The sequence below is a fragment of the Rhizobium sp. CIAT894 genome (genome assembly GCF_000172795.2).
GTDB lineage: Bacteria > Pseudomonadota > Alphaproteobacteria > Rhizobiales > Rhizobiaceae > Rhizobium.
On sequence record NZ_CP020947.1, the window covers coordinates 1 to 56,497 of the forward strand.

55 protein-coding genes (1 of these 55 cut by a window edge) are annotated in these 56,497 nt (G+C 61.5%); 29 read left to right on the forward strand and 26 right to left on the reverse strand.

Annotation, left to right across the window (positions count from 1 at the left end):
- The first annotated feature begins 401 nt into the window (after nt 1-401).
- The 5 genes from RHEC894_RS00010 to dnaQ are packed head-to-tail and all read left to right on the forward strand — an operon-like array spanning nt 402 to nt 4,033.
- Nucleotides 402-1,223, forward strand: a complete 822-nt coding sequence (locus RHEC894_RS00010) for a pyruvate, water dikinase regulatory protein (RefSeq protein WP_085735352.1) — start codon at nt 402-404, stop codon at nt 1,221-1,223.
- Nucleotides 1,224-1,254: 31 nt separating this feature from the next.
- Entirely contained in the window at nt 1,255-1,854 is a 600-nt protein-coding gene (locus tag RHEC894_RS00015; RefSeq protein WP_085735354.1) for a Maf-like protein, read from the forward strand.
- The gene (locus RHEC894_RS00020; RefSeq protein ID WP_085735356.1) at nt 1,847-2,704 is read left to right on the forward strand and encodes a shikimate dehydrogenase; all 858 of its coding nucleotides are present in this window, start codon (nt 1,847-1,849) and stop codon (nt 2,702-2,704) included. Before RHEC894_RS00015 ends, RHEC894_RS00020 begins: the two co-directional genes overlap by 8 nt.
- Nucleotides 2,704-3,315 (forward strand): dephospho-CoA kinase, encoded by a 612-nt coding sequence (gene coaE / locus RHEC894_RS00025; RefSeq protein WP_085735357.1) that lies wholly within the window; start codon nt 2,704-2,706, stop codon nt 3,313-3,315. Before RHEC894_RS00020 ends, coaE begins: the two co-directional genes overlap by 1 nt.
- Nucleotides 3,308-4,033, forward strand: a complete 726-nt coding sequence (dnaQ, locus tag RHEC894_RS00030; RefSeq protein WP_085735359.1) for a DNA polymerase III subunit epsilon — start codon at nt 3,308-3,310, stop codon at nt 4,031-4,033. The genes coaE and dnaQ overlap by 8 nt, the downstream gene beginning before the upstream one ends.
- Nucleotides 4,034-4,087: 54 nt before the next feature.
- Here the strand turns inward: dnaQ and secB are convergent, their stop codons facing one another.
- Together secB and RHEC894_RS00040 are read right to left on the reverse strand one after the other, a co-directional pair.
- Complete coding sequence (gene secB, locus RHEC894_RS00035; protein ID WP_085735361.1) at nt 4,088-4,570, reverse strand: protein-export chaperone SecB; 483 nt, start codon at nt 4,568-4,570, stop codon at nt 4,088-4,090.
- A 101-nt stretch (nt 4,571-4,671) separates the two neighbouring features.
- On the reverse strand, nt 4,672-5,178 hold the full coding sequence (locus tag RHEC894_RS00040) for an FxsA family protein (protein ID WP_085738799.1): 507 nt from the start codon (nt 5,176-5,178) through the stop codon (nt 4,672-4,674).
- A 132-nt stretch (nt 5,179-5,310) separates the two neighbouring features.
- Here RHEC894_RS00040 and RHEC894_RS00045 point away from each other — a divergent pair, with 132 nt between their 5' ends.
- The 5 genes from RHEC894_RS00045 (at nt 5,311) to gyrB (ending at nt 10,655) form a co-directional block, all read left to right on the forward strand.
- Nucleotides 5,311-6,015, forward strand: coding sequence for a Tim44/TimA family putative adaptor protein (locus RHEC894_RS00045; RefSeq protein ID WP_085735363.1), 705 nt, complete (start codon nt 5,311-5,313; stop codon nt 6,013-6,015).
- Nucleotides 6,008-7,147 carry a murein transglycosylase A gene (locus RHEC894_RS00050; RefSeq protein ID WP_085735365.1) on the forward strand — a complete coding sequence of 380 codons (1,140 nt, stop codon included), beginning with the start codon at nt 6,008-6,010 and terminating at the stop codon, nt 7,145-7,147. Before RHEC894_RS00045 ends, RHEC894_RS00050 begins: the two co-directional genes overlap by 8 nt.
- Nucleotides 7,147-7,710, forward strand: coding sequence for a Smr/MutS family protein (locus RHEC894_RS00055; RefSeq protein ID WP_085735368.1), 564 nt, complete (start codon nt 7,147-7,149; stop codon nt 7,708-7,710). Before RHEC894_RS00050 ends, RHEC894_RS00055 begins: the two co-directional genes overlap by 1 nt.
- Entirely contained in the window at nt 7,707-8,084 is a 378-nt protein-coding gene (locus RHEC894_RS00060; protein ID WP_085735370.1) for a helix-turn-helix transcriptional regulator, read from the forward strand. Before RHEC894_RS00055 ends, RHEC894_RS00060 begins: the two co-directional genes overlap by 4 nt.
- 135 nt (nt 8,085-8,219) lie before the next feature.
- Complete coding sequence (gyrB, locus tag RHEC894_RS00065) at nt 8,220-10,655, forward strand: DNA topoisomerase (ATP-hydrolyzing) subunit B (RefSeq protein ID WP_085738800.1); 2,436 nt, start codon at nt 8,220-8,222, stop codon at nt 10,653-10,655.
- 80 nt (nt 10,656-10,735) lie between these two features.
- On the opposite strand, the gene RHEC894_RS00070 is transcribed toward gyrB, so the two are convergent.
- Both RHEC894_RS00070 and RHEC894_RS00075 read right to left on the reverse strand, forming a co-directional pair.
- Nucleotides 10,736-11,335 (reverse strand): nitroreductase family protein, encoded by a 600-nt coding sequence (locus RHEC894_RS00070; RefSeq protein WP_085735371.1) that lies wholly within the window; start codon nt 11,333-11,335, stop codon nt 10,736-10,738.
- A gap of 46 nt (nt 11,336-11,381) precedes the next feature.
- Nucleotides 11,382-11,666, reverse strand: a complete 285-nt coding sequence (locus RHEC894_RS00075; protein WP_085735373.1) for a DUF2218 domain-containing protein — start codon at nt 11,664-11,666, stop codon at nt 11,382-11,384.
- A gap of 192 nt (nt 11,667-11,858) precedes the next feature.
- Here RHEC894_RS00075 and RHEC894_RS00080 point away from each other — a divergent pair, with 192 nt between their 5' ends.
- The 10 genes from RHEC894_RS00080 (at nt 11,859) to RHEC894_RS00125 (ending at nt 21,936) form a co-directional block, all read left to right on the forward strand.
- Nucleotides 11,859-12,812: a glutathione S-transferase family protein gene (locus RHEC894_RS00080; protein ID WP_085735375.1), complete on the forward strand. Its 954-nt coding sequence runs from the start codon at nt 11,859-11,861 to the stop codon at nt 12,810-12,812.
- Between the two features lie 148 nt (nt 12,813-12,960).
- The gene (locus RHEC894_RS00085; protein WP_085735377.1) at nt 12,961-13,803 is read left to right on the forward strand and encodes a fumarylacetoacetate hydrolase family protein; all 843 of its coding nucleotides are present in this window, start codon (nt 12,961-12,963) and stop codon (nt 13,801-13,803) included.
- Between the two features lie 202 nt (nt 13,804-14,005).
- Nucleotides 14,006-15,283: a polyhydroxyalkanoate depolymerase gene (gene phaZ, locus RHEC894_RS00090; protein WP_085735378.1), complete on the forward strand. Its 1,278-nt coding sequence runs from the start codon at nt 14,006-14,008 to the stop codon at nt 15,281-15,283.
- Between the two features lie 144 nt (nt 15,284-15,427).
- Entirely contained in the window at nt 15,428-15,862 is a 435-nt protein-coding gene (locus tag RHEC894_RS00095) for a DUF2852 domain-containing protein (protein WP_085738801.1), read from the forward strand.
- Between the two features lie 82 nt (nt 15,863-15,944).
- Nucleotides 15,945-16,703, forward strand: coding sequence for a SprT family zinc-dependent metalloprotease (locus tag RHEC894_RS00100; protein WP_085735380.1), 759 nt, complete (start codon nt 15,945-15,947; stop codon nt 16,701-16,703).
- A 75-nt stretch (nt 16,704-16,778) separates the two neighbouring features.
- The gene (locus RHEC894_RS00105) at nt 16,779-17,447 is read left to right on the forward strand and encodes a phosphoribosylanthranilate isomerase (RefSeq protein WP_071085801.1); all 669 of its coding nucleotides are present in this window, start codon (nt 16,779-16,781) and stop codon (nt 17,445-17,447) included.
- Between the two features lie 2 nt (nt 17,448-17,449).
- Nucleotides 17,450-18,670 (forward strand): tryptophan synthase subunit beta, encoded by a 1,221-nt coding sequence (gene trpB / locus RHEC894_RS00110; protein ID WP_085735381.1) that lies wholly within the window; start codon nt 17,450-17,452, stop codon nt 18,668-18,670.
- Nucleotides 18,671-18,673: 3 nt separating this feature from the next.
- A complete protein-coding gene (trpA, locus tag RHEC894_RS00115) occupies nt 18,674-19,513 on the forward strand; it encodes a tryptophan synthase subunit alpha (protein WP_085735383.1) in 840 nt (279 codons plus the stop codon).
- 141 nt (nt 19,514-19,654) lie between these two features.
- Entirely contained in the window at nt 19,655-20,560 is a 906-nt protein-coding gene (accD, locus tag RHEC894_RS00120; RefSeq protein WP_085735385.1) for an acetyl-CoA carboxylase, carboxyltransferase subunit beta, read from the forward strand.
- A gap of 23 nt (nt 20,561-20,583) precedes the next feature.
- A complete protein-coding gene (locus tag RHEC894_RS00125; RefSeq protein ID WP_085735386.1) occupies nt 20,584-21,936 on the forward strand; it encodes a folylpolyglutamate synthase/dihydrofolate synthase family protein in 1,353 nt (450 codons plus the stop codon).
- Nucleotides 21,937-22,010: 74 nt separating this feature from the next.
- Here RHEC894_RS00125 and trxA read toward each other — a convergent pair whose 3' ends face one another.
- The 12 genes from trxA to RHEC894_RS00185 form a co-directional block, all read right to left on the reverse strand.
- Complete coding sequence (gene trxA, locus RHEC894_RS00130; RefSeq protein ID WP_004672616.1) at nt 22,011-22,331, reverse strand: thioredoxin; 321 nt, start codon at nt 22,329-22,331, stop codon at nt 22,011-22,013.
- A gap of 71 nt (nt 22,332-22,402) precedes the next feature.
- Nucleotides 22,403-25,954: a double-strand break repair helicase AddA gene (gene addA / locus RHEC894_RS00135; RefSeq protein WP_085735388.1), complete on the reverse strand. Its 3,552-nt coding sequence runs from the start codon at nt 25,952-25,954 to the stop codon at nt 22,403-22,405.
- Nucleotides 25,947-29,141 carry a double-strand break repair protein AddB gene (gene addB / locus RHEC894_RS00140; protein WP_085735389.1) on the reverse strand — a complete coding sequence of 1,065 codons (3,195 nt, stop codon included), beginning with the start codon at nt 29,139-29,141 and terminating at the stop codon, nt 25,947-25,949. Before addB ends, addA begins: the two co-directional genes overlap by 8 nt.
- A 3-nt stretch (nt 29,142-29,144) precedes the next feature.
- Entirely contained in the window at nt 29,145-29,876 is a 732-nt protein-coding gene (locus tag RHEC894_RS00145) for a nucleotidyltransferase family protein (protein ID WP_085735391.1), read from the reverse strand.
- A gap of 13 nt (nt 29,877-29,889) precedes the next feature.
- Nucleotides 29,890-31,401, reverse strand: a complete 1,512-nt coding sequence (tsaE, locus tag RHEC894_RS00150) for a tRNA (adenosine(37)-N6)-threonylcarbamoyltransferase complex ATPase subunit type 1 TsaE (RefSeq protein WP_085735392.1) — start codon at nt 31,399-31,401, stop codon at nt 29,890-29,892.
- Complete coding sequence (locus RHEC894_RS00155) at nt 31,398-33,983, reverse strand: PAS domain-containing sensor histidine kinase (RefSeq protein WP_085735393.1); 2,586 nt, start codon at nt 33,981-33,983, stop codon at nt 31,398-31,400. The genes tsaE and RHEC894_RS00155 overlap by 4 nt, the downstream gene beginning before the upstream one ends.
- Before the next feature lie 202 nt (nt 33,984-34,185).
- Nucleotides 34,186-35,586 carry an adenosylhomocysteinase gene (gene ahcY, locus RHEC894_RS00160; protein WP_085735395.1) on the reverse strand — a complete coding sequence of 467 codons (1,401 nt, stop codon included), beginning with the start codon at nt 35,584-35,586 and terminating at the stop codon, nt 34,186-34,188.
- A gap of 144 nt (nt 35,587-35,730) precedes the next feature.
- Nucleotides 35,731-36,006 (reverse strand): HPr family phosphocarrier protein, encoded by a 276-nt coding sequence (locus RHEC894_RS00165; protein ID WP_003544133.1) that lies wholly within the window; start codon nt 36,004-36,006, stop codon nt 35,731-35,733.
- A gap of 9 nt (nt 36,007-36,015) precedes the next feature.
- Complete coding sequence (locus RHEC894_RS00170; RefSeq protein WP_003544139.1) at nt 36,016-36,417, reverse strand: PTS sugar transporter subunit IIA; 402 nt, start codon at nt 36,415-36,417, stop codon at nt 36,016-36,018.
- Nucleotides 36,418-36,567: 150 nt separating this feature from the next.
- Nucleotides 36,568-37,017, reverse strand: a complete 450-nt coding sequence (locus RHEC894_RS00175; RefSeq protein WP_085735397.1) for a serine/threonine protein kinase — start codon at nt 37,015-37,017, stop codon at nt 36,568-36,570.
- The gene (locus RHEC894_RS00180) at nt 37,014-38,801 is read right to left on the reverse strand and encodes a sensor histidine kinase (protein ID WP_085735398.1); all 1,788 of its coding nucleotides are present in this window, start codon (nt 38,799-38,801) and stop codon (nt 37,014-37,016) included. The genes RHEC894_RS00175 and RHEC894_RS00180 overlap by 4 nt, the downstream gene beginning before the upstream one ends.
- Nucleotides 38,802-38,876: 75 nt before the next feature.
- Nucleotides 38,877-39,614: a response regulator transcription factor gene (locus RHEC894_RS00185; protein ID WP_206427909.1), complete on the reverse strand. Its 738-nt coding sequence runs from the start codon at nt 39,612-39,614 to the stop codon at nt 38,877-38,879.
- A gap of 338 nt (nt 39,615-39,952) precedes the next feature.
- Between RHEC894_RS00185 and RHEC894_RS00190 the strand changes: the two genes are divergently transcribed.
- The 3 genes from RHEC894_RS00190 to RHEC894_RS00200 all read left to right on the forward strand — a co-directional run bounded on the left by RHEC894_RS00190 (nt 39,953) and on the right by RHEC894_RS00200 (nt 42,838).
- Nucleotides 39,953-41,563: a phosphoenolpyruvate carboxykinase gene (locus tag RHEC894_RS00190; protein WP_085735402.1), complete on the forward strand. Its 1,611-nt coding sequence runs from the start codon at nt 39,953-39,955 to the stop codon at nt 41,561-41,563.
- Nucleotides 41,564-41,748: 185 nt separating this feature from the next.
- Nucleotides 41,749-42,192, forward strand: coding sequence for an alternative ribosome rescue aminoacyl-tRNA hydrolase ArfB (gene arfB, locus RHEC894_RS00195; protein WP_085735403.1), 444 nt, complete (start codon nt 41,749-41,751; stop codon nt 42,190-42,192).
- 1 nt (nt 42,193) lies between these two features.
- On the forward strand, nt 42,194-42,838 hold the full coding sequence (locus RHEC894_RS00200; protein WP_085735405.1) for an alpha-ketoglutarate-dependent dioxygenase AlkB: 645 nt from the start codon (nt 42,194-42,196) through the stop codon (nt 42,836-42,838).
- Here the strand turns inward: RHEC894_RS00200 and coaA are convergent.
- The 9 genes from coaA to hisB are packed head-to-tail and all read right to left on the reverse strand — an operon-like array spanning nt 42,833 to nt 48,265.
- Nucleotides 42,833-43,828, reverse strand: coding sequence for a type I pantothenate kinase (coaA, locus tag RHEC894_RS00205; RefSeq protein WP_085735406.1), 996 nt, complete (start codon nt 43,826-43,828; stop codon nt 42,833-42,835). The two genes, RHEC894_RS00200 and coaA, sit on opposite strands and share 6 nt — an antisense overlap.
- Nucleotides 43,825-44,148, reverse strand: a complete 324-nt coding sequence (locus RHEC894_RS00210; protein ID WP_085735408.1) for a phosphoribosyl-ATP diphosphatase — start codon at nt 44,146-44,148, stop codon at nt 43,825-43,827. Before RHEC894_RS00210 ends, coaA begins: the two co-directional genes overlap by 4 nt.
- 17 nt (nt 44,149-44,165) lie before the next feature.
- Nucleotides 44,166-44,954: an imidazole glycerol phosphate synthase subunit HisF gene (gene hisF / locus RHEC894_RS00215; RefSeq protein ID WP_085735409.1), complete on the reverse strand. Its 789-nt coding sequence runs from the start codon at nt 44,952-44,954 to the stop codon at nt 44,166-44,168.
- On the reverse strand, nt 44,955-45,701 hold the full coding sequence (gene hisA / locus RHEC894_RS00220; protein ID WP_085735412.1) for a 1-(5-phosphoribosyl)-5-[(5-phosphoribosylamino)methylideneamino]imidazole-4-carboxamide isomerase: 747 nt from the start codon (nt 45,699-45,701) through the stop codon (nt 44,955-44,957). It abuts the gene before it with no gap.
- A gap of 5 nt (nt 45,702-45,706) precedes the next feature.
- Complete coding sequence (locus tag RHEC894_RS00225; RefSeq protein ID WP_010067220.1) at nt 45,707-46,264, reverse strand: hypothetical protein; 558 nt, start codon at nt 46,262-46,264, stop codon at nt 45,707-45,709.
- Nucleotides 46,261-46,443: a hypothetical protein gene (locus RHEC894_RS00230; RefSeq protein ID WP_010067219.1), complete on the reverse strand. Its 183-nt coding sequence runs from the start codon at nt 46,441-46,443 to the stop codon at nt 46,261-46,263. The genes RHEC894_RS00225 and RHEC894_RS00230 overlap by 4 nt, the downstream gene beginning before the upstream one ends.
- A 52-nt stretch (nt 46,444-46,495) precedes the next feature.
- Complete coding sequence (gene hisH / locus RHEC894_RS00235) at nt 46,496-47,146, reverse strand: imidazole glycerol phosphate synthase subunit HisH (RefSeq protein WP_085735413.1); 651 nt, start codon at nt 47,144-47,146, stop codon at nt 46,496-46,498.
- 2 nt (nt 47,147-47,148) lie between these two features.
- On the reverse strand, nt 47,149-47,634 hold the full coding sequence (locus tag RHEC894_RS00240; RefSeq protein WP_085735415.1) for a DUF2628 domain-containing protein: 486 nt from the start codon (nt 47,632-47,634) through the stop codon (nt 47,149-47,151).
- Between the two features lie 22 nt (nt 47,635-47,656).
- Entirely contained in the window at nt 47,657-48,265 is a 609-nt protein-coding gene (gene hisB, locus RHEC894_RS00245) for an imidazoleglycerol-phosphate dehydratase HisB (RefSeq protein ID WP_010033258.1), read from the reverse strand.
- A 176-nt stretch (nt 48,266-48,441) separates the two neighbouring features.
- Between hisB and hslV the strand changes: the two genes are divergently transcribed.
- From hslV to RHEC894_RS00270, 5 genes are all read left to right on the forward strand, one after another.
- Nucleotides 48,442-48,969, forward strand: a complete 528-nt coding sequence (hslV, locus tag RHEC894_RS00250) for an ATP-dependent protease subunit HslV (protein WP_085735416.1) — start codon at nt 48,442-48,444, stop codon at nt 48,967-48,969.
- Nucleotides 48,970-49,072: 103 nt separating this feature from the next.
- Entirely contained in the window at nt 49,073-50,380 is a 1,308-nt protein-coding gene (hslU, locus tag RHEC894_RS00255) for an ATP-dependent protease ATPase subunit HslU (RefSeq protein WP_085735418.1), read from the forward strand.
- 186 nt (nt 50,381-50,566) lie between these two features.
- Complete coding sequence (locus RHEC894_RS00260) at nt 50,567-51,514, forward strand: DUF1402 family protein (RefSeq protein WP_085735420.1); 948 nt, start codon at nt 50,567-50,569, stop codon at nt 51,512-51,514.
- Between the two features lie 48 nt (nt 51,515-51,562).
- Nucleotides 51,563-52,975 (forward strand): cytochrome P450, encoded by a 1,413-nt coding sequence (locus RHEC894_RS00265; RefSeq protein ID WP_085735422.1) that lies wholly within the window; start codon nt 51,563-51,565, stop codon nt 52,973-52,975.
- 85 nt (nt 52,976-53,060) lie between these two features.
- Entirely contained in the window at nt 53,061-55,229 is a 2,169-nt protein-coding gene (locus RHEC894_RS00270) for a malate synthase G (RefSeq protein WP_085735423.1), read from the forward strand.
- Between the two features lie 63 nt (nt 55,230-55,292).
- Here RHEC894_RS00270 and RHEC894_RS00275 read toward each other — a convergent pair whose 3' ends face one another.
- Nucleotides 55,293-55,976, reverse strand: coding sequence for a L,D-transpeptidase (locus RHEC894_RS00275; protein ID WP_085735425.1), 684 nt, complete (start codon nt 55,974-55,976; stop codon nt 55,293-55,295).
- A gap of 180 nt (nt 55,977-56,156) precedes the next feature.
- Between RHEC894_RS00275 and RHEC894_RS00280 the strand changes: the two genes are divergently transcribed.
- Nucleotides 56,157-56,497 carry the 5' portion of an MmcB family DNA repair protein gene (locus tag RHEC894_RS00280; RefSeq protein WP_085735426.1) on the forward strand. The gene runs 154 nt beyond the window's last position, so the window shows 341 of its 495 coding nt (coding positions 1-341); it begins with the start codon at nt 56,157-56,159; its stop codon lies off the right edge, out of view.

A 56,497-nucleotide genomic window follows, 5' to 3' on the forward strand; every position in this document is an offset into this window, starting at 1 on the left:
GCGCTTCTTCCCTATAAAAAATCAAAGATATTTTAAAAGGTTTCTATTTCTTAGAGTCGGTGTCTATCAAGGATTAAAATCCATCCACCGCCGATGCCATTTGTCGCGTGCCGGCAAAAAACATTGGGGTGAATTTCTCCGCCCTGTCGAAAATCCGGGGAGAAGCCGAATCTGAAAATGATTCCAAATCCTTCCGGGAAACTGATTTTATGCGTGGCTGTGGATAAGCTGTGGACCTGCATCTGCCAACGCAACTTGGTCCTCGTCATCCACAGGGCCCGATGAAACCGATCTGCAGAATTCGAATTGTGGATAAGGCGGCATGTTTTCCCTTGCCCGAGACCGCCTCGCCGCCGTAGCTCTGTTTCATCCAGTCTTTTCAACAGGCAGCGGAAAATAACGTGGAGAACAGAACGAACTTCTTTCATCTGCATCTGATTTCTGACTCAACGGGAGAGACTCTGATCTCGGCCGGTCGAGCCGCATCGGCCCAGTTCAGATCCGCTCAGCCGATCGAACATGTCTATCCGCTGATCCGCAACCGCAAACAGCTGCTGCCGGTTCTGCAGGCGATCGACGATGCACCGGGCATCGTGCTCTATACGATCGTCGATCGGGAGCTCGCGAGCCTGATCGACGAACGCTGCATCGAAATGGGCGTGGCCTCGGTGAATGTGTTGGAGCCGGTCATGAATGCCTTCCAGATCTATCTCGGCGCCCCGTCGCGCCGTCGGGTCGGCGCCCAGCATGTGATGAATGCCGGCTACTTCGCGCGTATCGAAGCGCTGAATTTTACTATGGATCACGACGACGGTCAGATGCCGGACGATTACAACGATGCCGATGTCGTCATCATCGGCATCAGCCGCACGTCGAAAACACCGACCAGCATCTACCTCGCCAACCGCGGCATCAAGACGGCAAACATTCCGATCGTCTATGGCGTGCCGTTGCCGGAGAGCCTGTTCATTGCGAGCAAACCGCTGATCGTCTGCCTGATCGCCACCACCGACCGCATTTCCCAGGTGCGGGAAAACCGGGTGCTCGGGGCGACGCAGGGTTTTGATCGCGAACATTATACCGACCGCGCCGCGATCTCCGAGGAGCTGAAATATGCCCGCTCGCTCTGCGCCCGCCACAACTGGCCGCTGATCGACGTTACTCGCCGCTCAATCGAGGAAACAGCCGCGGCAATCGTTGCCCTGCGCCCGAAGCTGCGCTAAGCGCTGGCGGAAGCCGGCATCCGAGGAACTCATGATACCCAAAATCATCCTTGCATCATCGAGCCCCTTTCGGCGGATGCTGATGGAAAATGCCGGTCTGTCCTTCGAGGCGCATGCCGCCAATATCGATGAAAGAGCGGTCGAAGCCCCGTTGGAAAAAGCCGGGGCAACGCCGGATGCCGTCGCTCTCGTCCTGGCCAAGGCCAAGGCCGAGGAGGTCAGCGGCCGCTTTCCGGACAGTCTGGTGATCGGTTCGGATCAGACGATGTCGCTTGGCGACCGCGTCTTCCACAAGCCGAAGGACATGGCCGAGGCGGCGAGCCACCTTCACGCCCTTTCGGGAACAACCCACCGCTTGAACAGCGCCGTCGCGATCGTCAGCGATGGCGTGGTTCTGTGGCAGCATCTCGCCCATGCCGAGCTGACGATGCGGCCGCTGGCGGCGGACTTCATTGCCAGGCACCTGGCGCGCGTCGGGGACAGGGCGCTTTCCAGCGTCGGCGCCTATCAGTTGGAGGGGGAAGGCATTCAGCTCTTCGAGAGAATCGAGGGTGATTATTTCACCATTCTCGGCTTGCCGATGCTGCCGCTCTTAAAAAAATTACGAGACCTCGGAGCAATCGATGGGTGATTCACGTGAAACATTCGAGCCGCAAGCGTTTGTCACGGGCTTTCCGATCAAGCACTCGCGCTCGCCGTTGATCCATGGCTATTGGCTGAAGACGCTCGGCCTGCCAGGCAGCTACCGCGCCCACGAAGTGCCGCCCGAGGCCTTTGCCGATTTCATCGCTTCGCTGAAGGATGGCAGTTCGGGCTTCGTCGGCGGCAATGTCACCATTCCCCACAAGGAACTGGCCTTCAAGCTCGCCGACAGGCCCGACACGTTGTCGCGTGAACTCGGCGCCTCGAACACGCTCTGGCTCGAGAATGGCGTCCTGCATGCGACGAATACCGACGGTCGCGGTTTCACCGCCAATCTCGACGAACGCCATCCGGGCTGGGACCGGCATGACACGGCAGTCGTCTTTGGTGCCGGCGGCGCCAGCCGGGCGATCATCCAGGCGGTCCGCGATCGCGGCTTCAAGGAGATCCACGTCGTCAACCGCACCGTCGAAAGGGCGCGTGAACTGGCCGATCGCTTTGGCCCGAGAGTCCAGGCCCATCCGGCAGGCGCGCTTGCCGAAGTCATGAAAGGCGCCGGTCTGTTCATCAATACCACCTCGCTCGGCATGGACGGCGAGGCCGCACCGCCGCTCGATTTCACGCCGCTCGCAGCCGGCGCCCTCGTCACCGACATCGTCTACGTACCCTTGAAAACGCCGATCCTGGCACAGGCAGAAGAGCAGGGATTTCCGATCGTCGATGGTCTCGGCATGCTGCTGCACCAGGCCGTGCCCGGATTCGAGAAATGGTTCGGCCAGCGTCCGGTCGTCGACGCGGCACTGCGTGGCCTGATCATTGCGGATATGGAAACGCATTGATGCTGACGATCGGCCTCACCGGCTCTATCGCCATGGGAAAATCGACGGCGTCGAAACTCTTCGCCGAGGCCGGAATTCCGTTGAACGATTCTGATGCCGTGGTCCACGATCTCTACACGGGCGAGGCCGCACCGCTGGTGGATACCGCCTTTCCCGGCACGATGAAGGATGGAGCGGTCGACCGGCATGAACTCGGCCGCCAGCTCGCTCTTGATCCAGACGGCTTCAAACGCCTGGAAGCGATCGTCCATCCGCTGGTACGCCAACGCGAGGCGGAATTTCTGGCGCGACAGCGCGCCGCCGGCGCCGAGATGGTATTGCTCGATATTCCCTTGCTCTTCGAGACCGGGGCTGAAGAAAGAGTGGATGTCATCGTCGTCGTCAGCGCCGATCCACAGATTCAGCGTCAGAGGGTGCTTGCGCGGCCAGGCATGACCGAGGAAAAATTCGATATGATTCTCTCCCGTCAGACGCCGGACGCCGAAAAGCGCCGCCGGGCCGATTATCTGATCGACACCAGCCAGAAGATCGCGGTCACGAAAGAACGGGTGCTTGCTATCGTCGCCGACCTGAAAATGCGGATTGCCAAGGGAGATTTCCGGAATGCGTGAGATCATCTTCGATACGGAAACCACCGGCCTCGACAACCGCGCCGACCGTATTATCGAAATCGGCGGCATCGAGCTGTTCAACCATTTCCCCACAGGCAACGTGATCCATATCTTCATCAACCCCGGAGATCAGAAGGTTCATCCCGATGCGCTCGCGGTGCACGGCATCACCGACGAGTTCCTGAAGGACAAGAAGCCTTTCGCCGAGGTTGCCGAAGAAATCCTTGCTTTCTTCGGCGATGCGAAGTGGATCGCCCACAACGCCACCTTCGATATGGGCTTCATCAACGCCGAATTGGCGCGCATCGGTCTGCCGCCGATCCTGCCGGAAAGGGTGGTCGATACCCTGTCGATGGCGCGGCGCAAACATCCGATGGGGCCGAATTCGCTCGACGCGCTCTGCCGGCGTTATGGCATCGACAATTCGCACCGCACCAAACACGGCGCGCTGCTCGACTCTGAACTGCTTGCCGAAGTCTATATCGAGATGATCGGCGGCAGGCAGGCAGCCTTCGGCCTGAGCACCGCAACGTCAGGCCAGAACGGTCGCGGCGATATGGCGGAGGAAGACGATGTGGTAATCGCATCAGTGCTCGAGCGGCCCCGGCCGCTTGCCCCGCGCCTCAGCCAGTCGGAGGCGCAGGCGCATGAAGCGCTCGTCGCCAAGCTCGGAGAAAAAGGCATCTGGGCCAAATACGGCGGCCCCGCCGCACAATAGGAAATGCCCGGGACCAGCCCGGGCATCCGTATCTCGAAACCGAAAAAAATCGGATCAGTTCGGAACGGCCTCGACCTTGGCGCGGGCCTGTTCTTCGGCAACGCGCTGGGCGAACATCTGCGTGAAGTCGATCGGATCAATCATCAGCGGCGGGAAACCGCCGTTGCGAGTGACGTCGGCGATGATCTGACGGGCGAAGGGGAAGAGCATGCGCGGGCACTCGATGAAGAGAACCGGCAGCATGTGTTCCTGTGGGAAGCCGGCAACGCGGAAGACACCGCCATAGACGAGCTCGGTATGGAAGACCGTTTTGTCGCCATCCTTGGCTTCTGCATTCAGCGACAGCACGACATCGAAATCCGTATCCGAAAGCGGGTTGGCGTTGACATTCACATTGATGTTGATTGTCGGCGCCTTGTCGCGGGCCTGCAGCGAGCGGGGCGCACCCGGATTTTCGAAGGAGAGGTCCTTGGTATATTGCGCAAGGATCGAAAGGGTGGGGCTGGTCGCACCGTTGCTGTTGTTTTCGTCTGCCATTGGCTTTTCCTCGAGGGGCATGGGAATGGTGCCGCCATCTAACATTTCAGGGAGGGGCTTACAACCCTGGGCGCTTGGCGCGGTTGATCGGTCGAAGCGCCTCAATCGCCGAGATGTTTGCCGGACCACGGCGAGTTGCGATCCGGCTCCCTATGATAGTCCTCATCGTCGAGATCGACCACCTTCGAGTTTGGCTTGCGGTCACGGAAATCGGATTGCGGGCCGGTAGAAAAGCCGCCCTTGGCATTGACGACGACGAAGCGTTTGGCGATCGCCTGCCAGACGAGATCGCGCACCGGCGGAATGAGAATGAGGATTGCTATGATATCGGTGAGGAAGCCGGGAATGATCAGGAGCAGCGAGGCGATGACGTTCATCGCCGGCCGCAACAGGTCGCGGCCCGGCATCACCCCGTTTCGTCCTTCGCTCGACATGCGGCGCAAAATACCGATGCCCTGCCGGCGCAGCAGAACCACGCCCAGAACGAAGCCCAGCATGACGAGCGCCAGCGTCAGCCACAATCCGATAGCCCGGCCGACGACGACGAAACCGGCAATTTCGGCAAGTGGCAACAGCAGAATGAAAGCCGGCAGGATCGAAAAACGCATGGTCGTCATGTCCCGGGCTTGCCGGTCTCCTCTTGGACGCCGGCGAAGATGCCAGCCATCATTTGAATCATCTGTATAGGCAGACTATATGGGAGTACAAATCAGAGATGTTAACGGCGGCTGCGATACGATATGAGTTCGAACGACTTCATCACTTTATTCTTCCTGGTGGCGGCTGTGCTGATTTTCTTTCAGCTGCGCTCCGTGCTCGGGCGCCGCACAGGAAATGAGAAGCCGCCGCGCGATCTCTATACGCCGCGGGATGCGGCTCCGGCCGAAGCCGCCGATGCCGGCAAGGTTGTGACGCTGCCGCGACGCGACGCGACGACGGAGGATGAGGATCGTTTCGCCGCCATCGATGCCGTCGCCGCTCCAGGAACGCCGCTCAACGAATCGCTGCGCGCGCTGAACAAGGCTGATCCCGCCTTCAGCCCGAAGGAGTTTCTGAACGGCGCCCGCATGGCTTACGAGATGATCGTCATGGCCTATGCCGATGGCGACCGGAAAACGCTGAAGAACCTTCTGTCCCGCGAAGTCTATGACGGCTTCGATGCGGCGATCGGCGAGCGCGAAAGCCGGGGTGATAAGGTGAAATCCACCTTTGTCGGTATCGACAAGGCCGAAATCACCCATGCCGAGACGAAGGGCAGCGAAGCGCAGATCACCGTTCGCATCATCAGCCAGCTGATATCGGCCACCTACGACAAAGCGGATGTGCTGATCGAAGGCGACGCGGAAAACGTCGCCGAGGTCAACGACCTCTGGACCTTTGCCCGCGACACCCGCTCGCGCGATCCGAACTGGAAACTCGTGGCGACCGAATCGGAACATGAGTGACCACGCATCGGGCTTCGTCCTGCAGGCCATAAGCTTCGACGATCTGGAAGGCTGGAAGGATGATGATCCCTCCGGCCTTTTTGAAGTTATGCGAGGCTGCCGGCGGCAGATCACCGATGTCAAACCCTACCGCACCGGATCGCTTGGTCTGAGCGCGGACGATCTGCTTCCGCTTCTGCTGGCCGCCGAAGATTTCACGCCGTCATCTCCGGCATCGGCGCGCGCCTTTTTCGAGACGCACTGTCGGCCTTTCCTGATTCGCCGCAAGGACGGCAATTCCGGCTTCGTCACCGCTTTCTACGAACCGGAGATCGAGGTGTCGGCGCAGCCGGACGAAACCTTCCGTTTCCCCTTCTACCGTCGCCCGGACGATCTGATCGATCTCGATGACGCCAATCGTCCCGCCGAGCTCGACCGGTCCTACGCTTTCGGCCGTCTGCATGAGGGGCGCGTCAGTGCTTATCCGGATCGCCGCGCCATCGATCGGGGTTTCCTCGAAGGCCGCGGTCTCGAAATTGCCTGGGCGAAATCGAAGGTCGATGTCTTCTTCGTGCATGTGCAGGGTGCGGCCCGCCTGCGTTACAACGATGGCCGTATCGGCCGCATCACCTATGCGGCAAAGGCCGGCCATGCCTTCTCGGCGGTGGGCAAGCTGCTGATCGACCGGGGCGAGATCGATCGTGCCGACATCTCGATGCAGACGATCCGTGCCTGGCTGGCGCGCAATCCAGAGCGGGTGGACGAGGTGCTGTGGCATAACCGCTCTTATATTTTCTTCCGGGAAACGCCCTCGCAGGCTACCGGCCTGCGAACCGCCGATCTTCAGGCCGGTCCGATCGCGGCTGCCAAGGTGCCGCTTCTCGCTGGCCGTTCCCTTGCGGTCGACCGGATGATCCATACCTTCGGCTTTCCCTTTTTCATCCGCGCCGAAAGCCTCACCCATCTCGATCATGGACGGCCCTTCCGCCGGCTGATGCTGGCGCTCGATACCGGCTCGGCCATCGTCGGGCCGGCGCGCGGCGATATCTTCACCGGCTCGGGGGATGTGGCCGGAGAAAGCGCCGGCACCGTCCGCAACGATGCCGATTTCGCCATTCTCATTCCCAGGGCCGTTGCCGGAAGATTCGACTGATGGCCAGGGATCGCAAACTCAGTGCGGATGAGAGGATACTCTGGGGCAAGGTTGCCCGCAGCACGCGGCCGATGCCCGGCAAGGCGGGTGAGCTGAGCGAACTCGACGCTTTTCTCGCCGAAGCGGCGGCCGAGCAGGAGAAAGCCGAAAGGCTGGCACCGCCATCACCAGTGCCACTGCCGCCGGCAGCACCCGCGATGGCAAAACCATCCGCCGGGGTGCATCATCCGCTGGAAAAACCGGTCAAGCGTAAGATCGCCAAGGGCCGGCTGGCGCTCGAAGCGCGGATCGACCTGCACGGGCTGGTGCAGAGCGAGGCTCATGCCATCCTTCTCGATTTCCTGATCCGCGCCCACGAACGCGGCCTGCGCCATGTCTTGGTCATAACGGGCAAGGGCAGCTCGATGGGCAGCGACGGCGCGCTGAAGCGGGCCGTGCCCCTCTGGTTCTCGAAGCCGGAATTCCGCTACCTGATCTCGTCTTATGAATCGGCCGCCCAGCATCACGGCGGCGAGGGCGCTCTCTACATCCGCCTGTCGCGGCGGCCAGGGGACAGACCATGACTCCCTTCGGAGAGGCGGTTCGCAGGCTGAGAGCGCGCAAAGGTGTGTCGCAGAAGGAGATGGCGGAAGCGCTGAACGTCTCTCCCGCCTATCTCTCGGCGCTCGAACATGGCAAGCGCGGCCTGCCGACATTCGATCTGCTGCAGCGCATCGCCGGCTATTTCAACATCATCTGGGACGAGGCCGAGGAACTGTTCCTGCTCGCCCGTTCTTCCGACCCGCGCGTGGTCATCGATACGTCAGGCCTGCCGCCGGAATATACCGAATTTGCCAATCGGCTGGCGCGGCAGATCCGCAACCTTGACAGCGCCGAGATCGGCCGGTTATCCGCTCTTCTCGAAAATGACGGCAAAGGCGACGGAAAAGCGTCATAATCCCCTGTTTTATGCCTTGTTCAGGGGACTTGCCATTGGGAACCGGGTTCAAAAAACCTATATACGAGAGTGAAGAAAGCCGGTGATTCGCAAGGCGCGCCGCAGCTTTACGGCAACAGGGAAAATCTCGACAGAATGAGCGATACATCCGCGACGGAAAACGGCGTAAGCACCGAATATGGCGCAGATTCCATCAAGGTTCTGAAGGGCCTCGATGCCGTGCGCAAGCGTCCCGGCATGTATATCGGCGATACCGACGACGGCTCCGGCCTTCATCACATGGTTTATGAAGTCGTCGACAACGCGATCGACGAAGCGCTTGCCGGCCATGCCGACATCGTCACCGTCACGCTCAATCCGGATGGCTCGGTGACGGTCACCGATAACGGCCGCGGCATTCCGACCGACATCCATAGCGGCGAAGGCGTCTCGGCGGCCGAAGTCATCATGACGCAGCTGCATGCCGGCGGTAAGTTCGACCAGAATTCCTACAAGGTTTCCGGCGGTCTGCACGGCGTCGGCGTTTCCGTCGTCAACGCGCTGTCCGTCTGGCTGAAGCTGAAGATCCGCCGCCAGGGCAAGATCCACGAAATGAGCTTCACCCACGGCGTGGCCGATGCGCCGCTGAAGGTCACCGGCGACGCGCCCGATGAGACCGGCACGGAAGTAAGCTTCATGCCGAGCAGCGAAACCTTCACCATGACGGAGTTCGACTACGGCACGCTGGAGCATCGCCTGCGCGAACTGGCCTTCCTGAACTCCGGCGTCCGCATCCTGCTGACCGACAAGCGCCATTCCGATATCAAGCAGGAAGAACTGCGGTATGACGGCGGCCTCGAGGCTTTCGTCGCCTATCTCGACCGTGCCAAGAAGTCCCTGGTCGACAAGCCGGTCGCCATCCGCGGCGAAAAGGACGGCATCACCGTCGAAGTGGCGATGTGGTGGAACGACAGCTATCATGAGAACGTGCTTTGCTTCACCAACAACATTCCCCAGCGCGACGGCGGCACCCATATGGCCGGCTTCCGCGCGGCCTTGACGCGCCAGGTGGTTTCTTACGCTGACAATTCCGGCATCACCAAAAAGGAAAAGGTGACGTTGCAGGGCGAAGATTGCCGCGAAGGCCTGACGGCGGTGCTGTCGGTCAAGGTGCCCGATCCGAAATTCTCCTCGCAGACCAAGGATAAGCTGGTTTCCTCGGAAGTCCGCCCTGTGGTTGAAAGCCTCGTCAACGAGGCGCTCAGCACCTGGTTCGAAGAACATCCGAGCGAAGCCAAGATTCTCGTCGGCAAGGTCGTCGAGGCAGCGGCCGCCCGCGAAGCCGCCCGCAAGGCCCGTGAATTGACACGCCGCAAGGGCGCGCTCGATATCGCCTCGCTGCCGGGCAAGCTTGCCGACTGCTCCGAACGCGATCCGGCGAAATCCGAAGTCTTCCTTGTCGAGGGCGATTCCGCCGGCGGCTCGGCCAAACAGGGCCGCTCGCGCGAAAACCAGGCGATCCTGCCGCTGCGCGGCAAGATCCTGAACGTCGAACGCGCCCGTTTCGACAAGATGCTGTCGAGCCAGGAAATCGGCACGCTGATCACCGCGCTCGGCACCGGCATCGGCAAGGACGAATTCAATGCCGAAAAGCTGCGCTACCACAAGATCATCATCATGACGGATGCCGACGTCGACGGCGCTCACATCCGCACTCTGCTGCTCACCTTCTTCTTCCGGCAGATGCCGGAACTGATCGAGCGCGGTCACCTCTACATCGCGCAGCCGCCGCTCTATAAGGTCTCGCGCGGCAAGTCGGTGCAGTATCTGAAGGACGAAAAGGCGCTCGAGGAATATCTGATCAGCCAGGGTCTTGAGGATGCCGCGCTGAAGCTCGGCAGCGGCGAGGTTCGCACCGGCCAGGATCTGCGTGAGGTCATTCTGGATGCGTTGCGCATGCGCGCTTTGCTCGACAATCTTCATTCGCGTTACAACCGCGCCGTGGTCGAACAGGCGGCGATCGCCGGTGCCCTCAATGCCGATTTCGTCAGCGATCCGGCAAGAGCGCGGGCAGTGGCGAGCGAGGTCGCAAGCCGTCTCGACATTATCGCCGAGGAAACCGAACGCGGCTGGCAGGGCGATCTGACCAGCGATGGCGGCCTGCGCTTCGAACGCATGGTCCGCGGCGTCAGGGAAATCGTCGTGCTCGACATGGCGCTGATCGGCTCGTCGGATGCCCGTCACATCGACCAGCTGACCGCGCGCCTCAAGGAAATCTATCAGACGCCGCCGTCGCTGCATCGCCGCGAAGGTGACGTCGAGATCTCAGGCCCGCGTGCCTTGCTCGACGCAATCTTCGCAACTGGCCGCAAGGGCCTGACCATGCAGCGATATAAAGGCCTCGGCGAGATGAATGCCGAGCAGCTCTGGGAAACGACGCTCGATCCGAATGTGCGCTCGCTGCTGCAGGTCAAGGTCAACGACGCCACCGATGCCGACGGCCTCTTTGCCCGGTTGATGGGTGACGAAGTCGAACCGCGGCGCGAATTCATCCAGGACAACGCGCTCAGCGTCGCAAACCTCGATATCTGATTGATGTTTCGAAACGAAAGCCCCGCCATCCACGGATGGCGGGGCTTTCGTTTGCGCGATCGGCCTTATTTCGGCTTCGCTCAGTCGGCAATAAAATGGCCGTTGAAGGCGACCTCGGAGAGCGGTTTGCGCTGGCTGGGGAATTCGCGTGCCTGATTGCGTTCGGAAAGGACGCTCTTGTCGGCGATCCGGCCGACGGCGACACCGGCTTCGACCCGATAACCCTCGGGAATGGCGAAAGTCTGCCGGATCTCGTCATGCTTGATGCCGCCCATGCCATGGGCGTAAAAACCGGAGAGACGCGCCTGGAGCGCCAGGTATCCCCAGGCCGTGCCGGCATCGAAGGAATGGGTGTAGCTCGGCTTTGTCTCTGCTGAGCCGGCGGTCCCGGTGAAGGCGCGCGAGACGACGAAAATCAGCGCCGATGCGTTCGCCGCCCATTCCTGGTTGGCATCGACGAGCAATCCGACGAATGTCTGCCACTGCTCCGACCCTTTCAGGGCATAGATGAAGCGCCAGGGCTGTTGATTGGACGAGGACGGCGCCCAATGGGCGGCGTCGAGCAGGCTGAGCAGCTGTGCTTCCTCGATGATTTCGCCGGTGAAGGCGCGGGGTGACCAACGGTCGAGAAACATCGGATCGATCGGATATTGGGATTCGCGGTTATTGCTCTTCGTCATGCTTATTCCCGGGGGTTGGAGGCAGAAATTCGGATCGGAGTTCGGTTCAGTCTGTCCAGACGATGTCGAGGTCCTCGCGAAAGGCAAAACGTTTCAGATGATCGTCGATGACACCCTGCATTCTGGCCTGCTGCGCGGCATCGGCGACGGAAAGCGCCATGGTCGGCGTCGTATCGTCGGCGGTAAACGTCACTTCGGTCGTCTCGCTGAACGGCACCCGGCCCTTCTGCGGGTCGAAATAGACGCTGAATTTATGGCTCCAGTGTTTGCAGAGCTGCTGCAGATAGCGGCTTGCATGTTCGGTGCGCACGACGGCTTTGGAAAGGTGCATGTCAAACTCCATTTCATCTTGGATTGGAGCCCTCATCTTGGACTAATCCAAGTCTTATTTCCTGCTTCGCAGCCTTGGCAAGCGCAGCGTCGTCGCAATCGGGGTGTACAGACTGTCTTCATAAAAGCGGCCTCACGCGGGCGTCAAAGCAGGATAATAAAACGCTTCAGTCAATCGATCGGAGAGTTGCGCATGCTGGTGAATGGAAAATGGACGGAGGACTGGCAGCCCGTTCAGGCAAAGGATGAAAAGGGCGGCTTCATCAGGCAGACTTCGAGTTTCCGCAACTGGGTCACCCCGGATGGCGCCGCCGGGCCGACGGGTGAAGCCGGCTTCGAAGCCGGCCCCGGCCGGTATCACCTCTATGTCGCCTATATCTGCCCCTGGGCCTCACGTACTTTGATCGGCCGCAAGCTCAAGGGGCTCGACGACGTCCTTTCCGTCTCCGTCGTCGAACCGCTGCTCAGCAGACAGGGTTGGCGCTTCGGCGATTATCCCGGCGCCACCGAGGATCACGTCAACGGCACGACGTATCTGCATGAAATCTATACGCGCGCGTCCGCCGATTTCACCGGCCGGGCCACCGTGCCGGTTCTCTGGGACAAGCAGAGAAAGACCATCGTCAACAATGAATCCGCCGATATCCTGCGCATGCTGAACAGCGGCTTCGGCGACCTGGCAAAAAATCCGATCGATCTTTACCCGGCGGAAAGACGCAGCGAGATCGATGCTTTCAACGACCGCATCTATCCCGCGCTCAACAATGGCGTCTACCGCGCCGGTTTTGCCACCACCCAGCTTGCCTACGAAGAAGCCTTCGCCGATGTCTTTGCCTGCCTTGATTGGATCGAGCCGCAGTTTGCCGATCGGTCCTTTCTTTTCGCCGATCATCCGACGGAAAGCGATATCCGGCTCTTCGTCACCCTCGTGCGCTTCGACGTCGCCTATTACGGCATTTTCAAATGCAATCTGCACCGGCTTTCCGACTATGCCAATCTGCGCGCCTTTTGCCGCCGCATGCTGGATTGGCCGGGTATCGCGGAAACGGTCAATCTCGATCACATCAAGCGCGGCTACTACTCGATCGAAAGCCTCAACCCGACAAAGATCGTCCCCGTCGGGCCTGATCTTGCGGAAATTTTTTAAAGCGTGATGCCGCAATTCATGCGGTTTGAGCCGAAATCCATTCGAATCCAGGAAAAGTCGTACCGCTTGGCGGCAAAGCCGTAATGACACCGGTGAATAATTCGTTCATAGGTGGCTGCAAATCCGTTTTCGATGAGGAGGAAATTCCATGAAGCTGATGCGTGTTGGCGAAGCAGGCAATGAAAAACCCGCGCTTCTCGATGCCGATGGCAAGATCCGCGATCTCTCCGGTCACGTCGCCGATATCGGCGGTGAGGCGATCTCGCCGGCGGGCCTTGCAAAGATCGCGGCAATCGATCCGAAGAGCCTTCCGGAGCTTGCCCCCGGCCGTATCGGTGCCTGCGTTGCCGGCACCGGCAAATTCATCTGCATCGGCCTCAATTTCTCCGACCATGCCGCCGAAACCGGCGCCACGGTGCCGCCCGAGCCGGTGATCTTCATGAAGGCGACCTCGGCCATCGTTGGTCCGAACGACAGCGTCCGGATCCCGCGCGGTTCGGAAAAGACCGATTGGGAGGTCGAACTCGGCGTCGTCATCGGCAAGACCGCGAAATATGTCAGCGAAGCCGACGCGCTCGATTACGTCGCCGGCTATTGCGTGTCGCATGATGTTTCCGAGCGCGCCTTCCAGACGGAACGCGCCGGTCAGTGGACCAAGGGCAAATCCTGCGACACCTTCGGACCGATCGGTCCCTGGCTGGTCACCAAGGACGAGATCGCCGATCCGCAAAACCTCGGCATGTGGCTGAAGGTCAACGGCCAGACGATGCAGAATGGCTCGTCCAAGACCATGGTCTATGGTGTCGCCCACATCGTTGCCTATCTCAGCCAGTTCATGTCGCTGCATCCGGGCGACGTCATCTCCACCGGAACGCCTCCGGGCGTCGGCATGGGCATGAAACCGCCACATTATCTCAAGGCCGGCGACGTGGTCGAACTCGGCATCGAGGGTCTCGGCACGCAGAAGCAGACCTTCGTAGCGGATCATTAACGACGCTTTCTGCTGAGAGACTTAAGTTTTCCAGTCGATACTGATGCCGGAGAGTCACTTCTCCGGCATTTCTTGTGCGGGTCTGGTTCGTCCATGTTGCTGTGCAACAAAAAACTGTTAGTCTGAGTAACGTGCCCGCGTAACGGAAAGATTCGATGCCTTTCAATCGGCGCCATCTTTTCGATAGAGAAAGGTGGCGCCTTTGTTTTATCAGCTTTATGAATTGAACCATGCTGCCATGGCGCCGTTTCGCGCTGCGGCCGACATCATGCGATTTGCCTATGCCAACCCGCTGAACCCGTTTTCCCATACGCCGCTCGGCCGGACGATGGCCGCAAGTCTCGAAATGTTCGAACGCACGACGCGCCGCTACGGCAAGCCGGAATTCGGGCTGAAGCAGACGACGATCGGCGATCAGACGGTTTTTGTTCGTGAAGAGGTCGTCTGGTCGCGGCCCTTCTGCAATCTCCTGCATTTCGCCCGCAACGCCCCGGCCGCCCGGGGCAACGATCCCCGTATCCTGATCGTCGCGCCGATGTCCGGCCACTATGCGACGCTGCTGCGCGGCACGGTGGAGGCGCTGCTGCCGAGCGCCGATGTCTACATCACCGACTGGATCGACGCCCGCATGGTGCCGATGACGGAAGGCACGTTCGATTTCGACGACTACGTCGACTATGTCATCGAGATGCTGCATTTCCTCGGGCAGGACACGCATGTCATTGCCGTCTGTCAGCCTTCCGTTCCGGTGCTGGCGGCCGCCGCGGTGATGGAGGAAGCCAATGATCCGCTGTCTCCGTCGTCGATGACGCTGATGGGCGGCCCGATCGACACGCGCATCAACCCGACGGCGGTCAACAAGCTCGCCCAGGAGCGGTCGCTGCAATGGTTCTCCGACAATGTCATCATGAACGTGCCCTGGCCGCAGCCGGGCTTCATGCGCCCGGTCTATCCGGGATTCCTGCAGCTTTCGGGATTCATGTCGATGAATCTCGACCGCCATCTCGTCGCCCACAAGGAATTCTTCATGCATCTCGTGAAGAACGACGGCGAGCCGGAAAAACACCGCGATTTCTACGACGAATATCTCGCCGTCATGGATCTGACCGCCGAATTCTATCTGCAGACGGTCGAGCAGGTTTTCATGAAGCATTCCCTGCCGAAGGGCGAACTGATGCATCGCGGCAAACGCGTCGATCCGGCAGCGATTCGCAAAGTGGCGCTGCTGACCGTCGAGGGCGAGAACGACGACATCTCGGGCGTCGGCCAGACAAAGGCGGCGCAGACCATCTGCGTGAATATTCCCGAAGATATGCGCATGCACTATCTGCAGCCGGATGTCGGCCATTACGGTGTTTTCAACGGCTCGCGGTTCCGCCGCGAGATCGCGCCGCGCATCATCAATTTTGTCCGGGAGCATTCCCGTTCAGCCGTCAAGCCGCCGGTGCCGCGCGTTATCAAGGGCGGCCGCACCGCCTGATTTAGGGGTGGCTGATTTAGAAAAGCGGATTCAAGGCTTTGTCCGATTTCATGGGCAATCGTCTTGAAGGCCGTTGTTGCGGTAACCACATCGATTTCAGCGTTCGGTATCCTGCCGGGCGCGGAAAGCGAGGATACCCGCACGATGAACCAGTCAGCATTGCTTCGACCGGATTGGACTCCGGCTACCATTGCCCTGATGATTCTCGGCTTCATGGTTTTCTGGCCTCTGGGTCTGGCCATGCTTGCCTATATCATCTTCGGCGACCGTCTGCGCGGCTTCAAGCGTGACGTCAACCAGGCGACCGATGGCTTCTTTGCCTCCTGCCGCCGTTCGAACGGCCGTCACCGCCCGCACTTCTCGACCGGCAACGTCGCCTTCGACGACTGGCGCAAGGCCGAGATCGACCGGATCGAGGAAGAGCGCCGCAAGCTCGACGAAATGCGCGAGGAATTCGACGCCTACATGCGCGAACTTCGCCGCGCCAAGGACCAGGAAGAGTTCGATCGCTTCATGCGTGACCGCAAGAACAGCAAGCGTGACGACAACGGCCCGGTCGCTGAATACCAGACGCCGTGAAGGCCTGAATGCTGAAAACGACCGGCATCTCCCGATGCCGGTTTTTCTATGTCCGCTGCCGGCGAATCGGGTAGAAACAACCATGTTCTCGCTTCTGAAGACAAGGCCGAAAGCCCGAAAGCCGGCTCCACCCGAAACGCGGACGCTTGATGTGGCCGGCCGCCTCATGCCGCTGACCATCAAGCAGCACGACCGGGCGACACGCATCACCTTGCGCATCGAGCCGGGTGGTCGGGCGTTGAAGATGACGGTGCCGAAAGGTCTTGCGGCACGCGAGGTCAATGCCTTTCTCGATCGGCATCAGGGTTGGCTGCTCACCAAACTTGCCAAGTTTTCGACCGATGCCGGCCTGCGCGACGGCGGCGAAATTCTCTTTCGTGGCGTTTCCCATCGCATCCAGCATACCGGCAGCGTGCGCGGCCTGACGGAGGCCGTCTCCATGGATGGCAAACCGGTGCTGCTGGTCAGCGGCATGCCGGAACATGTCGGGCGGCGCATTGCGGCCTTTCTCAAGAAAGAAGCGCGCACCGACCTCGTCAGGCTGGCGACGATGCATGCCGGAACAATCCGGGCCCCGATCCGCTCGATCTCGATGAAGGATACCCGCAGCCGCTGGGGCTCTTGCTCGTCGGAGGGAAATCTGAGCTTTTCCTGGCGTATCGTCATGGCGCCGCCCTCGGTGATCGATTATCTCGCCGCCCACGAAGTTGCCCATCTCAAGGAGATGAATCACGGGCCTCGCTTCTGGGCGCTTTGCAAGAAGCTCTGCCCCGGCATGGAGGAAGCGAAATCCTGGCTGAAGCGGCACGGAAGCCAGTTGCACGCGATTGATTTCGACTGACCGACGTTGGCGCTAAATGCAGCCTAGCACGCAAATTGGCTCGACTCTTGCTGCATTTCGTGTCACTTCGCTGCCATGAAACCCGATATCAAGATCTGTGGCTTGAAGACGCCCGAAGCGATCGATCGTGCGCTGAAACGCGGCGCGACCCATATCGGTTTTATCTTCTTCGAAAAGAGCCCACGCTACATCGAGCCGGACCTGGCGGGTAAACTGGCCGAACCGGCACGCGGCAAGGCGAAGATCGTCGCCGTCGTCGTCGATCCCACCAATGACGAGCTGGATGAGATCGTCTCGCTGTTGAAGCCGGATATTCTGCAGCTGCACGGCAACGAGAGCCCCGAACATGTGCTGACGATCAAGGCGCTCTATGGCCTGCCGGTCATGAAAGTCTTTTCCGTGCGCACGGCCGACGATCTGAAGCGCGTCGAGGCCTATATCGGCATCGCCGACCGTTTCCTGTTCGACGCGAAAGCGCCGAAGGGTTCGGAACTGCCCGGCGGCAACGGCATTTCCTTCGACTGGAGCCTTTTGAGCTGGCTCGACGGTAGCATCGACTACATGCTGTCCGGCGGGCTGAACAAGGACAATGTCGCGGATGCGCTTGTGAAGACCAAGGCACGTGGTATCGACGTCTCCTCGGGCGTCGAAACCGCGCCCGGCGTGAAGAGCGTCGCAATGATCGATGAATTTTTCGATGCGGTCGAAGAGGCGGACGCGCCTGTCATGGCCTCAGGGAGTTGAGAGTGAACGAAACGCCTAAACCGAATTCCTTCCGTTCCGGGCCCGATGAAGACGGCCGCTTCGGCATCTATGGCGGTCGTTTCGTTGCCGAAACATTGATGCCTTTGATCCTCGATCTGCAGGACGAGTGGAACAAGGCGAAGAACGATCCGGCATTCCAGGCCGAATTGAAGCATCTCGGCGCCCATTATATCGGTCGCCCGAGCCCGCTCTATTTCGCCGAGCGGCTGACGGCCGAACTCGGCGGCGCCAAGATCTATTTCAAGCGTGAGGAGCTGAACCACACCGGCTCGCACAAGATCAACAACTGCATCGGCCAGATCCTGCTCGCCAAGCGCATGGGCAAGACCCGCATCATCGCCGAAACCGGCGCCGGCCAGCACGGCGTCGCCTCGGCCACCGTCGCCGCCCGCTTCGGCCTTCCCTGCGTCGTCTATATGGGTGCCACCGACGTCGAGCGTCAGGCGCCGAATGTTTTCCGCATGAAGCTGCTCGGCGCCGAAGTCAAACCGGTCACCGCAGGCAGCGGCACGCTGAAGGACGCCATGAACGAGGCGCTGCGCGACTGGGTCACCAATGTCGAGGATACCTATTATCTGATCGGAACGGCGGCCGGTCCGCATCCCTATCCGGAGATGGTCCGCGATTTCCAGTCGGTGATCGGCGCGGAAGCGAAAGAGCAGATGCTGGCCGCCGAAGGTCGCCTGCCGGATCTCGTCGTCGCGGCCGTCGGCGGCGGTTCGAACGCCATCGGCATTTTCCATCCCTTCCTCGATGATCCCACCGTGAAGATCGTCGGCGTCGAAGCCGGCGGCAAGGGCCTGCAGGGCGACGAACATTGCGCGTCGATCACTGCCGGTTCGCCGGGCGTGCTGCATGGCAACCGCACCTATCTGCTGCAGGATGGCGACGGCCAGATCAAGGAAGGCCATTCGATTTCGGCCGGTCTCGATTATCCCGGCATCGGCCCCGAACATTCCTGGCTGAACGATACCGGCCGCGTCGACTACGTGCCGATCATGGATCACGAAGCGCTCGAGGCGTTCCAGACGCTGACCCGCCTCGAAGGCATCATCCCGGCACTCGAGCCCTCGCACGCGATTGCCGAGGTGATCAAGCGCGCACCGAAGATGGGCAAGGACGAGATCATCCTGATGAATCTCTCCGGTCGCGGCGACAAGGATATCTTCACCGTCGGCAAGATTCTGGGAATGGGACTGTAAGACATGACCGCACGCATGGACAAACGCTTTGCCGAGCTTAAGGCCGAGGGCCGTCCGGCGCTTGTGACCTATTTCATGGGCGGCGATCCTGATTACGATACCTCGCTCGGCATCATGAAGGCGCTGCCGGAAGCAGGCTCCGACATCATCGAACTCGGCATGCCCTTTTCCGATCCGATGGCCGACGGACCAGCGATCCAGCTGGCTGGCCAGCGCGCGCTGAAAGGCGGTCAGACGCTAAAGAAGACGCTGCAACTGGCGGCCGATTTCCGCAGGACCAATGATGCGACGCCGATCGTCATGATGGGCTATTACAATCCGATCTATATTTATGGCGTCGAGAAATTCCTCGACGACGCGATCGCCGCCGGCATCGACGGCCTGATCGTCGTCGATCTGCCGCCGGAGATGGATGACGAGCTCTGCATTCCGGCGATCCGCAAGGGCATCAATTTCATCCGTCTGGCGACGCCGACCACCGACGAGAAGCGCCTGCCTGCCGTCCTGAAAAACACCTCCGGCTTCGTCTACTACGTCTCGATGAACGGCATCACCGGCTCGGCGCTGCCCGATCCGTCGCTGGTTTCGGGCGCTGTCCAGCGCATCAAGCAGCATACCGAATTGCCGGTCTGCGTCGGCTTCGGCGTCAAAACGGCGGAGCATGCGAAAGTCATCGGCGGTTCGGCCGATGGCGTCGTCGTCGGCACCGCCATCGTCAATCAGGTCGCCACCAGCCTGACCGCGGACGGGAAGGCCACGGCCGATACGGTTCAGGCAGTCGCAACACTGGTGCGCGGTCTGTCCTCGGGAACACGTTCGGCGCGCCTTGTTGCTGCCGAATAGTTTGCCCACATTGGCGATGGAGCATGTCGCGCAAAAGTGTGCCGCGGTTTTGCGGCAACGACTGCGGGAAAACAAAGATCTAAAGCGTGGCAACCGATCTGAAAGATCGCGACGCGTGTTAGTCAGTTAGGAGAATTCAAGTTGAACTGGATCACCAACTACGTTCGCCCGCGGATCAACTCCATGCTGGGCCGTCGCGAAGTGCCGGAGAACCTCTGGATCAAGTGCCCGGAAACCGGCGAGATGGTCTTCCACAAGGACCTGGAAGGCAACAAATGGGTCATCCCGGCCTCCGGCTATCACATGAAGATGCCGGCGAAGGCCCGTCTGGCCGATCTTTTCGACAATGGCGAATATGAATCGCTGCCGCAGCCGAAGGTCGCCCAGGATCCGCTGAAGTTTCGCGATTCGAAGAAATACAGCGATCGTCTGCGCGACAGCCGCCTGAAGACCGAGCAGGAGGATACGATCCTCGCCGGCCTCGGAAAGGTGCAGGGCCTGAAGCTCGTCGCCGTCGTGCATGAATTCAATTTCATCGGCGGTTCGCTCGGCATGGCCGCCGGCGAGGCGATCGTCAAGGCTTTCGAACGTGCGACGTCGGAAAAATGCCCGCTGGTGATGTTCCCCGCTTCCGGCGGCGCGCGCATGCAGGAAGGCATTCTTTCGCTGATGCAGCTGCCGCGCACGACCGTTGCCGTCGATCTGCTCAAGGAGTCAGGCCAACCTTATGTCGTCGTTTTGACCAATCCGACGACCGGCGGCGTCACGGCCTCTTACGCCATGCTCGGCGATATTCATCTGGCCGAACCCGGCGCCGAAATCGGCTTTGCCGGCAAGCGCGTGATCGAACAGACGCTGCGTGAAAAGCTGCCGGAAGGCTTCCAGACCTCCGAATATCTGCTCGAACATGGTATGGTCGATATGGTCGTCAAGCGTCACGACATTCCGGAGACGCTGGCGCGCATCCTGAAGATCCTGACGAAGAAGCCCGTTTCGGCAGCAAACGACGTGACTCGCGGAGCGATCGCCTTGGCGGCGAGCGCCTGATAACAGGCAAACGGGGTGCCGAAATGATACCCAGGGGCCAAACCGCGGTGAGTGAGGCAGCGCAAGAGATCGAAAAACTCATGGGATTGCATCCCAAGGGATTCGACCTGTCTCTCGATCGTATCACCCGTCTTCTCGATCAACTCGGCAATCCGCATCTGAGATTGCCGCCGGTGATCCATGTCGCCGGCACCAACGGCAAGGGGTCGGTCACCGCCTTCTGCCGCGCCCTGCTCGAAGCAGGCGGCTACAGCGCTCATGTCCACACCTCGCCGCATCTCGTCAATTGGCACGAGCGTTATCGCATCGGTGTGGCGGGCGGACGCGGGCAGCTTGTCGATGACGCCGTCTTTGCCGACGCGCTGCGTCGTGTGGCCGATGCCAATGCCGGGCAGCATATCACCGTCTTCGAAATCCTGACGGCGGTCACCTTCATCCTGTTTTCCGAACATCCGGCCGATGCCGCGATCATCGAAGTCGGTCTCGGCGGCCGCTTCGACGCCACGAACGTCATTTCCGACCCGGCCGTCTCGGTGATCATGCCGATCTCGCTGGATCACCAGCCCTATCTCGGCGACAGGGTTGAACTGATCGCCGCCGAAAAGGCCGGCATCATGAAGCCGGGACTTCCCGTCGTCATCGGTCATCAGGAATATGATGCGGCCCTCGACGTGCTGATGTCGACGGCTGAGCGGCTGCATTGCCCGAGCGCCGTCTTCGGGCAGGATTTCATGGCACACGAGGAATATGGCCGGCTCGTCTATCAGGACGAATTCGGCCTGGCCGACCTGCCGCTGCCGCGCCTTCCCGGCCGGCATCAATATGCCAATGCCGCCGCCGCCATTCGCGCCGTCAAGGCGGCGGGTTTCACCGTCACCGAGACGATGATGGAAAAGGCAATGAGTTTCGTGGAATGGCCGGGCCGGCTGCAGCGTCTGAGCGAAGGCCGGCTGCTTTCGCATGCGCCGGCCGGTGCCGAGATCTGGATCGATGGCGGGCATAATCCCGGTGCCGGCGAGGTGATCGCCGAAGCCATGGCCAATTTCGAGGAACGCCAGCCGCGGCCGCTTTTCCTGATCATCGGCATGATCAACACCAAGGATCCGGTCGGCTATTTCAAGGCTTTTGCCGGCCTGGTCGAGAAGGTTTTCTGCGTGCCGATCCGTGGCAGCGAAGCGATGATCGACCCGGTGATATTGTCGAATGCCGCCTATGACGCCGGCCTGGTTGCCGAACCGATGTCGACGGTCGGCGATGCCCTGGAAGCCATAAAGGCCGTCCTCGATCCACAGGCTTTGCCGCCGCGCATCCTCATCGGCGGCTCTCTCTATCTCGTCGGCGATGTGCTTTCCGACAACGGCACGCCTCCGAAGTGAAGGCGGCGAAATGAAGAATGCGAAATGAAAAAAGCCCGGTCGGAGCCGGGCTTTTTTCATGTATGCGATATCAATCAGGCAGCGTTCGAAATCCAGTTCGAAAGAGCCGTCTTCGGCTTGGCGCCGACCGAGATATCCGCAACTTCGCCGCCTTTGAAGATCGCCAGCGTCGGAATGGAGCGCACACCGAATTGTGCGGCGAGTTCCGGGTTCTCGTCGATATTGAGCTTGGCGACTTTGACCTTGCCTTCCATCTCGACAGAGATTTCTTCGAGGCTCGGAGCAATCATCTTGCACGGGCCGCACCATTCAGCCCAGAAATCGACGACGACGGGTTCTGCGGATTCCAGAACTTCCGACTGGAAGTTGTTGATATCGACTTTCACGGTAGCCATGGGCTGCTCCTTTGAATTGGGTGTTGAACCACATGTGATGGTGCGGTGCCGAATTTTCAATATTCGGTATTTCACTTTGTCTTGACCGCTGCAAGCGCCAAACCGAGCACCGTTTCGCTCAGCGTGTAGAGCGAGGCATTCTCGGTATAGACAAGCATGCAATCGATAGGCTTGCCGGGATAGAGCGGCGCCAGGATCTCGCGATAGATTGCCAGCTGCGCCCGGTGCGCGAAGGGGATCGCCTCTTCCGTCGCCGGCGGCACCCGATTGGTCTTGTAGTCGAGAATGACGACGCGGTCGGCAAGGACGGCTAGCCGGTCGATACGGCCCGAGACGGCATAACGCCGGCCTTCGAGCGTCAATGTTCCCATGATCGAGACTTCAGGCTGGGCCTGCGTCCCGAGGACGGCCTGCAGGCCTCGCTCGTCCAATAGTTTCAGAACCGAATCGACAAGTTTGCGCCGCTCGGCGTCTGGCCAGAACCGTGCCGCCCGCTCGGCATAGCGGCTCGCCGCGTCGCGTCGTTCGCCCGGTGGAATGTCGGGAAGCGCCTGCAACATGCGATGGATCAGCCTGCCCTTCTCCAGCGAACGATCGCTGCGCTCTTTCTCGCCGAACAGCGGAGATGCGATGAGCAGGCCGCCGTCGTCCTCGTCGATGATCGTCCCGGCGCCGGAAGGGCTGAGCGGGCGCGGCAGCTCAGCCTGCGGCGGCAATGGCCGCAACAGACCGTCCGGCAGCGTCTCTTCGCTGTCGCGCTCTCGGGTGCGGTCGGCCCGCTCGAAGCTTCGCTCCACCCGTGGCACCCGCCATTTGATACCCGGCCATTCGCCGTCGGGACCGGAGAACGTGGTCGTCTCGACATGCGGATGGTCGTCGTGCAGTGCCGCCGAAATCATCATGTGCCAGGTGTCGTTGTGCACCCGCACGCCGCGATAGCCGCAGACAACAAGCCGGTCGGCGGCCCGCGTCATGGCGACATAGAGCAACCGGCGGTATTCTTCCTCGGCCAGCATCTGGATCCGCGTGGCATCGTTCTGCGTCAGCGAATTGGCGAGATCGGAGACCGGAACCCAGACGGGCATCGGCGGCTCGTCGGCGTCGGTCTCGATCAGGCGCAGCTTCGGCAGATGGGTATGGGTGAAGGCCTTCGAACCGCCGTCGACCAGGAAAACGATCGGTGCCTCCAGGCCCTTGGAGGCATGCACCGTCATGATCCGCACCTCGTTGCGTCCCTTGTCCTGCTCGCGCTTCACCACCGGCGCTTCGAGTTCCAGCGTCGAGATGAAGGATTGCAGCCCGGGAAGGCCGGAACTCTCGTGGTCGAGGGTGAAAGTCAGGAATTCGTCGAGAATATCGCTGACCTCGGTGCCGAGCCGGGCAAGGAATTGCCGCCGCCCGCCATGGCTGCCGAGCACGCGCGCATAGAAATCATGAACCGACAGGCTCCGGGATTGCCGAAGGAACAGCTCCAGCGTCTCCACGGCAGCGCGGAAACGCTCGGTGCCGTCGGCGGCGAAGCGTTGGAGATGGCTCCAGACGCTCTCATTGTCGCCGCGCAGGCCGGCAACCGCAAAGATGTCGTCCTCGGAGAGATCGAAAAGCGGGCTCTTCAGCACCGCGGCGAGCGAAAGGTCGTCTTCCGGCAGAAGCAGGAAACGGCCGAGCGCCAGCAGATCCTGCACGGCGATATGGCTTGTCAGCACCAGCCTGTCGGCGCCGGCGACCGGAATGTCGCCGCGCCGCTTCAACGCGCGCGTCAACGCATTGACGAAAGCGTCGCGCTTGCGCACCAGCACCAGGATGTCGCCGGCTTCGATCAGGCGCTCCTTGCCTTTGTCGACGATCGTCTCGCGCCCGACGAGCGCGCCGATCGAATGGGCGATCCGTCGCGCCAGGATTGCCGCCGGTGCGCTTTCCGGCGTCGCGTCGAAGGGCGCCGTCCAGTCCTCCTCCTTCACCACCGCTTCCGGCGCGACCATTTCCCAGAGATCGACGGCGCCGGGATGTCCGATGCGGCTGGAACGATGCACCACCGGTTCGCCGAGCGCGCTGAGGCCGCGCGCATTGTCGGGTGATGTGAAGATCTCGTCGACGGCCTCGAGCACGTCGGCGGTCGAGCGAAAGGAGAGCGGCAGCCGGACGGAGGAAAAATTCTGGCCACTGTCGGACACGCGCCGCCGCGTCCGGTCGCTTTCCTCGGAAAAACGCTCGGGCCGCGCTCCTTGAAAGGAATAGATCGACTGCTTTTCGTCGCCGACGGCAAAGAGCGTGCGCACGATCGGCCGGGCGCTTTCGCCGGAGAAGAAATCCTGGGCGAGCGACTGGATGACGCTCCACTGGATCGGGCTGGTATCCTGCGCCTCGTCGACGAGGATATGATCGATGCCGCGATCGAGCTTGTAGTGGACCCAGGGGCCGACGCCGCTTTTCGTCAGCAGGTCGGCGGTACGGGTGATCAGATCCTCGAAATCGAGCTGGCTGCGCTGCTTCTTGAGTTCCTCATAGTCACGGTTGAGCCGATCGGCGAGCACGAGTGCGGCATGGGTCGCGCCATACATCCGCATCAGTTTCAGCCGGTCGCGGCTTGCCGCGACATGGGTGCGGGCAGCGGCGATGGCGTCCGCCAGCTGCGGTGCTTCGGCAAGCATGGCCTTGACGAAGAATTGCGAGTCGGCCTTGGGCTCGCCCTTCGCCGTCAGAAAGATTTTCTCGAGAAACTGAGCGCGCCTTGCCTCATCGCGCTCCCGCCCGGCAAGCCTGAGGCCGTAGGCAACCTCCTGCGCCTTCGCGCCGCCCTTGTGGTCGGCCAACGACAGATAAAGCTCCAGCATGCCGCCTGAAAGCTGCGGCAAAGGCCAATATTGCGCCGCGATCCGGCTTTCCGTGTCGCCGGCGGCAAGGCCGAGCCGTTGGCGCAGCACCTTATCGACGCCACCTTGCTGTTCGGCCATTGCGGTGAAACGGCGAATCGCGTTGCGATTGGCGACGATGTCGCCGAGCAGATTCTCCAGTCCGGATTCGTCGCCGAGATCGAGCACATAGGCAAAGGCCTCGGCCAGAGCGCTGTCTGCCTCGGGCGCGGTTGCCGTCAGCAGCGCCCGGCGCGCATCGGAAAGCAGTGCGGCTGCCGCGCGATCGTCGAGAACCGAGAAATGCCCGGCAACATTGGCCTCCAGCGGGAACTGATGCAGCAGCGCTTCGCAAAAGGCGTGGATTGTCTGGATCTTCAACCCGCCGGGTGTTTCCAGCGCCTTGGCAAACAGCCGGCGGGCCTCGGCAAGTTTTATTGCATCAGGCGCCGTCCCCTCGATCTGGGTGATCCGCCGGCTCAGATCTTCATCGTCGAGCACGACCCAGTCCGCCAGCCGCTCGAAGACGCGGTTCGACATTTCCGAGGCAGCAGCCTTGGTGTAGGTGAGGCACAAAATGGCGGAAGGCCGCGCCCCGGCAAGCAGGAGACGGATGACGCGCTGGGTCAGGACATGCGTCTTGCCGGAACCGGCATTGGCCGAGACCCACGCCGAGCGCTCGGGATCGGAGGCAATCGCCTGCTGAATCGTCGTCCAGCCGATCCAGGCGCGCGGATCGTCGTCGCTCGGAAGAGGCGTTACATCACTCATCGCCGCCACCCTCCTCGGTTTCGGCCGTCGACCATTCGGAGACGCGGGCGAGATGATCGTAGTCGCCGCCGAAATCGAATTGCTGCGCTGGAATGAGCCGCGAGGTGAAGCCTTTCTCGCCGGATTGCAGCAGGCCCACGAACTTGACCAACTGATCGAGCGATTCCTCGGCGAGATCCATTGCCGATTTCGTTTTGTCGCTGCGCGCCGCGCTCTCATTGTTGACGGTGTCGACCTGAAAACGGCGTCCCGGCCGCAGGCGCACATAGAGCAGGTCCTGCGGCACGAGGCTGCCGGCATCGCGGAAGGCGCCGGCGCTCAAGGCCGCCGCTTCGAGCGCAAGCTGCGGATCGAGAAGCACGCGTGCCTGCGCCGGCGAGGGGTTGTAGCCGGTCTTGTAATCGATGATATCGGCAGCGTTCGGTCCGGTGACGTCGATCCGGTCCGCGACGCCAGTGAGCCGGATATTGATTGCTTCCAGTTCGACGCCGCCCCGCACCTCCGTCAGCGTCTTGCGGATGCCGGGTCGACGTTCGGCTTCCCATTCGAGGAAGGCGCGGGCCACCGCGCGAAAGCGCGGCCGCCACACCGCATCGATATGCGGCGGCAGATGCTCCATGTCGAAAAGCTCGGAAAGGATACGTTCCATCGCTGCGGCCGCATCCGGCGTGCCGGCGACATGCGCCTCGCGGATGAACCGGTCGATGATCTTGTGATAGAGCGTTCCGCGCTCGGCCGCTCCCGGATCGCGGTTGAACGCATCGACAGGATCGAGGCGCAGGATGCGGCGGGCGTAGATGGCGTAGGGATCGCGGCGCAGCCGGCCGACTTCGCTGAAGGAGTAGGATGTCGGCTGCAGTGCCACCGGCGGTTTCGGCGAGGGTCGCTGCGCCGGAGCCTGGGCCTCGTCGCGATCGATCAGGGCCGCCCATCGAAGGAACCGGTTGCCGCGTCCCTTCAATTCCGATTCGAACGCCTCTCCGGCAAGCGCCAGCAGTCGCTGCAGCCAGCGCGAAGCGACCGTCGGCGTCGAGCCCTGGCGCAGCGATCTGGAATAGATCAGATGGCGCGTGCCGTTTGCCATCTCGAAGTCATGCGCCAGCTGGCCGATGCGCCGCTCCGGCGGCTCGAGGCCGATTTCCGTCTTCATCATGCGCGGAATGAAGGGATTGTTGGCGGTCTGCCCTGGCCAGGTACCCTCGTTCAGGCCGCCGAGGATGAGGGTGTCGACGCTCTGCAGGCGGGCTTCCAGCGTGCCGAAGATGAAAAGGCGGGGATGGCTGAGCGCCCGCGGCTTCACCGCGTGGCCGGCGGCAAGGGCTGCCATGATGTCGATCCATTGCGGCCCGTCGGCCTCTATCTGGCCGTCCGTATCGATCACTTCGCCGAGCAGGGCGGCGAGCGCATCGCCGGCTTCACCTGACCAGAGATCGGCGAGATTGCCTCGGGAATCGGCCGCCACCGCTTCGAGCGAACGGCCGGTGCGCTCTGCCCATTCGGACAAGGTGAAACTGACAGTCCTTCCGCGGTCTTCCGGCCGGTGCCGCAACAAGGCCGAAGCCAGAGGCTCGGTCGCCCGGGTGACCCGGCGTGCCAGGTCGTAGGCGGCTTCGGCGGCGTCGGGTGCCAGCGCCTTTCGCCATTGCGGTGCGTGCCTGTCGAGCGTCTGTTCGGCAAGCTGATGGGTGAGCAGCGGCTCGAGCGTGCTGATATCCACCTCAGCGACACCGCCGCGCAGTGCCAGCAGTTCGAGCGCCTCGGTGGCGGAAATCAATGCGGCGCGGTCCAGGCCGAAGCGGGCCAGCGGATGTTTGAGCAGCGAGACGATCGCCACCGGATCGCCCGGCCGCAGCGCTGCTTCCAGCAGCAATTGCAGCAGCGTACCCTGCGGCGTCGCCGCAAGCGGTGTGCCCGCCGAATCGTCGGCGAGGATGCCGAAGCGGGAAAGCTCGGCCATCACCCGCCGGGCGAGATTGCGGTCCGGCGTGATCAGAGCCGCCCGGCTCTCGCCGTCCTGTCCCGGCTTCTCCAGTGCAAGCCGGAGCGCGATGGCAATCGCGGTCGCTTCCTCGCGCTCGTTGGCGGCTTCGATCAGCGAAACATCGGCGAAGGCTGAAGACAGAGCCTGCCCAGGCAGCTCGCTCTTCCATGCCCCCCAATCGCTGGTCGCCTCCGATGGCGTGAGCGCCCGAGACAGGACTTCGGCGCGCCGCTCAAGATCGGCCTCCGGCCGGTCGAGCAGCGTCACGTCGGCACGCGTCAGCTTCAGACGCTTGAGCAGAGACGACAGGCCATATTGCGGATGGCTTCGGCTTGCGGGATTGGCATGCTGGCCGGGTGCCGGTTCCGGCGCGACCATCTGCCAGTCTTTCTCGGGCATGGAGAGATCGAGGCCGGGCAGCACGATCACCCCTTCAGGCATATTGGCGACGGCGGCGATGAGATCGGCGGTGGCGGGAACCGAACCTGTGGAACCGGCAATGATGATCGGCCCGGCGGGCTTCGTCGCCGAAAGCCTGGATGCTTCGGCTCGGAGAATGGCGTTTCTGTGCCGCGCCGGTGAGGATTTGCCGAGTTCGGAAAGCCGTTCCGGCCAGAAGGCGCTGGCGATCTGCAGGAATTCCGCCGTCAGCTGCCACCAGGCGGCATAATCGCCGGTGTCGAGTTTTGTCAGTTCCGACCAGTCGAGATCCTCGGTTTCGATGGAATCGATCAGTTCCGCAAGGTTACGGGCGAGCCAGATCGCATCGGCCGGGCTCGCCGGCGCGACGAGCGGCGAGTCCGAATGAATATGGCGGACGATGTCCGGCAGCTTGTTTCGCCAGGCAAGGATGAGGCGCGCAAGCTCCAGCAGTCGGGCGGTGTTCGACAGCGGCTGCGCGAGATCGATCGTTGCCGGCAGCGCCTCGTCGAAATAGCCGCTGTCGTCATCGGTTTCTCCGAGAGGACGAATGACCGGCAGGATTGCCGAGCGGCCGCCGAGCAGGTCGACGAATTCCGAACGCAGCACACGCACGGCGCGCCGGGTCGGCAGATAGATCGTTACCCTCGAAAGCGACAGCGGATCATCGGCCTCATGCCGGAAGAGCGGCGTCAATCGGCCGTCGCAAAGCGTCGTCGCCAGCGTTTTCAGGAAGGAGCTGCCCGCCGGAATCGTCAGAATGCGTGGCTGGTGCCGCTCCGCCATGGCTCACGCGAACGTCCGCAGCCGTCGGATCGTTTCCTCCGCCTCGCCGATCGCCTCCGGCGTTCCCACCGTCAGCCAGTGCCCGTCGAGCATCATGCCGAACAGCCGTTTGCGGGCGATCGCCCTGTCGAAATAGATGTTGAGGTTGAAGGCATCCTGCGGCGCGTCGTCGAACAGCGACGGGTTCATGGCGATCGCACCGGCATAGACGACGGGATTGGAAGGGTCGTCGCGATACCGCGTCAGCCTTCCATCGGCCGAGAGGCTGAAGTCGTTTTTACCGTTGTGGCCGGTGGTATCCTCGATCCCAACGCAAAGTAGCGCCATGTCCATGCGTTCGGGATCGAAGAATCCGGCTAAGCGTTGCAGGTTCGTCGGTCGCCCGGGCTGTTCGCCGATCCAGAAGAGATCGGCATTCATGACGAAAACGTTCTCGCGATCAAGCAGCGTCAGACCCTTGGCCAGGCCGCCGCCGGAATTCATCAGCGCCTCCCGCTCATCCGATATGACGATGTCGAGGCCGCGATAGGCCTCGAGATGGTCCAGCATCTGGCCGGCATGGTGGTGAACATTGACGACGGCTCGTTCGACGCCGGCGGCAACCAGCGAATCCAGCGCGTAGTCGATCATCGGCTTGCCGTCGATTTTCACCAGCGGCTTCGGGATCGTGTCGGTGATCGGGCGCATGCGGGTTCCAAGACCCGCGGCCAGTACCATGGCTTGTCTGATCGTCATGCTGATCCGGAACTTATGATTCGCTTCGGCCTATTCCAGCCCTTGCGCACCAATCGCGCAAGGGGGCAAGCGCTTCGTGCTCGAGCGCGACCTGAAGATAGGCGAGCGTTCGCGGCATATGCTTGAGATAGCCGGGCTTGCCGTCGCGCTGCAGCAGCCGCACCCAGAGACCGGCAAGCTTGCAGTTGCGCTGCGCCGACATGATCGCCCAGGCCTTCATGAATCCGGCTTCGTCGAATCCGCCTTGCGCGCGGCGAAGGCTGAGATAATCATCCATCAGCTGCCGGAACAGTTCCGGTTCGATCGTCACGCGCGCATCCTGAACGATCGAGGCAAGATCATAGGCGGTCGGGCCGATCATGGCGTCCTGGAAGTCGATGAGGCCGATCTTGCCGATACCGCTTTCCTGTTCGCGCCAGATGATGTTGGGCGAATGGAAGTCGCGCAGCAGCAGGTTCGTTTCAGCCGATTGCAGCTCGTCGATCAGATGGTCCCAGATCGCAAGATATTCCGCGCGTTCGGTATCCGTGGCGCCCGTGCCGCGCTTCCAGGCGATATGCCAGTCGAGCACGAGCTGCACTTCCATCTTCATCGCTGTGCGGTCGAAGTCCGGAATGTGATGCGTATGTGTCGTCGAAACCGGGATATCCTGTGGAATCTGCATGGAATGAAGATGGGCAAGGCAGGCGACGCTTTGCCGGTAACGATCGGCGATCGGCCGCCCGTCGTCATCGAGCACGCCTTCGGTGCCGAGATCTTCGATCAGCAGGATGCCTTGCTCATAATCGACCTTATAAATCTCCGGCGCCGCAAAACCGCGTTCACGCAAGGCATCGGCAATGGCGACGAAGGGATAGGCGTTCTGTGCGAGATGCGCGACCTTGGGATAGGATTTGCCGTCATGGACCGGCGGACCCTCGGGATGCGGGCGCCAATCCATCAGTATTTTTCGCGGGGCAGCGTCCGGATAGATCGCCTCATAGGCGCGCAGCGAAGCATCGCCGGTCAGGAAGCGGCGTTTGACAGCGGGATAGCCGGCTTCATCGAGGAAGGTTCGGATCGCCAGGACCCTGCGGAGGCGCGAGGCCTGCGGGTCCGAGGCCTTGATCGTTGCCCGGCGGCCGCTGCCCTCATGTTCCAAGCCCAGTGCGATACGTTCGGCGGGCAGTTCGCCCTCTGCCATCTCGGGCCATTCGACCAGGCAGATGCCGTTCTCCAGGGCCTCGTCGAAGCCGAGTTCCGTCAGTTCGGCCGGATCGCCGAGCCGGTAGAGATCGAAATGCGAAATGGGAATGCGCAGATCGTAGGATTGCACCAGCGTGAAGGTCGGGCTCGGGACTTCGAGCCCCTCGTCATCGGCCATGGCGCGCAGGATCGCACGGGCGAGCGAAGATTTGCCCGCGCCGAGATCGCCGGAAAGAGCCAGGCAATCGCCGGCTTTCAGGGCGAGCGCCAGATCGTCGCCGAAGCGGATGGTTGCCGCTTCGTCCTTCAGAAAAACCGAGATCGTATCGCCGGTCGTCATTCGGCGGCGGCGGAATGCGGGATGTCGACCGAGGGAATGCGGCAGACCACGGTCGTGCCCTTGCCCGGCTCGCTGTCGATCGTCACGTCGCCGTGATGCAGGCTGACGAAGCTGTCGACGATCGACAGGCCGAGACCGGCGCCGCCGCGTTTGCCGCTTTTCGCTCCGGTCGCAAAACGATCGAAGACGGTTGCGATCATGTCGGGCGAGATGCCGGGGCCGCGATCGCGGACGGCGAAAACGAAATCCGTGCCGTCGCGGTGGCATTCCAGCGAGATCGAGGTGCCCTCGGGCGAAAAATTCGCCGCATTGGCAAGCAGCTTCAACAGGATCTGCTTCAGCCGCTGCGGGTCGGCGACGATCGAGCCGAGATAGGCCGGCGCGGTGATTTCAAGCGCCACGCCGCTTTCATGCAGGCGATCTGCGATCTGCATCGAGACGTCGTCGAGCAGGTCGTTGAGATCGATATCCGCATAGTTGAGCCGCATGATGCCGGCATCGACGGTCGCAAGGTCGAGGATATCGTTGACGAGCGTCAGGAGAACCGAGGACGAGGTCGAGATGTGGTCGATATATTCGGCCTGCCGGTCGTTCAGCGGTCCGACGCCCTGCGTGCGCAGCAGGTCGGTGAAGCCGATGATATTGGTCAGCGGCGAGCGCAGCTCATAGGAAACATGCTGGACGAAATCGTTCTTCAGTTCGTCGGCCTTGCGCAGTGCTTCGTTCTTCTCGGTCAGCGCCCGCTCGGCACGCACGCTGTCCGTCATGTTGACGAAGGTCAGCATGGTCTGCGCGTTCGGAAGCGGGATGACGGCGTAATCGAGCACGAGGCCGGAGAAGAGTTCCAGCGTTCCCTGGCCCGAGCGGCGTTCGTCGTCGAAGCTGGTGATCAGTTCGGCGAAGGTCTTCCAGCCGTCCGGCCGGTCGTAGGAGGGCGCGCAGGCCTCGCCCAATGCGCGGATATGGGTGCCGGGCTTGGCCTCCGTTTCCGTGATCCCCCAGAGCGCCCGGAAAGCCGGGTTCGACAGGCGGATGCGTCCGTCCGGGCCGAACACCGCCACACCTTCGGACAGATGGTCGATCGTTTCGCCCTGCACCTTGACCAGCGTGTTGTAGCGCGTTTCGAGATCGACCTGCTCGGTCAGGTTTTCGAATACCCAGGTGGCGCCGCCTTGCGGGTGGGCGGTCGCAAAGACGCGCAGCGTCTGCCCGTTCGGCAGATGCCAGAGGTCGGATTGCGTGTCGAGCGCGCGATAAACGGAAAGGGCGGATTCCTTCCAGCTTTTCCAGTTGAGCTGGTCCGGCAGCTTCTTGGCCGCCCGCAGCCGCTCGAGCAGCTCGCTATTGTCGGGCCGGCCTTCGAGGAAGGCGATGTCGAGCTCCCAGAGCGCAACGAAGGCCTGATTGTAGAATTGCAGCCGGCGGTCGCCGTCGAAGATCGCGACGGGCGTGGCGAGATGGTCGAGCGTTTCGGCGTGGCTCTTCAGCGTCCGCTCCAGCTCGGCGCGCACCGCCTCTATGTCGGACACATCGACTGCAATGCCGGCCGAGCCGCCGGGAAGCCTGACGTCGACGACATCGAAGAATGTGCGGTTGCCGTGCACAACAGTCGAGATCGTATCGTGGAAGGGCGATTCCGGCGTCGTCGTCGCGCGAATGCGTTCGCGCGCCACGGTCGTTAGCATCTCGCGGCCTTCGTTGATCGCCTGCTGCGGCGATCGCGCTTCGACGGCCTCGCCATAAGCCTGGTTGACCCAGGTCAGCCGGCCCGCCGGGTCGCGCTGCCAGGCCGGCATGTCGATCGCGTCGAGCATGGTCTGGAAGGACGAGATCGAGGTCATCAGCCGGTCGCGTTCGATCCTGAGTTCTGCGAGCTCGGCGCGCAGATTGTTGAGCGCCACGAAGCGGACGAAGGCGCGCCCGCCGGAAACCCGGCCCTGCGCCTCGAGGATTTCGTCGCGAATGGTTTCGACCACCATATCGAAACTCTGCGCCCCGTCGCGCAGCCGGTCGATCGCCTTTTCCAGATCGGAGGCCGAGCGTGACTTCAGCCAGAGGCCGAAGGCCAGGAATTCGCCGTCCTGCGGCGCGCCGGTCTCCGGCGGAAGTTGGCCGAGCAGTTCGGGGCGGGTATTGCCGTCCCAGATGACGATCCGCCGGTTCTTGTCGGCGATCAACGCCTGGTATTGCGAAATGCGCTGCTGGGCATCGGAAAGCGCCGAACGGATTTCCCGGCTCTCGTTTTCCAGATTGCCGCGCTGGCGCACGAGCCATAGTGTCGAAAGCAGGGCTGCCGATATGACGCCGATGACGACGGAAACGCCGACGACCTGCGAGGATGTGAAGAGGTGAGCCGAGGCTGCCACCTGCTGCTCGCCCTGTGCCAGAACCGGCCGCGCCAGCGCGGCAAGCGCCGTGCCGGCCGCGCAGGCTTTCAGAAAGCGCGCCAATGATCGATGCTCTTGCTTTGCGGCCTCGTGTGCCGCTGCAGATTTATGTTCTTGATCTGTCATGACGAGGCGGCGACCGGCGCGAGCGCCATCATCCGCCTGACCGGGCAGGCTGTTTTTCATTTCCGACATCCGCGGTATGTCTCCGTCCTTCAATGTGCCGCATTACGACAAGACATCCCATTTTCGAGCGGTCGGACGGGGTCCGGCGTCCCGAATCAAGTCTTAAAACAATACTTCGGAAGGGAATCGGCGGGAAGGGAGCGCCCAAAAAATAAGCCGCGGCATTTGTCAATGCCGCGGCTTCTACATCTTGTGGATATTAACGATACGATCAATATCTGTAGTGGTCGGACTTGAACGGGCCCTTCGGCGAGACGCCGATATAAGCAGCCTGTTCCGCAGAAAGCTCCGTCAGCTTCACGCCGAGCTTGTCGAGATGCAGGCGCGCGACCTTTTCATCGAGATGCTTCGGCAGGATATAGACCTGGTTCGAATACTCGCCGGGCTTGGTGAAGAGTTCGATCTGCGCCAGCGTCTGGTTGGTGAAGGAGGCCGACATCACGAAGGACGGATGGCCGGTGGCGTTGCCGAGGTTGAGCAGGCGGCCTTCGGAAAGAAGGATGATGCGGTTGCCCTTGGGGAACTCGATCAGGTCGACCTGCGGCTTGACGTTGGTCCACTTGAGGTTACGCAAGGCAGCGACTTCGATTTCGTTGTCGAAGTGACCGATATTGCCGACGATCGCCATATCCTTCATCGCCCGCATATGGTCGATGCGGATGACGTCCTTGTTGCCTGTCGTGGTGATGAAGATATCGGCCGAGGAAACGACGTCCTCGAGCAGCACGACTTCATAACCGTCCATGGCGGCCTGCAGGGCGCAGATCGGATCGGCTTCGGTGACCTTGACGCGGGCACCGGCGCCGGAGAGCGAAGCGGCAGAACCCTTGCCGACGTCGCCGTAGCCGCAGACGACGGCAACCTTGCCGGCCATCATCACGTCGGTGCCGCGGCGGATGCCGTCGACCAGCGATTCCTTGCAGCCGTACTTGTTGTCGAATTTCGACTTGGTGACGGAGTCGTTGACGTTGATCGCCGGGAAGGGCAGCAGGCCCTTCTGGCTGAGCTGGTAAAGGCGGTTGACGCCGGTCGTGGTTTCTTCGGTAACGCCCTTGATCGCGTCGCGCTGCTTGGTGAACCAGCCCGGAGAAGCCGCAAGGCGCTTCTTGATCTGTGCGAAGAGGATTTCCTCTTCCTCGGAATGCGGATGGGACAGCACGTCCTCGCCGGCTTCGGCGCGGGCGCCGAGCAGGATGTACATGGTGGCGTCGCCGCCGTCATCGAGGATCATGTTGGAAAGGCCGCCATCGGCCCACTGGAAGATCTTGTCGGTATAGACCCAGTAATCTTCGAGCGACTCGCCCTTGATGGCGAAGACAGGCACGCCGGCGGCGGCGATCGCAGCAGCGGCATGATCCTGCGTCGAGAAGATGTTGCACGAAGCCCAGCGGACTTCGGCGCCGAGCGCCACCAGCGTTTCGATGAGCACGGCCGTCTGGATGGTCATATGCAGCGAGCCGGTGATGCGTGCACCCTTGAGCGGCTTTGCGTCGCCGAATTCGGCGCGGCAGGACATCAGCCCCGGCATTTCGGTTTCGGCAATGGTGATTTCCTTGCGGCCGAAATCCGCAAGCCCGATATCGGCGACGACATAATCTTTTTCAGTGCTCATAGAGGTCTCCAGGCTGAAAAACGTCTCAAAAAAAGCGCAGGCACGAGCAAGCGCACGGCATGCCAGCCGTTTAGCAGGCTTCTGATGGGAAGGCAATAAGGATATAAAGAAGTCTTTATATGTTTATATGAGCTCGGCCAGCGCTCACATTTCTTCGCCGAAGCGGTTCTGGATCAGCTGATCCAGAGCCTCCAGGGCTTCTTCGGCCTGGCTGCCGCTCGCCGAGACGACGACGCTCGAGCCGGGGCTTGCCGCAAGCATCATCAGGCCCATGATCGAGGTGCCGCCGACTGTCATCCCGTCCTTGGAAACGGTGATGGCGGCATCGAAGGTCTCGACCATCTGCACGAATTTGGCGGAGGCGCGCGCGTGAAGACCGCGCTTGTTGATGATGAGGAGTTCCCGGGAGAGCGATGTCATGAAGGGCCGTTATTTTCCGCTGAGCACGCGGCTCGCGACATTGATATATTTTCGCCCGGCTTCGGAAGCCTCCACCAGCGCTTTCTCCATATTGTTCTCGCCGCGCACGCCGGCGAGCTTGATCAGCATCGGCAGGTTGACGCCGGCAATGACTTCGGTATGGCCGCTGCTCATGACTGATATGGCGAGATTGGACGGCGTGCCGCCGAACATGTCGGTCAGAATGACGACGCCATGGCCGTCATCGGCACCGGAAACAGCTTCCAGAATGTCCTGCCGTCTTTGATCCATGTCGTCTTCGGGGCCAATACAGACCGTCTCGATGAATTTCTGAGGACCGACGACGTGCTCGACAGCATGACGAAACTCTTCAGCCAGCTTGCCATGAGTGACAAGCACAAGTCCGATCATGATATTACTGCTCCCATATACGCGAACGGTGGCCCCAATATCGCAATGCAGCAATTACGTCCACCGGTGGCGGCACATCTTGGCTATGAAAAGCCGAAGTGCAAGATAAAAATGCGAATATATAAGGCAGATTGATCAATCCGAAAGGCGTCACTGCCCGATATCGGGTGCTTTTGCCATCAGGATTGCAAGGGGTGAAGGCACGCCTGTGAGCAACCGCAATGCGGGAAGCGACAAACCGGGGGCAAGATCGACGACTTCGTCTTCAGGGGGGAGACGGTTTTCACCGCTGGCGCTGCCGGGAAGCACGGCATAATGCATGGGCGCCCGGGCGACATGATCCTGCTGGACGATGCCGGTGCCGCGAAGTTCGATCAGCCCGGCGATCGACGGCGGACAGGTGGCGATCACCGCGCCGGTCTCTTGCGACAACAGCACCTGATCGTCGGCGACCAGTGCCGTGAACAGCCCGAGCCGCCGTGCCTCGGTCATGCAGGTAAAGGCCAGCATCGATTTTCCCCAGCCGGAAGGGCCGCTGAACAGCAGCCCCGTCCGGCCGACGACGATCGCCGTCGCATGGATGTTCAAAGCCGCCGTCATGCGGAGGCATCAAGGGGCAAAGCGAGAATGAAGCGGGCGCCGAGCACCTGGCCTTCGGCATCGGTGATGTTCTCCGCCCTCAGCGAGCCGCCATGGGCTTCGGCGATCTGCCGGCTGATCGACAGGCCGAGCCCCGAATTCTGTCCGAATCCTTCCGATTCCGGTCGGTCGGTATAGAAACGCTCGAAGATGCGGTCGATATTTTCCGCCTGGATGCCGGGGCCGTTGTCTTCGATGGTGGTGACGCAGCGCGATCGTGTCCGCACCAGCCGCACGGTGATCTTGCCACCCTTCTCCGGCACGAAGGAGCGGGCGTTCTCGATCAGGTTGGCGATGATCTGGCCGATGCGCAGATCGTGGCCGTTGACGACGAAGCGCGTCTTGACGTTCGGCTTGCGATCGATCGCATATTCGATCTCCACCTGCTTCTTGCTGCTCCTGACCTGGCGTGAAACCTCGATGAGGTCGCGCAACAGCACCTCCATGTCGACGGAGCCGGCATCGACACGCGCAAGTTCGGCATCGAGGCGGGAGGCGTCGGAGATATCGCTGATCAACCGGTCGAGGCGGCGGACATCGTGCTGGATGACGTCCATCAGCCGCTTCTTGGAATCGTCGGATCGGGCAAGCGGCAGCGTTTCGACGGCGCTGCGCAGCGACGTCAGCGGATTCTTGAGTTCGTGGCTGACATCGGCGGCGAAACTCTCGATCGCATCGATGCGGTCGTAGAGCGCCGTCGTCATCTCGCGCAAAGCTATGGAAAGATTGCCGATTTCATCCTGGCGGGCGGAAAAGTCGGGAATCTCCTCACGCGCCTTGGCCCCGCGCCGCACCCGGATGGCGGCGGCCGAAAGGCGGCGCAGCGGATTGGCGATCGTCGACGACAACACCAGCGAAAGCAGCACGTTGACCAGCGTGGCGACGCCGAAGACGCGCATGATGGCAAGCCGCTCGGCATGAACGATATTGTCGATATCGCCCGCCTGCGTCGACAACAGCAGCACGCCGAGCACGGCGCGGAAGCGCTGGATCGGCACGGCGACGGAAACGATGAGCTCGCCTTTTTCGGTGGTGCGCACCACGGCGCCGCGCACACCGGTCAGCGCGTTCATCACTTCGGGATAGATCGAGCCGTCGCCGCCCGGCGCTTCCTTATAGAGCGGCAGATTGCCGGGCTGCAGCGCCTTGTTGAACAGGGTCGCGAACCACTCGCTCCAGGTCTGTTTCTCCTCCTCGACCGGCGGCAGGTCGAAGCGCAGCACCTGGCCGCGCGAGTAGAGATGGCGCGAATCGAGCAGCAGATTGGCGTCGGCATCGAAGATGCGGGCGCGTGTGCGTGTCGGCGAGATCAGCCGGCGCAGGACCGGGGCGACCTTCTCTGGATCGATCGGGAATTCGAGATCCTCGTCGTTCGGCACCGGGGTGATGCTCTGGCCGGCCTGCAGCTCGAGCAGCTTCTGTGGATCGATGGTGATCGAGTTGGTATCGACCGACGCGGAGGCCGAAATGGCGCCGGCGATGATCTCGCCCTGCGTCAACAGGCTTTCGGCGCGCGCGTCGATCAGCCCCTCGCGAAACTGGTTGAGGTAGAGGATGCCGCCGACGAGCACCACCAGCGCGACCAGGTTGAAGAACAGGATGCGCCGCGTCAGGCTCGAAAACACCGCATTGCCGAAGATGCGGCGGATCAGCGTGAAGGGATGCGACCAACGGCGGCCTCGGACGCGACGGGTGCTCACGCCCTCCGCGTCGTCCAGATCCCTTTCCTGCACCAACTGTGCCAATGACAGGCCCTTTCGGAGGGCGGGGCCAGCTTGCCGGCGCCACCCTCAATCGTCTCTTCCTGCGCTCGTGAAGCGTCAGGCTGCTTCGCGGAAGCGGTAACCCACACCGTAAAGCGTTTCAATCATATCAAAGTCGGTATCGACCATCTTGAACTTCTTGCGCAGCCGCTTGATGTGGCTGTCAATGGTCCGGTCATCAACATACACCTGTTCGTCATAGGCGGCATCCATCAAGGCGTCGCGGCTTTTCACCACACCCGGGCGCTGCGCCAGGGAATGCAGGATCAGGAATTCGGTCACCGTCAGCGTCACGGCCTCACCTTTCCAGGTGCAGGTATGGCGTTCCTGGTCCATGACCAGCTGCCCGCGCTCCAGCGAGCGGGCCTGCTGCACGACGCCGGTCTTCGGCGCGCCGGCGGGGCTGGTGCCGCCTGCGGCTGCGGCTTCGCGGCTCGAGGCGCGGCGCAGAACGGCGCGGACGCGCTCGACCAGCAGGCGCTGGGAAAAAGGCTTGGTGATGAAATCGTCGGCGCCCATCTTCAGGCCGAAGAGCTCATCGATCTCTTCATCCTTGGAGGTGAGGAAGATGACGGGAATATCCGACTTCTGCCGCAGGCGGCGCAGCAGTTCCATGCCGTCCATGCGCGGCATCTTGATGTCGAAGATCGCCAGCTGCGGCGGTCGTGCCAGAAGGCCGTCGAGCGCCGAAGCACCGTCCGTATAGGTCTCGACCTTATATCCTTCGGCCTCCAGTGCGATCGACACCGAGGTGAGGATGTTGCGGTCGTCGTCAACGAGCGCGATTGTCGGCATGGTGTTGGTCTCCGTCATCAGTGCACAATCTCCCGGATTTTGCTCTCCCCAGGCGGTCTCAGTGACCGGATGCGCTTATGGAGGATAAAGGTGGAACAAATTGTGGCAAAGATAAAGGGAAAGATTGTCGTAAAATTTTCCGGCAATCTTAAGTGGCGGGGTGAAATGTTTCAACGCGCCTTTCTAAAACGATTTAAAAATGAGGCGATAAATTTAAATCGATTAAATATTTGATATTACTGCATTTTCTCAAATTCTGTGTCTTGTGTTTTAAAATTTCTCCCCGTATTTTCGCGATTAGTTTTAACGGCAACGAGCCTGAGCAAAGGGAACTAGCCATGGAAAAGTTCGGAGTTCATAACCCGGCAACGGAGCTGGCAACGGTAGGATTGGGCGGCGCAGCCAGCGTCCGCTACAACTTTTCCGCCGCAGCACTCTATGAGGAAGCTATCCGCCGGGGTGAAGCCGAACTGACCGCTCAGGGTGCGCTGCGGGCTCTCACCGGCCAGCACACCGGCCGTTCACCGCGCGACAAGTTTGTTGTTCGCGACGCCAATACCGATGGCGAAATCTGGTGGGACAACAACAAGCCGATGTCGCCGGAGCATTTTGCCCTGCTGCGCGAGGATATGCTGGCGCATGCCGCGGGCAAGGAGCTGTTCGTCCAGGATCTCGTCGGCGGTGCCGAGCAAGGCCATGCGCTGCCGACCCGCGTCGTCACCGAATTCGCCTGGCATTCGCTGTTCATCCGCAATCTGCTGATCCGCCCCGAAGCGGCGGCGCTGCCGACTTTCGTGCCGAAGCTGACGATCATCGATCTGCCGAGCTTCAAGGCCGATCCGGCCCGCCACGGCTGCCGGACGGAAACGGTGATCGCCTGCGATCTCAGCAACGGTCTCGTCCTCATCGGCGGCACCTCCTATGCCGGCGAAATGAAGAAATCGGTGTTCACCGTGCTCAACTACCTGCTGCCGGCCAAGGGCGTGATGCCGATGCACTGCTCGGCCAATGTCGGCCCGGACGGTGATGCGGCTGTGTTCTTCGGCCTTTCCGGCACCGGCAAGACGACGCTGTCGGCCGATCCGGCCCGCACGTTGATCGGCGACGACGAACACGGCTGGAGCGAAAACGGCATCTTCAATTTCGAAGGCGGCTGCTACGCCAAGACCATCCGGCTCTCGGCCGAAGCCGAGCCGGAAATCTATGCGACGACGCAGCGCTTCGGCACCGTGCTCGAAAACGTCGTGCTGAACGAAGGCCGCGAGCCGAATTTCGACGACGGCTCGCTGACCGAAAACACCCGCTGCGCCTATCCGATGCATTTCATTCCGAACGCCTCGGAAACGGGCCGGGCCGGACATCCGAAGACGATCATCATGCTGACAGCCGATGCCTTCGGCGTCATGCCGCCAATCGCGCGTTTGACGCCCGATCAGGCGATGTATCACTTCCTTTCCGGCTACACCGCCAAGGTGGCCGGCACTGAAAAGGGTGTCGTCGAGCCGGAGGCGACCTTCTCCACCTGCTTCGGCGCCCCTTTCATGCCGCGACATCCGGCTGAATACGGCAATCTGCTCAAGGATCTGATCGGCCGCCACGGCGTCGAATGCTGGCTCGTCAACACCGGCTGGACCGGTGGCGCCTACGGCACCGGCAAGCGCATGCCGATCAAGGCGACGCGCGCCCTTCTGGCCGCGGCTCTGAGCGGCAAGCTCGGCCAGGTCGAGTTCCGCACGGACACCAACTTCGGCTTCGCCGTGCCGGTCTCCGTCGATGGCGTCGACGGTGGTATTCTCGATCCGCGCTCGACCTGGGCCGACAAGGCGGCCTATGACGCGCAGGCGGAAAAGCTTGTCTCGATGTTCATCGCCAACTTCGCCAAGTTCGAGAACCACGTCGATGGCGGCGTCCGCGACGCGGCTCCCGGCGTGAAGGTCGCAGCCGAATAAGAAACGCAAGCAATTCCAGCAAAAGTGTGCAGCGGTTTTGCCAGGCAAAGCGCGAAGCGCTTTTGCCGGGAATTGCGCTAGACAGAATCTCTGATTCACGTGAAACCCGGCATCGCAGGATTGCCGGGTTTTCCCGTTGACGGCCGATATTTCCAATTGGCTGCCGATATGAGATAGAACGCCGCATGGCCAGCGACGCACTCTATATCGACGACAGGATCACCATCGCTGGATGGGAGCTGACGGAACAATTCGTTCTGGCGGGCGGTCCCGGCGGGCAGAACGTCAACAAGGTTTCGACCGCGGTCCAGCTGTTCTTCAACATTCCAAATTCGCCATCCCTCAACGATCGCGTCAAGGCCAATGCGGTGAAGCTCGCCGGCCGGCGCCTGTCGAAGGACGGCGTGCTGATGATCGAGGCGAGCCGCTTTCGCAGCCAGGACCGCAACAGAGAGGACGCGCGCGAGCGGCTGAAGGAGCTGATATTGGAGGCCGCCAAACCGCCGCCGCCGCCGCGCAAGAAGACCAGGCCGACCAAGGGTTCGGTCGAACGCCGCCTGAAGGAAAAATCCGGCCGCTCCGAAGTCAAGAAAATGCGCGGCCGTCCCGGCGGCAGCGGCGGCGAATGAGATGCCGGAGCTTTTGAGCGGCATTCGCCACCTTCCCGGCTATCTCGATCGGGCGCGTCAGGAGGTGCTGGTCGAGGTGATCCGCAAGATCGTCGCCGAAGCGCCGCTTTATGTGCCCGCCATGCCCGGAACCGGCAAGCCGATGTCGGTGCGCATGACCAATTGCGGGCCGCTCGGCTGGGTAACGGATAGGGAGCGCGGCTATCGCTACCAGCCGACGCATCCGGCGACCGGCAGGCCCTGGCCTGATATGCCGCGGGAATTGCTCGATATCTGGAATGACGTTGCCGGTTACGACATGCCGCCGGAAGCCTGCCTGGTGAACTTCTATTCCGACGAAGCGCGCATGGGCCTGCATCAGGACAAGGACGAGAGGGATTTGCAGGCGCCGGTCGTCTCGATCTCGCTCGGCAACAGCTGTCTCTTCCGCATCGGCGGCCTCAACCGCAATGATCGCACGCTATCCTTCAAGCTTTCGAGCGGCGATCTGGTCGTCCTGGGCGGCGAGGGGAGACTTTGTTTCCACGGCGTTGACCGTATTCATCCGGCGACGTCGACGCTGCTGAAGAATGGCGGCCGCATCAATCTGACGCTGCGCCGCGTTAACCCGCGCGCTGACGGTCCAGTGAAGGATCGCCTGCTATAGTTTCCGCAGCGCGACCTGTTCGATCAGGTGATCCTTGCCCTTTTTCAGGATGAGATCGGCACGCGGCCGCGTCGGCAGGATGTTCTGCCGCAGGTTCTTCAGGTTGATATTCCCCCAGAGATCCCCGGCAATTTCGAGCGCTTCTGCGTCGCTGATCGAGGCGTAGCGATGGAAATAGGAATTCGGATCGCGGAAGGCAGTCTCGCGCAGGCGCATGAAGCGTGCGACGTACCAGTTGTGGATCTGGTCTTCCGCGGCATCGATATAGATCGAGAAATCGAAGAAGTCGGAGACCATCGGCACGATCCTGCCGCCGGCCGGCAGGTCGCGCGATTGCAGCACGTTGATGCCCTCGAAGATCAGGATGTCGGGCCGGTCGACGATCTTGTATTCGTCCGGCAGTACGTCATAGACGAGGTGCGAATAGCTGGGCGCCTTCACATCCGGCTGCCCGGCCTTGATCGCCGAGAGAAAACGCAGGATCGCCGCCGTGTCGTAGCTTTCCGGAAAACCCTTGCGCTGCATCAGCTTTTTCCGCTGCAGCACGGCGTTCGGATAAAGGAAGCCGTCGGTGGTGACGAGATCGACCTTCGGGCTGGAAGGCCAGCGGCCCAGAAGCTCCTTGAGGATACGGGCGGTGGTCGATTTGCCGACTGCGACCGAGCCGGCAATGCCGATGACGAAGGGCGTCTTCGTCACGTCAGACAGGCTGAGGAAGCGGTTGCGCTGTTCGAACAGCAGCTGCGAGGATTCGACATGCGCCGACAGCAGCCGCGACAGCGACAGATAGATGCGCCGGACCTCGTCGAGATCGATCGGGTCGCCCATCGAACGCAGTCGCTTGACCTCGTCGCTGGTCAGCGTCAGCGGCGTGTCGGCACGGAATTTCGCCCATTGTTCGGAAGAGAAGAAGTGATAGGGCGAATAGGATTCCGACTGGAAGTGATCCAACGTTTCCGGCACCCCGATAATCTCAGTCGCGATACTCATGAACTCTGCCGGTTGGCCTTTTCCTTGAGGCCGGACTGCGCGGTTCTGCGCTCGAGTTCGGCCATGACATTCTCTAACGGTATTTCAGCAATCTTCAATACGACCAATAGGTGATAGAGCAGATCGGCGGCTTCATAAGTCAGATTGTCGCGGTCGCCGGTCACCGCCGCCATCACGGCTTCGATCGCTTCTTCGCCGAGCTTCTTTGCCGCTTTCGGCTGGCCGGCGGCGACAAGCTTCGCCGTCCAGGATTGCTCGGGCGAGGTTTTCGACCGCTCCGCGACGATGCTTTCGAGATCGACAAGGGAAAATCCGCTCATAGGTCCGCTTTCAAGGTTCAGTCGAGACGCATGTCGATGCCGCACTTCGACATATAGTGTTTCGCCTCGCCGACGGTATAGGTGCCGAAGTGGAAGATCGAGGCGGCAAGCACGGCATTGGCATGGCCCTCTTTCACCCCGGCGACGAGATCGTCGAGGTCGCCGACGCCGCCCGACGCGATGACGGGCACGCGCACCGCGTCGGCAATCGCCCGCGTCAATTCCAGATCGTAGCCGACCTTGGTGCCGTCGCGGTCCATCGAGGTCACCAGCAGCTCGCCGGCGCCGCGCGCCACCATCTTCTGGGCGAATTCGACGGCATCGATGCCGGTCGCGTTGCGGCCGCCATGCGTATAGATTTCCCAGGCGCTGAGATTGTCGCCGCCGACCGCTTGGCTACGCCGGCGCTTGGCGTCGATCGAGACGACGATGCACTGGTCGCCGAACTTGTCGGCCGCCTCGGCAACGAAGTCGGGATTGCTGACGGCTGCCGAGTTGATCGAGACCTTGTCGGCGCCGCATAGCAGGAGCTTGCGGATATCGGCGATGGTGCGTACCCCGCCGCCGACGGTCAGCGGCATGAAGCATTGGTCGGCCGTGCGCGATACGACATCGAAGATCGTCTCGCGATTGTCCGAGGAAGCGGTGATGTCGAGGAAGCAGAGCTCGTCGGCGCCGGCCGCATCATAGGCCTTCGCCGCCTCGACGGGATCGCCGGCATCGACGAGATTGAGGAAGTTGACGCCCTTGACGACACGGCCGTCCTTGACGTCGAGGCAGGGGATGACACGAGCCTTGAGGGTCATTTACGCGGTCTCCTTTGCCCTGCTGGCCTTAATCAGCGCCAGCGCTTCGGCCGGGTCGATGCGGCCGTCGTAAAGCGCCCGGCCGGAGATCGCCCCTTCCAGCTTCTGCGCGTCGGGCTGCAGCATCCGTTTGATGTCGTCGATCGAGGCAAGGCCGCCCGAGGCAATGACGGGAATCGAAACGGCGTCGGCAAGCTCCAGCGTCGAGCTCCAGTTGATGCCGGTCAGAATGCCGTCGCGGTCGATATCGGTGTAGATGATCGCGGCAACGCCGGCACCCTCGAATTTGCGGGCAAGCTCGATGATGCCGAGTTCGGAAGCCTCCGCCCAGCCCTCGACGGCCACCTTGCCGCCCTTGGCATCGATGCCGACGGCGACGTGGCCTGGAAACTTCCTGCAGGCCTCGATGACCAGTTCGGGATTTCTGACTGCCACGGTGCCGAGAATGACCCGCCGCAGCCCGCGCGACAGCCAGGCTTCGATATGATCGAGCGTGCGGATGCCGCCGCCGAGCTGCACCGGATTTTTCGTTGCTTTCAGGATCGCTTCGACGGCGTCGCCATTGGCTGAATGTCCCGCAAAGGCGCCGTCGAGATCGACCACATGCAGCCATTCGAAACCCTGGTCCTCGAAGGATTTCGCCTGGGCGGCCGGATCGGTGTTGTAGACCGTCGCCTGCTGCATGTCGCCGAGCTTGAGGCGGACGCATTGGCCGCCCTTCAGATCGATCGCGGGAAAAAGGATCATGTCGTCTACGTCCGTAAAGTGGTCGATACCATCAGCGCATTCCACGCATCTACGATATCCGAGTGGAAAAAGACAGCGGCAATGGTGGCCGCGCCGAAAAGCAGAAGAAGGAGCAGGGTGACGGTCAAACCGGCACGGACCTGACGCCAGAAACCGAGGCGCTTCCTCATTGATTTCTGGATGTCGCGCACCTCGCGCAGCGCCTGGCTGTTGACGGCGGCCAGCCGGATCTCCGGCTCCATCGCCTCGACATAGGTCTCGGCATAACTCGACAGGATCTGCGAGGCGCGGTCGCGCAGCGTATTGCGCAGGTCGGTCGAGAGATAATTGCTGGCGACGGCAGCAAGCTCCGCTTCATTGGGAGAACGGCCGGCATTGCGCTTGCGATAGCTGAGGACGAAATCGCGCTTCTGCCGTTCGTAAAGCGCGTAGGCAAGCAGGCCGATCAGATCGTCTTCGCCCTCGATATAGAATTCCAGCACGGCTTCGGTGATGTCGCCGGCGCTGATGCCGTTGGCGCGCAGCTGCGAATTCTCGTTGCCGGCAAGGAATTCATGGATCATCGGTCCAGCCTTTCTTTCAACGCCTTGGCTGCATTGGAAAGCGCTCTTTTGTGAACAGTCTCATCGACACGGCGGATGATCGTTCCGTCGGCAAGCCGGATGTCGGAGAAGGGAGGCAGGCCTTCTCTGGAGGGTCTCAGCGTATAGAACACCTTGCCTGATTTCCGCGACGCCGGCATCGAGCGCACTCCTGTTCCGCCGTTTCCATAAAGGGGAAATAAGGCGGCGGTATTACGGGTTCCAGCGCAGGAAATTGGCGATCAGCGCCAGGCCGAGCTTCTGGCTCTTTTCCGGATGAAATTGTGCCCCGACCATGTTGTCGCGCCCGACGAAAGCGGTCATCGGGCCGCCATAGTCGACGGTGGCGATGACATCCTCGGCATTTTCGGCGGCAAGATGATAGGAATGGACGAAATAGGCATGCAGCCCCTCGGAACCCGCCGCAATGCCGTCGAAGAGCGGATGCTCGCGCTTCAGATCGAGCGTGTTCCAGCCGATCTGCGGGATCTTCAGCGCCGGATCACCGGGGGTCATCTCGACGACGTCGCCGGGAATCCAGCCGAAGCCGTGGGTGACGGTCTTTTCCAGTCCGCGCGAGGACATCAGCTGCATGCCGACGCAGATGCCGAGGAAGGGCCGCGCCTTCTTCTCGACCGCCTCGATCAGCACTTCGGCCATCCCGGGCACGGCATCAAGGCCGCGCCGGCAATCGGCATAGGCGCCGACGCCGGGAAGCACGATACGATCGGCCGCGGCAACATCCTCTGCCCTGTCGGTGAGATCGATATGCGCATCGATGCCTGCCTCGCGAGCGGCACGCTCGAAAGCCTTGGTCGCCGAGCGCAGGTTGCCGGAACCATAGTCGATAATCGCGACGCGCATCGTCAGCGTCCTCCATCAAAACCAAAGAGGCCAAGCGATGTGGCATGGCCATGCGGGCCGTTTGCACCGGCCTTGTTTTGCCAATCCGGTGTGACGGCGTCGTCGCTCCCCGAAGGGGCCGGCTTGTCCGCAAAATAGACCTGCTCGGCAATATCGAGCCTATCGGCTGCAATCAGTGCGTCTTCGTTCCAGCCCTTGGCGGCGAGGCTGCGGATGCGGAAATTCTGGCCTTCCAGACCGATCAGCACATTCACGCCCAGCATAATGGCCGCTCCAGCCAGCCCCAGACCCGGCTCCTCCATCAGCGCACCACCGATGCCCTGCAGCACAAAGGCTGCGGCCGCATGCGGCCAAAGCCGATGTGCCAGCAGCCATGGCCAGGGGAAGAGGAAGCCGAGCAGCGTGAAGCCGTCGCGGATGGTCCGCGTCTGGTCGATCGTGGCGCTCGTGCCGCCGGGCGGTGTCAGGAAGATATAGCTTGATGTCATGGTCGCCGCTCCCTTGAGAGGCTCAGACGAGCGTGCCCTTGGTCGAAGGAACACGGCCCGCCTGTCTCGGATCGATCTCTGTCGCCGTGCGCAATGCGCGGGCAACGGCCTTGAAGCATGTCTCGGCAATATGGTGGTTATTAGCGCCATAATGGTTGAGAATATGCAAGGTGATGCCGGCATTCTGAGCGAGCGCCTGGAAGAATTCGCGAACGAGCTCGGTGTCGAACGTGCCGATCTTCGGCGCGCTGAAAGCGACGTTCCAGACCAGGAACGGCCGGCCGGAAAGATCGACCGCGGCCTTGGTCATCGTCTCGTCCATGGCGAGATCGATCGAGGCGTAGCGGGTGATGCCGCGCCGGTCGCCGAGCGCCTTGGAAATCGCCTGACCGATGGCGATGCCCGTATCCTCGACCGTGTGGTGGTCGTCGATATGCAGGTCTCCCTTGGCGTCGATTTCCATGTCGATGAGGGAATGCCGCGAAAGCTGGTCGAGCATATGGTCGAAGAAGCCGACACCCGTCGAAATCTTCGATTTGCCGGTGCCGTCGAGATTGACGGAAACGGAAATCGAGGTCTCGTTGGTCTTGCGGGAAACGCTGCCCGTGCGGCTTGCTGCGGTCTCGGCCATCTGGCCCTCCATCGGAATAAGGCCGTTCCTTATCAGGCGCATCGGCAAATATCCAGAAGCCGGGCGAGAGAAAAGCCGGCCCATTTGCAAACGGCGCCGGCCCCCTTACATAGGGCTTAACAAGGCCGGTGTGCGGCCTGGTGGAGTAGCCCGCGTCAAGGGCAGACAGGTGTTTGATGACAACGATCATTACAGTTCGAAAAGGCGGCAAGGTGGTGATGGCGGGCGACGGCCAGGTGAGCCTCGGCCAGACCGTCATGAAGGGCAATGCCCGCAAGGTGCGCCGTATCGGCAAGGGCGAGGTTATCGCCGGTTTTGCCGGTGCCACCGCCGATGCCTTTACGCTGCTCGAAAGGCTTGAAAAGAAGCTGGAGCAATATCCCGGCCAGCTGATGCGCGCCGCCGTCGAGCTCGCCAAGGACTGGCGCACCGACAAATACCTGCGTAATCTTGAAGCCATGATGCTCGTCGCCGACAAGTCGATCACGCTGGCGATCACCGGCAATGGCGACGTCCTGGAGCCCGAGCATGGCACGACGGCGATCGGTTCGGGCGGCAATTTTGCCTTCGCCGCCGCCCGCGCGCTGATGGATACCGATAAATCGGCCGAAGAGATTGCGCGCCGCGCCCTCGATATCGCCGCCGACATCTGCGTCTACACCAACCATAATATCGTGGTGGAGTCGCTTGAGGTCGAAGGCTGAATCCTTGCCTTCCGGCCGCCGCCGCGGCTGACCTGCCGCGGCAAACAATGACGAATTACGGCCGGGCGCTGATGGCTCCGGACCGCCAGGAGAATGATACGCAATGACGACTTTTTCCCCCCGCGAGATCGTTTCCGAACTCGACCGCTATATTATCGGCCAGCATGATGCCAAACGCGCCGTCGCGATCGCGCTGCGCAACCGCTGGCGCCGGCAGCAGCTGGATCCCAGCCTGCGCGATGAAGTCATGCCGAAAAACATCCTGATGATCGGCCCGACCGGTGTCGGCAAGACCGAGATCTCCCGTCGCCTGGCAAAACTCGCCGGCGCGCCCTTCATCAAGGTCGAAGCCACCAAATTCACCGAAGTCGGCTATGTCGGCCGCGATGTCGAGCAGATCATCCGCGATCTGGTCGAGGTCGGCATCGGCCTGGTGCGGGAGAAGAAGCGGGCCGAGGTCCAGGCCAAGGCGCATGTCAGTGCCGAGGAGCGTGTTCTCGATGCGCTGGTCGGCACCACCGCGTCGCCCGCCACCCGCGAAAGCTTCCGCAAGAAGCTGAGGGACGGCGAACTCGACGACAAGGAAATCGATATCGAGGTGGTCGATGCCGGTTCCGGCATGGGAGGCTTCGAAATCCCCGGCATGCCGGGCGCCAATATCGGCGTGCTCAATCTGTCGGAAATGTTCGGCAAGGCGATGGGCGGACGCACCAAGAAGGTCCGCACCACGGTCAAAGCCTCCTACACTGACCTGATCCGCGATGAATCTGACAAGCTGATCGACAATGAAGTGATCCAGCGCGAGGCCGTTCGCTCCACTGAGAATGACGGTATCGTCTTCCTCGACGAAATCGACAAGATCGCCGCCCGCGACGGCGGCATGGGCGCCGGCGTTTCGCGCGAAGGTGTGCAGCGCGATCTCCTGCCGCTCGTCGAAGGCACGACGGTCTCGACCAAATACGGGCCTGTGAAGACCGACCATATCCTGTTCATCGCGTCGGGCGCCTTCCATGTCTCCAAACCCTCCGATCTTCTGCCGGAGCTGCAGGGCCGCCTGCCGATCCGTGTCGAATTGCGTGCGCTGAATAAGGAGGATTTCCGCCGGATCCTGACCGAGACGGAAGCAAGCCTCATCCGCCAGTATCGCGCGCTGATGGAAACCGAACGCCTGAGCCTCGAATTCACCGACGACGCGATCGATGCGCTGGCCGATGTCGCCGTGCACTTGAACTCCTCCGTGGAGAACATCGGCGCCCGCCGTCTGCAGACGGTGATGGAGCGGGTTCTCGACGACATTTCCTACAACGCGCCGGATCGCGGCGGCACGGCGATCACCATCGATGCCGCCTATGTGCGCGAGCATGTCGGCGATCTCGCGCAGAATACGGATCTGTCGCGCTTCATATTGTGATATCGGCGCACCGGTTCATGTCTTTCCCGATGTGAATGCCGGATTGTGACCAACTCCACTCTCGACAGCGGGCCTTTTACTTTTTAGTGAAGGCCCGTTTTGTTTTCCGCTCCGGCTTTATTCGGCCAAGATTCTGGTCCAGTCAGCCGCATCGCAAGCAGGACGATGGAACGGGGATAGCGGATCGTGCGACGCCTTTTGACAAGCCTTTTGATTGCCGCTGCCCTGGTGAATTCGGCGCCTGCCTTCGCCATGCAGACGGTGCCGGCGGGCAACCGTCATGCCGAGCAGCCCGATATTCCGGGCGCGTCCGTCCGGCGCACCAAGGGAACCAAGAGCAGTTTCGATCTGAAATATGAAAAGGTCCATGAGCTTCTGGCGACCGATCGCGAGCTGATGGGCAAGATCCGTAAGGTTTCCAGCGCTTACGGTATCAATCCGATCCATGTCGTCGGCGCGATCGTCGGCGAACACACCTATAATGTCGACGCCTACGACCGGCTGCAGTCCTATTATGTCAAGGCCGCATCCTATGCCGGGGAAAGCTTCCGGTTCGCCTATGACGGCGAAAACGTCGATGATTTCGTGGCGCGGCCGCAATTTGCGCAGTGCAAGGGCAAGAGTGATTCCTACACCCTTTGGACCTGCCGCGAAGATGTCTGGGAAAGCGATTTCCGCGGCAAGACGGTGGGCGGCGAGAGCTTCCCCAACAACCGCTTCAGCGCGGTCTTCTTCCAGCCCTTCTATGCCGGCCAGACCTTCGGCCTCGGCCAGGTCAATCCGCTAACGGCACTGATGCTCTCCGATCTCGTCAGCCGGGTCTCGGGTTATCCGAAGCTGAACGAGAAGAATGCCGGCGACGTCTATAAGGCGATCATGGATCCCGATATCTCGCTCGCCTTCGTCGCGGCCTCGATCCGCCGGTCGATCGACGATTACAAGGAGATCGCCGGCATGGACATCTCGGGCAATCCCGGCCTGACGGCGACGCTGTACAATGTCGGCAATTCCCGCCAGCGTGCCGCGGCACTCGCGGCGAAAAACCGCTCTTCCGGTGCGACCGTTTGGCCCGAAGAGAATTATTACGGCTGGCTGATCAACGACAAGCTGGACGAACTCAAGGGCCTGCTCTAGCTTCAGGCCTGACGGGAGGGCACCGATCTTCCCCGAAAGGCTTTGACGATGGACATGCGTCCTGATCCCTTCGTTCCGCCGGCACCGCTGCCGCGCACCGTGCCGCCGAGCCGGCTTGATATCATCCGCATCATCTTGCGCAATCCGCTCGAGCTCTGGGGCGAACCGTCCTACACGCTGCCTTGGATCAAGACGAGCTTCTTCGGTCAACATACCCTGATCGTCAACGATCCCGGCCTGATCAAGCATGTGCTGGTCGATAATGCCAGCAATTACCGCATGTCCGACATACGCCAGTTGGTCTTGCGGCCGATCCTGCGCGACGGCCTGCTGACGGCGGAGGGCCAGGTCTGGAAACGGTCGCGAAAGGCGGTCGCCCCCGTTTTCACGCCGCGCCACGCCAAAGGTTTCGCCGGCCAGATGCTGCGGCAATCGGAAAATTATGTCGGCAAATATGAGGGTGCCGGTTCGGCGGGCCGGGTCTTCGATATCGCCAGTGATATGACCGACCTTACCTTTGCGATTCTTGCCGAAACGCTTTTCTCCGGCGAAATCGTTTCCTCGAGCGGCCATTTTGCCGACGATGTCAACCAGCTTCTCCACCGCATGGGCCGCGTCGACCCGATGGATCTGCTGCGTGCGCCCTCCTGGGTGCCGCGCCTCACCCGCATCGGCGGCCAGAAGGTGCTGGAGAAATTCAGGGCGATCGTGCGCGACACCATGGATATGCGTCTGGCGAAGATGAAGGCCGACCGCGCCGCCGCACCGGACGATTTTCTGACGCTGCTTCTGGAGCAGGCCGGCCCCGACGGACTCACCAAGGAGGAGATCGAGGACAATATCCTGACCTTCATCGGCGCTGGACACGAGACGACCGCGCGTGCACTGGCCTGGACGCTCTATTGTGTGGCCAACAGCCCGCATATCCGCGAGGCGATGGAAACGGAAATCGACGCTGCTCTCGCAACCGGCGCCGAGCCGGTGGAATGGCTGGATCTGATGCCGGTGACCCGGGCAGCCTTTGAAGAGGCTCTCAGGCTTTATCCGCCTGCCCCTTCGATCAATCGCGCCGCAATCGCCGATGACGTCTGGACGAATGCGAAGGGCGAGAAGGTCGAAATACCGGCCGATATCACCGTGCTCATCATGCCCTGGACCCTGCATCGTCACGAACTCTACTGGGAAAAGCCGCGCGCCTATATGCCGGAACGGTTCCTGCCGGAAAATCGCGGCAGTATCGGCCGTTTCCAGTTCCTGCCGTTCGGCGCCGGCCCGCGCGTCTGCATCGGCGCGACCTTCGCGCTGCAGGAGGCGGTAATCGCACTGGCGGTCATGATGCACCGGTTTCGCTTCGACCAGACGGAAACGACCCATCCCTGGCCGGTGCAGAAGCTGACGACGCAGCCGCAGAACGGGCTGCCGATGCGCGTGACGCCGCGCATAGTTTCCCGAGCGGCATAAATCTTTCGAATTATTGCGGAATTGACTGTGAATGAAAGCCAGGCAAAGTGGCAGCATTCAAAGTCGTTGCCAGGGAGAATGCCGCATGAGCCGCGTTGATAAGAACGGTCTTGCCATCGAAACCGTCCTCCATGATTTCCTGACCCGGGAGGTGCTGTCGGGGCTGGCGGTCGATGCGGACAAGTTCTTTGCCGATTTTTCGGCGATCGTTCATGATCTCGCGCCCAAGAATCGGGCGCTGTTGAAAAAACGCGACGAGCTGCAGTTCAAGATCGACGACTGGTATCGCCAGCACGGCGCTCCGACTGATATGGATGATTACCAATCCTTCCTGCGCGGGATCGGCTATCTCCTGCCGGAGGGATCGGACTTCCAGGTTTCGACCCAGAATGTCGATCCCGAGATCGCCTCGATCGCCGGCCCGCAGCTGGTCGTTCCGGTCATGAACGCCCGCTATGCGCTCAATGCCGCCAATGCCCGCTGGGGCTCGCTCTATGATGCGCTCTATGGCACCGACGCCATTTCCGAAAGCGACGGCGCTGAAAAGGGCAAGGGTTACAATCCGAAGCGCGGCGAGAAGGTGATCGCCTGGGTGCGCGATTTCCTCGATATGGCGACGCCGCTGCAGGATAACAGTTGGAAGGACGTCGGCAGTCTGGTCGTCAAGGATGGAGCGCTCGCCATCAGATCGGTCGATGGAGAGCAGGCAATGCTGAAGGATGGGGGGCACTTTGCCGGCTATCGCGGCGATGCTGCCGCCCCGACGCACATTCTCCTGAGGAACAACGGCATCCATATCGAAATCGTCATCGATGCGACCACGGCGATCGGCAAATCCGATCCGGCTCACATTTCCGATGTCTGGCTGGAATCGGCGATCACCACCATCATGGACTGCGAAGATTCGATCGCCGCCGTCGATGCCGAGGACAAGGTCACCGTCTATCGCAACTGGCTCGGCCTGATGAAGGGCGACCTGCAGGAAGAAGTGGCAAAGGGTGGAACGAGTTTCGTCCGCAGGCTCAACCCGGATCTGGACTATATCGGCCCGAACGGCGCCGCCTTCGAACTGCATCGCCGCTCGCTGATGCTGGTGCGCAATGTCGGCCACCTCATGACCAATCCGGCGATCCTCGACAGGGATGGGAACGAAGTGCCCGAAGGCATCATGGATGCCGTCATCACCGGCCTGATTGCCCTTTACGATATCGGCCCGGCCGGCCGGAACAAGAATTCCCGCGCCGGCTCCATGTATGTGGTCAAGCCGAAGATGCATGGGCCCGAGGAAGTCGCTTTCGCCGTCGAGATCTTCTCGCGGGTCGAAGATGCGCTTGGGCTGCCGCGCAACACCATCAAGATGGGCATCATGGACGAGGAGCGCCGCACGACGGTCAACCTCAAGGAGTGCATTCGTGCTGCCCGCGAGCGCGTCGTCTTCATCAACACCGGCTTCCTCGATCGCACCGGCGACGAGATCCACACCTCGATGGAAGCAGGCCCGATGATCCGCAAGGGCGACATGCGCCAGGCAGCCTGGATTTCGGCTTATGAGAATTGGAACGTCGACATCGGCCTTGAATGCGGCCTTTCCGGCCATGCCCAGATCGGCAAGGGCATGTGGGCGATGCCGGATCTGATGGCGGCGATGCTGGAACAGAAGATCGCCCACCCGAAGGCCGGCGCCAACACCGCCTGGGTTCCGTCGCCGACGGCGGCCACCCTGCACGCCACCCATTATCACCGGGTCAATGTCGCCCGGGTTCAGCAGGGACTGAAGGACCGGGCCCGTGCCAAGCTGTCCGACATCCTCTCCGTACCGGTTGCGGTGCGGCCGAACTGGACAGCGGAGGAAATCCAGCGCGAACTCGACAACAATGCCCAGGGTATCCTCGGCTACGTCGTGCGCTGGGTCGATCAGGGTGTCGGTTGCTCGAAAGTGCCTGACATCAACAATGTCGGGCTGATGGAAGACCGCGCCACATTGCGCATTTCGGCCCAGCACATGGCCAACTGGCTGCATCACGCGGTCGTCACCGAGGCGCAGATCGTCGAAACGATGAAGCGCATGGCCGCCATCGTCGACCGGCAGAACGAGCAGGACCCCGCCTATCGGCCGATGGCCGGCAATTTCGACGGCTCGATCGCCTTTCAGGCCGCCCTCGATCTCGTCTTGAAGGGCAGGGAGCAGCCGAGCGGCTATACCGAGCCGGTGCTTCACCGTCGCCGCCTTGAGCTCAAGGCGCAGGCCGGTTGAAATATAAAAGGCCGCCGAAACGATGTTCCGGCGGCCTTTTTTATATCGAATTCGGTCTCTACCTTACTGGATGACGATGACCTTGGACGTGCCCTTGCCGGGACGGACGCGGCTGTAGAGGTCGATGACGTCCTGGTTCATCAGGCGAATGCATCCCGAGGAAGCAGCGGTGCCGATCGAGGCCCATTCCGGCGTGCCGTGCAGGCGGAACAGCGTGTCCTTGCCGTCCTCGTTGAAGAGATACATGGCGCGTGCGCCGAGCGGATTGGTGAGACCGGGACCCATGCCGTCTTCAACATATTTGGCGACGTCAGGGCGGCGTTCAGCCATTTCCTTCGGCGGGTGCCAGGTCGGCCATTCCTGCTTCCAGGCGACGTAGGCGGTGCCGGCCCATGCGAAGCCCTGCTTGCCGACGCCGATGCCGTAGCGCATCGCCTTGCCGTTGGCGAGGATATAATAGAGGAAGCGCTCGCGTGTATTGACGATGATCGTGCCGGGACGCTCCGTGGTCTGGTAGCTGACAACCTGGCGGCGGAACTGCGGCTTGACCCTGTCGATCGGGATCGCCGGCAGAGAGTATCCGGCATCCTTCGTCACGCCATAGGCGTCGTTGAAGATTTGAGCTGTCTGTACCGTTGGGCCTGCGCCCTTGTCGTCGACGGATGCGCTATCGGAACTGGTGGAGCAGCCGGCCAGTGCTAGCGTTGTCAGCAGGCCAAATACAGGGAATGCATTGCGGATGCGCATAGATGACTCTTGAAGTTTTGGGGCAGGGAGAAACAGTCTTTCGACCATCGTTGATTATGGTTTATTTTCGATTAACTTGCGCTTTGCAAGGCTACTGCGGCGCGACAAATCCGTCTGCGGCGCAAATTAGAAGCGCATGGTTTTTTTGCAACAACACGCTAGCCCCTGCGATGGTTATCCATGACGATTTTGAGCGTTTACAATAACAATCCGTTAATCGACGGCCGGCAATCGGATCGGGCCATGATGGTGCGGCGGGGAACGCAGATTTTACTGCATGAAATGCGCCATGCCGTGCTGCCTGAACTGCCGCTGGCCAGCGGCCGCCGTGCCGATTTGATCACGCTTTCGGAAAAGGGCGAGGTCTGGATCATCGAAATCAAGACGTCGATCGAGGATTTCCGGGTGGATCGCAAATGGCCGGAATACAGGCTGCATTGCGACCGCCTGTTCTTCGCGACCCACAAGGATGTGCCGCTCGACATCTTTCCCGAGGAGTGCGGGCTCTTCCTGTCGGACGG

Coding starts and splice junctions, on each gene's coding strand:
- RHEC894_RS00145 (WP_085735391.1), bottom strand. CDS start 29,876: ATGACGATCAGACAAGCCATGGTACTGGCCGCGGGTCTTGGAACCCGC.
- RHEC894_RS00075 (WP_085735373.1), bottom strand. CDS start 11,666: ATGCACCTTTCCAAAGCCGTCGTGCGCACCGAACATGCAAGCCGCTAT.
- RHEC894_RS00240 (WP_085735415.1), bottom strand. CDS start 47,634: ATGACATCAAGCTATATCTTCCTGACACCGCCCGGCGGCACGAGCGCC.
- RHEC894_RS00020 (WP_085735356.1), top strand. CDS start 1,847: ATGGGTGATTCACGTGAAACATTCGAGCCGCAAGCGTTTGTCACGGGC.
- RHEC894_RS00125 (WP_085735386.1), top strand. CDS start 20,584: ATGATACCCAGGGGCCAAACCGCGGTGAGTGAGGCAGCGCAAGAGATC.
- RHEC894_RS00275 (WP_085735425.1), bottom strand. CDS start 55,976: ATGCGCATCCGCAATGCATTCCCTGTATTTGGCCTGCTGACAACGCTA.
- RHEC894_RS00080 (WP_085735375.1), top strand. CDS start 11,859: ATGCTGGTGAATGGAAAATGGACGGAGGACTGGCAGCCCGTTCAGGCA.
- RHEC894_RS00225 (WP_010067220.1), bottom strand. CDS start 46,264: ATGATCCATGAATTCCTTGCCGGCAACGAGAATTCGCAGCTGCGCGCC.
- RHEC894_RS00095 (WP_085738801.1), top strand. CDS start 15,428: ATGAACCAGTCAGCATTGCTTCGACCGGATTGGACTCCGGCTACCATT.
- RHEC894_RS00050 (WP_085735365.1), top strand. CDS start 6,008: ATGAGTGACCACGCATCGGGCTTCGTCCTGCAGGCCATAAGCTTCGAC.
- RHEC894_RS00190 (WP_085735402.1), top strand. CDS start 39,953: ATGGAAAAGTTCGGAGTTCATAACCCGGCAACGGAGCTGGCAACGGTA.
- addA (WP_085735388.1), bottom strand. CDS start 25,954: ATGAGTGATGTAACGCCTCTTCCGAGCGACGACGATCCGCGCGCCTGG.
- RHEC894_RS00055 (WP_085735368.1), top strand. CDS start 7,147: ATGGCCAGGGATCGCAAACTCAGTGCGGATGAGAGGATACTCTGGGGC.
- arfB (WP_085735403.1), top strand. CDS start 41,749: ATGGCCAGCGACGCACTCTATATCGACGACAGGATCACCATCGCTGGA.
- hisA (WP_085735412.1), bottom strand. CDS start 45,701: ATGATCCTTTTTCCCGCGATCGATCTGAAGGGCGGCCAATGCGTCCGC.
- hisH (WP_085735413.1), bottom strand. CDS start 47,146: ATGCGCGTCGCGATTATCGACTATGGTTCCGGCAACCTGCGCTCGGCG.
- RHEC894_RS00210 (WP_085735408.1), bottom strand. CDS start 44,148: ATGAGCGGATTTTCCCTTGTCGATCTCGAAAGCATCGTCGCGGAGCGG.
- RHEC894_RS00265 (WP_085735422.1), top strand. CDS start 51,563: ATGGACATGCGTCCTGATCCCTTCGTTCCGCCGGCACCGCTGCCGCGC.
- RHEC894_RS00165 (WP_003544133.1), bottom strand. CDS start 36,006: ATGACATCGCTCTCCCGGGAACTCCTCATCATCAACAAGCGCGGTCTT.
- coaE (WP_085735357.1), top strand. CDS start 2,704: ATGCTGACGATCGGCCTCACCGGCTCTATCGCCATGGGAAAATCGACG.
- secB (WP_085735361.1), bottom strand. CDS start 4,570: ATGGCAGACGAAAACAACAGCAACGGTGCGACCAGCCCCACCCTTTCG.
- gyrB (WP_085738800.1), top strand. CDS start 8,220: ATGAGCGATACATCCGCGACGGAAAACGGCGTAAGCACCGAATATGGC.
- RHEC894_RS00170 (WP_003544139.1), bottom strand. CDS start 36,417: ATGATCGGACTTGTGCTTGTCACTCATGGCAAGCTGGCTGAAGAGTTT.
- hisB (WP_010033258.1), bottom strand. CDS start 48,265: ATGGCCGAGACCGCAGCAAGCCGCACGGGCAGCGTTTCCCGCAAGACC.
- trxA (WP_004672616.1), bottom strand. CDS start 22,331: ATGGCTACCGTGAAAGTCGATATCAACAACTTCCAGTCGGAAGTTCTG.
- trpA (WP_085735383.1), top strand. CDS start 18,674: ATGACCGCACGCATGGACAAACGCTTTGCCGAGCTTAAGGCCGAGGGC.
- coaA (WP_085735406.1), bottom strand. CDS start 43,828: ATGAGTATCGCGACTGAGATTATCGGGGTGCCGGAAACGTTGGATCAC.
- RHEC894_RS00175 (WP_085735397.1), bottom strand. CDS start 37,017: ATGACGGCGGCTTTGAACATCCATGCGACGGCGATCGTCGTCGGCCGG.
- RHEC894_RS00100 (WP_085735380.1), top strand. CDS start 15,945: ATGTTCTCGCTTCTGAAGACAAGGCCGAAAGCCCGAAAGCCGGCTCCA.
- hslU (WP_085735418.1), top strand. CDS start 49,073: ATGACGACTTTTTCCCCCCGCGAGATCGTTTCCGAACTCGACCGCTAT.
- RHEC894_RS00040 (WP_085738799.1), bottom strand. CDS start 5,178: ATGCGTTTTTCGATCCTGCCGGCTTTCATTCTGCTGTTGCCACTTGCC.
- RHEC894_RS00185 (WP_206427909.1), bottom strand. CDS start 39,614: ATGCCGACAATCGCGCTCGTTGACGACGACCGCAACATCCTCACCTCG.
- RHEC894_RS00270 (WP_085735423.1), top strand. CDS start 53,061: ATGAGCCGCGTTGATAAGAACGGTCTTGCCATCGAAACCGTCCTCCAT.
- RHEC894_RS00200 (WP_085735405.1), top strand. CDS start 42,194: ATGCCGGAGCTTTTGAGCGGCATTCGCCACCTTCCCGGCTATCTCGAT.
- RHEC894_RS00060 (WP_085735370.1), top strand. CDS start 7,707: ATGACTCCCTTCGGAGAGGCGGTTCGCAGGCTGAGAGCGCGCAAAGGT.
- RHEC894_RS00155 (WP_085735393.1), bottom strand. CDS start 33,983: ATGTCGGAAATGAAAAACAGCCTGCCCGGTCAGGCGGATGATGGCGCT.
- RHEC894_RS00085 (WP_085735377.1), top strand. CDS start 12,961: ATGAAGCTGATGCGTGTTGGCGAAGCAGGCAATGAAAAACCCGCGCTT.
- RHEC894_RS00015 (WP_085735354.1), top strand. CDS start 1,255: ATGATACCCAAAATCATCCTTGCATCATCGAGCCCCTTTCGGCGGATG.
- ahcY (WP_085735395.1), bottom strand. CDS start 35,586: ATGAGCACTGAAAAAGATTATGTCGTCGCCGATATCGGGCTTGCGGAT.
- RHEC894_RS00105 (WP_071085801.1), top strand. CDS start 16,779: ATGAAACCCGATATCAAGATCTGTGGCTTGAAGACGCCCGAAGCGATC.
- tsaE (WP_085735392.1), bottom strand. CDS start 31,401: ATGACGACCGGCGATACGATCTCGGTTTTTCTGAAGGACGAAGCGGCA.
- RHEC894_RS00045 (WP_085735363.1), top strand. CDS start 5,311: ATGAGTTCGAACGACTTCATCACTTTATTCTTCCTGGTGGCGGCTGTG.
- addB (WP_085735389.1), bottom strand. CDS start 29,141: ATGGCGGAGCGGCACCAGCCACGCATTCTGACGATTCCGGCGGGCAGC.
- dnaQ (WP_085735359.1), top strand. CDS start 3,308: ATGCGTGAGATCATCTTCGATACGGAAACCACCGGCCTCGACAACCGC.
- hisF (WP_085735409.1), bottom strand. CDS start 44,954: ATGACCCTCAAGGCTCGTGTCATCCCCTGCCTCGACGTCAAGGACGGC.
- hslV (WP_085735416.1), top strand. CDS start 48,442: ATGACAACGATCATTACAGTTCGAAAAGGCGGCAAGGTGGTGATGGCG.
- RHEC894_RS00070 (WP_085735371.1), bottom strand. CDS start 11,335: ATGACGAAGAGCAATAACCGCGAATCCCAATATCCGATCGATCCGATG.
- RHEC894_RS00230 (WP_010067219.1), bottom strand. CDS start 46,443: ATGCCGGCGTCGCGGAAATCAGGCAAGGTGTTCTATACGCTGAGACCC.